Source organism: Paenibacillus terreus (genome assembly GCF_042138595.1).
Lineage (GTDB): Bacteria > Bacillota > Bacilli > Paenibacillales > Paenibacillaceae > Paenibacillus > Paenibacillus terreus.
The window spans coordinates 1-57,671 of sequence record NZ_JBHIRX010000002.1; the positions used below are offsets into that span (position 1 = coordinate 1).

At 51.6% G+C, this 57,671-nt stretch carries 41 protein-coding genes (1 of these 41 running past the window's edge); 28 read left to right on the top strand and 13 right to left on the bottom strand.

Annotated features, from left to right (window positions below; genetic code table 11):
• Nucleotides 1–807: 807 nt before the first annotated feature.
• Nucleotides 808–1,917: an SIS domain-containing protein gene (locus tag ACE5KN_RS04280; RefSeq protein WP_375523441.1), complete on the bottom strand. Its 1,110-nt coding sequence runs from the start codon at nucleotides 1,915–1,917 to the stop codon at nucleotides 808–810.
• Nucleotides 1,918–2,634: 717 nt separating this feature from the next.
• On the opposite strand from ACE5KN_RS04280, the gene fba reads away from it, so the two are divergent.
• The 12 genes from fba to ACE5KN_RS04340 all read left to right on the top strand — a co-directional run bounded on the left by fba (nucleotide 2,635) and on the right by ACE5KN_RS04340 (nucleotide 20,583).
• Nucleotides 2,635–3,501 carry a class II fructose-1,6-bisphosphate aldolase gene (gene fba, locus ACE5KN_RS04285; RefSeq protein WP_375523440.1) on the top strand — a complete coding sequence of 289 codons (867 nt, stop codon included), beginning with the start codon at nucleotides 2,635–2,637 and terminating at the stop codon, nucleotides 3,499–3,501.
• Nucleotides 3,498–4,427: a 1-phosphofructokinase family hexose kinase gene (locus ACE5KN_RS04290; protein ID WP_375523439.1), complete on the top strand. Its 930-nt coding sequence runs from the start codon at nucleotides 3,498–3,500 to the stop codon at nucleotides 4,425–4,427. The genes fba and ACE5KN_RS04290 overlap by 4 nt, the downstream gene beginning before the upstream one ends.
• Nucleotides 4,428–4,566: 139 nt before the next feature.
• Nucleotides 4,567–5,367 (top strand): DeoR/GlpR family DNA-binding transcription regulator, encoded by an 801-nt coding sequence (locus tag ACE5KN_RS04295; protein ID WP_375523438.1) that lies wholly within the window; start codon nucleotides 4,567–4,569, stop codon nucleotides 5,365–5,367.
• Nucleotides 5,368–5,435: 68 nt separating this feature from the next.
• Entirely contained in the window at nucleotides 5,436–6,722 is a 1,287-nt protein-coding gene (locus ACE5KN_RS04300; RefSeq protein ID WP_375523437.1) for an ABC transporter substrate-binding protein, read from the top strand.
• 15 nt (nucleotides 6,723–6,737) lie between these two features.
• Nucleotides 6,738–7,673, top strand: a complete 936-nt coding sequence (locus ACE5KN_RS04305; protein WP_375523436.1) for a carbohydrate ABC transporter permease — start codon at nucleotides 6,738–6,740, stop codon at nucleotides 7,671–7,673.
• A gap of 17 nt (nucleotides 7,674–7,690) precedes the next feature.
• The gene (locus ACE5KN_RS04310) at nucleotides 7,691–8,515 is read left to right on the top strand and encodes a carbohydrate ABC transporter permease (protein WP_375523435.1); all 825 of its coding nucleotides are present in this window, start codon (nucleotides 7,691–7,693) and stop codon (nucleotides 8,513–8,515) included.
• A gap of 20 nt (nucleotides 8,516–8,535) precedes the next feature.
• Nucleotides 8,536–9,837 carry an alpha-galactosidase gene (gene melA, locus ACE5KN_RS04315; protein WP_375523434.1) on the top strand — a complete coding sequence of 434 codons (1,302 nt, stop codon included), beginning with the start codon at nucleotides 8,536–8,538 and terminating at the stop codon, nucleotides 9,835–9,837.
• The gene (locus ACE5KN_RS04320; RefSeq protein ID WP_375523458.1) at nucleotides 9,837–10,799 is read left to right on the top strand and encodes a carbohydrate kinase family protein; all 963 of its coding nucleotides are present in this window, start codon (nucleotides 9,837–9,839) and stop codon (nucleotides 10,797–10,799) included. Before melA ends, ACE5KN_RS04320 begins: the two co-directional genes overlap by 1 nt.
• 51 nt (nucleotides 10,800–10,850) lie before the next feature.
• Nucleotides 10,851–12,386, top strand: a complete 1,536-nt coding sequence (locus ACE5KN_RS04325; protein WP_375523433.1) for a right-handed parallel beta-helix repeat-containing protein — start codon at nucleotides 10,851–10,853, stop codon at nucleotides 12,384–12,386.
• A gap of 142 nt (nucleotides 12,387–12,528) precedes the next feature.
• Nucleotides 12,529–14,292, top strand: a complete 1,764-nt coding sequence (gene dhaK / locus ACE5KN_RS04330; RefSeq protein ID WP_375523432.1) for a dihydroxyacetone kinase subunit DhaK — start codon at nucleotides 12,529–12,531, stop codon at nucleotides 14,290–14,292.
• 721 nt (nucleotides 14,293–15,013) lie between these two features.
• A complete protein-coding gene (locus ACE5KN_RS04335; RefSeq protein WP_375523431.1) occupies nucleotides 15,014–19,981 on the top strand; it encodes a discoidin domain-containing protein in 4,968 nt (1,655 codons plus the stop codon).
• A gap of 200 nt (nucleotides 19,982–20,181) precedes the next feature.
• A complete protein-coding gene (locus tag ACE5KN_RS04340; protein WP_375523430.1) occupies nucleotides 20,182–20,583 on the top strand; it encodes a DUF1259 domain-containing protein in 402 nt (133 codons plus the stop codon).
• Between the two features lie 296 nt (nucleotides 20,584–20,879).
• On the opposite strand, the gene ACE5KN_RS04345 is transcribed toward ACE5KN_RS04340, so the two are convergent.
• Together ACE5KN_RS04345 and ACE5KN_RS04350 are read right to left on the bottom strand one after the other, a co-directional pair.
• Nucleotides 20,880–21,140, bottom strand: coding sequence for an aspartyl-phosphate phosphatase Spo0E family protein (locus tag ACE5KN_RS04345; protein WP_375523429.1), 261 nt, complete (start codon nucleotides 21,138–21,140; stop codon nucleotides 20,880–20,882).
• A 135-nt stretch (nucleotides 21,141–21,275) separates the two neighbouring features.
• The gene (locus ACE5KN_RS04350) at nucleotides 21,276–22,157 is read right to left on the bottom strand and encodes a glycosyltransferase family 2 protein (protein ID WP_375523428.1); all 882 of its coding nucleotides are present in this window, start codon (nucleotides 22,155–22,157) and stop codon (nucleotides 21,276–21,278) included.
• 158 nt (nucleotides 22,158–22,315) lie between these two features.
• Here ACE5KN_RS04350 and ACE5KN_RS04355 point away from each other — a divergent pair, with 158 nt between their 5' ends.
• A complete protein-coding gene (locus ACE5KN_RS04355; RefSeq protein ID WP_375523427.1) occupies nucleotides 22,316–22,777 on the top strand; it encodes a pyridoxamine 5'-phosphate oxidase family protein in 462 nt (153 codons plus the stop codon).
• 84 nt (nucleotides 22,778–22,861) lie between these two features.
• Here the strand turns inward: ACE5KN_RS04355 and ACE5KN_RS04360 are convergent, their stop codons facing one another.
• Nucleotides 22,862–23,656, bottom strand: a complete 795-nt coding sequence (locus tag ACE5KN_RS04360) for an SDR family NAD(P)-dependent oxidoreductase (protein ID WP_375523426.1) — start codon at nucleotides 23,654–23,656, stop codon at nucleotides 22,862–22,864.
• 336 nt (nucleotides 23,657–23,992) lie between these two features.
• Here ACE5KN_RS04360 and ACE5KN_RS04365 point away from each other — a divergent pair, with 336 nt between their 5' ends.
• Both ACE5KN_RS04365 and ACE5KN_RS04370 read left to right on the top strand, forming a co-directional pair.
• Complete coding sequence (locus ACE5KN_RS04365; protein ID WP_375523425.1) at nucleotides 23,993–24,334, top strand: phage tail protein; 342 nt, start codon at nucleotides 23,993–23,995, stop codon at nucleotides 24,332–24,334.
• Between the two features lie 42 nt (nucleotides 24,335–24,376).
• Nucleotides 24,377–28,285: an immunoglobulin-like domain-containing protein gene (locus ACE5KN_RS04370; RefSeq protein ID WP_375523424.1), complete on the top strand. Its 3,909-nt coding sequence runs from the start codon at nucleotides 24,377–24,379 to the stop codon at nucleotides 28,283–28,285.
• Nucleotides 28,286–28,371: 86 nt separating this feature from the next.
• Here the strand turns inward: ACE5KN_RS04370 and ACE5KN_RS04375 are convergent, their stop codons facing one another.
• A complete protein-coding gene (locus ACE5KN_RS04375; RefSeq protein WP_375523423.1) occupies nucleotides 28,372–28,914 on the bottom strand; it encodes a hypothetical protein in 543 nt (180 codons plus the stop codon).
• A gap of 240 nt (nucleotides 28,915–29,154) precedes the next feature.
• On the opposite strand from ACE5KN_RS04375, the gene ACE5KN_RS04380 reads away from it, so the two are divergent.
• Nucleotides 29,155–30,039, top strand: coding sequence for an NAD(P)-dependent oxidoreductase (locus ACE5KN_RS04380; RefSeq protein ID WP_375523422.1), 885 nt, complete (start codon nucleotides 29,155–29,157; stop codon nucleotides 30,037–30,039).
• Nucleotides 30,040–30,128: 89 nt separating this feature from the next.
• On the opposite strand, the gene ACE5KN_RS04385 is transcribed toward ACE5KN_RS04380, so the two are convergent.
• Nucleotides 30,129–30,977 (bottom strand): DUF6612 family protein, encoded by an 849-nt coding sequence (locus tag ACE5KN_RS04385; protein WP_375523421.1) that lies wholly within the window; start codon nucleotides 30,975–30,977, stop codon nucleotides 30,129–30,131.
• Between the two features lie 391 nt (nucleotides 30,978–31,368).
• On the opposite strand from ACE5KN_RS04385, the gene ACE5KN_RS04390 reads away from it, so the two are divergent.
• From ACE5KN_RS04390 to phnE (ACE5KN_RS04405), 4 genes are all read left to right on the top strand, one after another.
• On the top strand, nucleotides 31,369–32,457 hold the full coding sequence (locus ACE5KN_RS04390; RefSeq protein ID WP_375523420.1) for a phosphate/phosphite/phosphonate ABC transporter substrate-binding protein: 1,089 nt from the start codon (nucleotides 31,369–31,371) through the stop codon (nucleotides 32,455–32,457).
• A 100-nt stretch (nucleotides 32,458–32,557) separates the two neighbouring features.
• Complete coding sequence (phnC, locus tag ACE5KN_RS04395; RefSeq protein WP_375523419.1) at nucleotides 32,558–33,370, top strand: phosphonate ABC transporter ATP-binding protein; 813 nt, start codon at nucleotides 32,558–32,560, stop codon at nucleotides 33,368–33,370.
• Nucleotides 33,363–34,178: a phosphonate ABC transporter, permease protein PhnE gene (gene phnE, locus ACE5KN_RS04400; protein ID WP_375523418.1), complete on the top strand. Its 816-nt coding sequence runs from the start codon at nucleotides 33,363–33,365 to the stop codon at nucleotides 34,176–34,178. Before phnC ends, phnE (ACE5KN_RS04400) begins: the two co-directional genes overlap by 8 nt.
• Before the next feature lie 48 nt (nucleotides 34,179–34,226).
• Nucleotides 34,227–35,033 (top strand): phosphonate ABC transporter, permease protein PhnE, encoded by an 807-nt coding sequence (gene phnE, locus ACE5KN_RS04405; protein ID WP_375523417.1) that lies wholly within the window; start codon nucleotides 34,227–34,229, stop codon nucleotides 35,031–35,033.
• A 466-nt stretch (nucleotides 35,034–35,499) separates the two neighbouring features.
• Here the strand turns inward: phnE (ACE5KN_RS04405) and ACE5KN_RS04410 are convergent, their stop codons facing one another.
• Together ACE5KN_RS04410 and ACE5KN_RS04415 are read right to left on the bottom strand one after the other, a co-directional pair.
• A complete protein-coding gene (locus ACE5KN_RS04410; RefSeq protein WP_375523416.1) occupies nucleotides 35,500–37,128 on the bottom strand; it encodes a bifunctional metallophosphatase/5'-nucleotidase in 1,629 nt (542 codons plus the stop codon).
• Nucleotides 37,129–37,228: 100 nt separating this feature from the next.
• Nucleotides 37,229–38,614 carry an MFS transporter gene (locus ACE5KN_RS04415; protein WP_375523415.1) on the bottom strand — a complete coding sequence of 462 codons (1,386 nt, stop codon included), beginning with the start codon at nucleotides 38,612–38,614 and terminating at the stop codon, nucleotides 37,229–37,231.
• A gap of 114 nt (nucleotides 38,615–38,728) precedes the next feature.
• Between ACE5KN_RS04415 and ACE5KN_RS04420 the strand changes: the two genes are divergently transcribed.
• The gene (locus tag ACE5KN_RS04420) at nucleotides 38,729–39,622 is read left to right on the top strand and encodes a LysR family transcriptional regulator (protein ID WP_375523414.1); all 894 of its coding nucleotides are present in this window, start codon (nucleotides 38,729–38,731) and stop codon (nucleotides 39,620–39,622) included.
• Between the two features lie 85 nt (nucleotides 39,623–39,707).
• Here ACE5KN_RS04420 and ACE5KN_RS04425 read toward each other — a convergent pair whose 3' ends face one another.
• The 4 genes from ACE5KN_RS04425 to ACE5KN_RS04440 form a co-directional block, all read right to left on the bottom strand.
• Nucleotides 39,708–41,744, bottom strand: coding sequence for a DUF6359 domain-containing protein (locus tag ACE5KN_RS04425; RefSeq protein ID WP_375523457.1), 2,037 nt, complete (start codon nucleotides 41,742–41,744; stop codon nucleotides 39,708–39,710).
• A gap of 269 nt (nucleotides 41,745–42,013) precedes the next feature.
• A complete protein-coding gene (locus tag ACE5KN_RS04430; RefSeq protein WP_375523413.1) occupies nucleotides 42,014–42,583 on the bottom strand; it encodes an alpha-helical endospore appendage domain-containing protein in 570 nt (189 codons plus the stop codon).
• Nucleotides 42,584–42,774: 191 nt separating this feature from the next.
• The gene (locus ACE5KN_RS04435; protein WP_375523412.1) at nucleotides 42,775–43,605 is read right to left on the bottom strand and encodes a carbohydrate ABC transporter permease; all 831 of its coding nucleotides are present in this window, start codon (nucleotides 43,603–43,605) and stop codon (nucleotides 42,775–42,777) included.
• The gene (locus ACE5KN_RS04440; RefSeq protein WP_375523411.1) at nucleotides 43,605–44,492 is read right to left on the bottom strand and encodes a carbohydrate ABC transporter permease; all 888 of its coding nucleotides are present in this window, start codon (nucleotides 44,490–44,492) and stop codon (nucleotides 43,605–43,607) included. Before ACE5KN_RS04440 ends, ACE5KN_RS04435 begins: the two co-directional genes overlap by 1 nt.
• Nucleotides 44,493–44,658: 166 nt before the next feature.
• Here ACE5KN_RS04440 and ACE5KN_RS04445 point away from each other — a divergent pair, with 166 nt between their 5' ends.
• The 5 genes from ACE5KN_RS04445 to ACE5KN_RS04465 all read left to right on the top strand — a co-directional run bounded on the left by ACE5KN_RS04445 (nucleotide 44,659) and on the right by ACE5KN_RS04465 (nucleotide 53,457).
• A complete protein-coding gene (locus ACE5KN_RS04445) occupies nucleotides 44,659–46,482 on the top strand; it encodes a sensor histidine kinase (protein WP_375523410.1) in 1,824 nt (607 codons plus the stop codon).
• A complete protein-coding gene (locus ACE5KN_RS04450) occupies nucleotides 46,475–48,115 on the top strand; it encodes a response regulator transcription factor (RefSeq protein ID WP_375523409.1) in 1,641 nt (546 codons plus the stop codon). The genes ACE5KN_RS04445 and ACE5KN_RS04450 overlap by 8 nt, the downstream gene beginning before the upstream one ends.
• Nucleotides 48,116–48,475: 360 nt before the next feature.
• Nucleotides 48,476–49,774, top strand: coding sequence for an ABC transporter substrate-binding protein (locus ACE5KN_RS04455; RefSeq protein ID WP_375523408.1), 1,299 nt, complete (start codon nucleotides 48,476–48,478; stop codon nucleotides 49,772–49,774).
• 118 nt (nucleotides 49,775–49,892) lie between these two features.
• Nucleotides 49,893–51,995, top strand: coding sequence for an alpha-galactosidase (locus ACE5KN_RS04460; protein ID WP_375523407.1), 2,103 nt, complete (start codon nucleotides 49,893–49,895; stop codon nucleotides 51,993–51,995).
• A 265-nt stretch (nucleotides 51,996–52,260) separates the two neighbouring features.
• The gene (locus tag ACE5KN_RS04465) at nucleotides 52,261–53,457 is read left to right on the top strand and encodes an MFS transporter (protein WP_375523406.1); all 1,197 of its coding nucleotides are present in this window, start codon (nucleotides 52,261–52,263) and stop codon (nucleotides 53,455–53,457) included.
• 234 nt (nucleotides 53,458–53,691) lie between these two features.
• Here the strand turns inward: ACE5KN_RS04465 and ACE5KN_RS04470 are convergent, their stop codons facing one another.
• Nucleotides 53,692–54,996, bottom strand: a complete 1,305-nt coding sequence (locus ACE5KN_RS04470; protein ID WP_375523405.1) for a hypothetical protein — start codon at nucleotides 54,994–54,996, stop codon at nucleotides 53,692–53,694.
• Between the two features lie 311 nt (nucleotides 54,997–55,307).
• Here ACE5KN_RS04470 and ACE5KN_RS04475 point away from each other — a divergent pair, with 311 nt between their 5' ends.
• Both ACE5KN_RS04475 and ACE5KN_RS04480 read left to right on the top strand, forming a co-directional pair.
• Nucleotides 55,308–56,429, top strand: a complete 1,122-nt coding sequence (locus ACE5KN_RS04475) for a type II asparaginase (RefSeq protein WP_375523456.1) — start codon at nucleotides 55,308–55,310, stop codon at nucleotides 56,427–56,429.
• 184 nt (nucleotides 56,430–56,613) lie between these two features.
• Nucleotides 56,614–57,671 carry the 5' end (the start) of a rhamnogalacturonan lyase gene (locus ACE5KN_RS04480; protein ID WP_375523404.1) on the top strand. It continues 1,546 nt past the right edge of the window, so 1,058 of the gene's 2,604 nt are visible here — the first part of the coding sequence; its start codon is at nucleotides 56,614–56,616; its stop codon lies off the right edge, out of view.

Below are 57,671 nucleotides of genomic sequence, written 5' to 3' on the forward strand. Positions count from 1 at the left end.
TAAAAATAACACCCCCTAGAATTTCATCGGCTAAACCCGGGGGTTTTTCCAATGTCTATTCTAAGGGGTGCACTTCAAGTAATTCTTGTGGTTTTGTTATTGGAGGAAATTTTGAAAATTCTCCTTTTGTGTAAACCCGTTATATGAACGAATGGTCAATGAAAACTATGAAAAAGAGTAAAACTGCTTTGGCAGATTGGCGAAGATGTATTCGGAGAAATAAGTCCAGACTCCTGTGCGAACCCCAAGCTCACATAAATTCCCTGGGAGACTCGCACTTCCTTGTGTGACAAAGGATTTTAACTATTTACCGAGGATTAATTACAAGAATATAATAAAGAAACGAAGGGGTTCGCACTTTTGCAAGGAAAATCCCTTGTCCTTCAAGGTCTTAATTGGTCGCTGTCGCTCCTTATGCAGGAGCGTGGATTGAAATACCACAGCACTGTTATATTGGCTATATATTTCCTCGTCGCTCCTTATGCAAGAGCGAGGAAGGAAAGGGGCGATTTGCTGGTGGCTATGCCGTAAATAGTCGCGCCGGAAATAAGACTGATCTAAGCTGCCCGCATTAGAAACTGCTTTTCGGGGGCGGTAAAAATCATCACAAAAAAACACCTTCAGGGTTATATCCATATCTTATGATATGGTTATAATCTTTGAAGGTGTTTTTATATTGTTACACTATGAGGTCAGTCTCCTAAGTCATATGATAATGGCTTAGGGGACTGACCTTTCTTAATTTTCAGGAAATCGATAGCAATGAAGAACAATTAATGAATCCCCATTTCTTTCAACAACTTTTCCTTACAGCTTAACCCAAGCGACCAGCCCGTCCGGTTGATCCGGGTTGATGCCGTGGCGTTCGGCGTTCGCGAGGGCGGCGATTTGCGGGATGAAAATGAACGGGATGCCGCGGACCGCAGGGTCCAGTGGACTGTCCGTCGTGATCGCTAGATCGACGATGTCCTGCGGAGCCGCTTCTGTCCGATCGGCGAACGCGATGACTGTAGCTCCCCGGTCCTTGATATCGCGCATCAGGTTGCGCTGGTGGTCGATGCCGCTGTCCGACAAGGCTGCGATCACGAGCGTATCCGGTCCTACAGTCACCATCGGGCCGTGACGCACGTCGAGCAGATGGTAGGCGTGGGCCTGTGTCTTGGCGATTTCGGTCAAGGCGATGGCGCCCTCGGCGGCCAGTCCCTGCAGTTCGCCGTCCGCCAGCACGACGGCGTTCGTCCAGGCAAAGTCGGAGGCACGGCGGATATCGTTCTCCACGCGCGTCATGTAGGCTTCGCCCTGGTGAATAGCCGTCTGCATATCAGCAATCAGGTTCTCGTCGCCGGCAAGGAAAGCGGCAAGCAGAAGATTGGCCGCATACAGATTCGTAACCGTACGGGTCTGGCAGACGCTGTCGTCGAAGGCCCATGGGAGCTCCAGAGCAAAATCGGCTCTTGCGGACAGCGGGGAATTCTCTACACAGGAAATGGACAATACGGGAATACGCTCTTCCGATTGGATCAGGCGCAGCGCTTCAACCACTTCGCTGGTGCTGCCGGACCGTGACGGCGCGATAGCCAGGGTGCCCGCCAGCATAGGGCGGTAGCGGTCGGCATGGAGCATCAGATCGCCGGCGGCCAGGGAAAGCGCAGGCAGGCCAGCCCGCAAGCGGAAGGAGAAAGCAGCCGCTTCACTCAAGCAATAGCTGGACCCGGAACCGACAAAGGTCACGGAGGTGACCGCCTGTTCACGGACAAAGGAAGTAAATTCAGCGCGCTTTGCCACCATATATTCGAAGGTCTGCTGCAAGGCCTTGTATTGGCCTTTGATTTCACGATACGTCAAACTCATAAGAGGTACCTCCCGGAAATAGATTAATATGACGCTTTGTGTCAATTTTATAATTATTTCAATCAAAAATGCAATAGTAATGATTTATTTAATCAATATTATGAGTATACAACCACAAAAATAGCAATAATTTTTTACAAAATGATTGATTTAATCAAAACAAACGATTATTATGGTCACAAGCACAAGATTTATCCAATCATCCGTTTATCAAAAGCAATTGTTTCAAACATTCGCAAAGTGGAATGGATCCAAAAAGTAACGTGAACGTTGGTGACGGCAGATCAGAATGGATAAGCTAACGGACCAGAGCGACCTTATTTGCCTGGAAAGACACCGTTTTCATTTCTAACGGACAGGAGAGCCGCTATTTGCTCAAAAATAGCCGGATACGTGCACATTAATGCCCAATAAGGTCTGTGGTGTCCGTTACAGCTTCGAAAACTGTTGATTTCGCAGAATAACGGCACTGCGGTCCGTTAGGTTGGCTTTACGGTACGATCAACAGCTGTGGTCCGTCAGGATTGGCTGTGCGGCACGATCATCAGCAGTGATCCGCTAGGATTGGCTTTGCGATACGATCGCAATTGCAGCTACCGTCGCAGTAACAGCTCCTGCTGTGGTCACGGCCCGCACTTCTAAACGTTATTACCGGATCATTCTACTAATGAAAGGGAGGTGTGAAGTTCATTCAAATCGCCGCAATATTAGCCTGATGAAGGGGCTCCCAATGTCCCCTTTTATACCTGGCATGCGGTCATACCTTTCAAGGGGGAAAAAGATATGCCACTTATCTCATCTACTGAAATGCTGCAAACAGCCCGCAGGGAGAAATACGCTATCCCAGCCTTTAACGTGCACACCCTGGAAATGCTGCAGGCTGTCGTTGAAGCGGCGGTTGAATCGGATTCCCCACTCATTATTCAATCGACAGTGGGTACCGTCAAACATTTGGGTCCGGATTATATCGCCCATGCGGCCAAAACCGCGGCGGACCGGACGGATCTTCCTATAGCGCTTCATCTGGACCACTGCACTGATTTTCCTACCATTATCCAATGTATACGTGCCGGTTACACCTCGGTCATGATCGATGCCTCCATGTTTCCTTTCGAGGAAAATATAGCTCAAACCTGCAAGGTGATGGAAATCGCGCGGGCTTCCGGCGTGAATGTGGAGGCGGAACTGGGCAAGGTTGGTGGCGTCGAGGATGACATCGTCGTGGATGAGCGGGATGCTTCGCTGGCTGATCCTGATGAATGCGCTGTATTTATTGAACGTACCGGCGTATCTACACTTGCGCCCGCCATCGGAACCGCCCACGGCATTTACAAGGGCACACCGAACATTGATTTCGAGCGGATTGCGCGCATCGCGGATCGTGTGGAGGTTCCTTTGGTGCTGCACGGCGGATCAGGCATTCCGGCTGAGCAAATTCACCAGGCGGTCGCGCTTGGGATGGCCAAGGTGAACATCGCCACCGAGCTGCGCATCGCGTTCTCCAACGCGATCAAAGGGGTATTTGCAGAGCATCCTGAAGAAAACGATCCGCGCAAATACATGGTTCCGGCGAAGGAAGCGGTCAAACAGTTGGCTATGGAGAAAATGCGGCTTTGCGGATCTGTCGGCAAAGCGGGCGTGGTCAGATGATTACCACCGTTACACTCAATGCCGCCATCGACCGGACGTATTATGTCGACAAGTTCAGCGTGGGTCAGGTGCACCGGGTGGCCCGTCAGATTGACGAGCCGGGAGGCAAAGGCAACAATGTCGCCAAGGTGATCCGGCAGCTGGGCGGTGAGGTCACGGCCACCGGCATCATTGGCGGCAGCAATGGCACATTTATTGAGAGCAGCCTGACGGAACGGGGCATACAGACTGCTTTTGTCCGTGGACCTGGGGAATCGCGGGTCTGCCTCAACATCCTGGATGAGTCCGGCGGAACCTCCACCGAGCTGCTCGGGCAGGGAATGTCCATTATGGAAACTGAAGCTGAAGCGATCAAGGAAACATTGCGCGGTCTGGCCCTGCAGTCCAGTGTGGTCGTACTGTCCGGAAGCTTTCCGGCGGGTGCGCCGGAAGGCTTGTACGCGGAGCTGATCGGCATCGTCCGTTCCGCGGGCGCGCAGGCCTTTCTGGATACGAGCGGAGCGGCCTTCAGTGCTGCACTGGGCGCATCTCCTCACTTCGTGAAGCCGAACGAAGAAGAACTGGCCGGATGGCTCGGACGCGAGCCGCAGCAGCTTAGCGAATGGACACGGGCGGCGCAGATGCTGGCGGACCAGGGGATCACCGAGGTATGTGTAACGCTTGGCAGCCGGGGAGCTGTGGCGTTCCTTGATGGCGCAGGTTATCTGGTGACGCCGCCGGCCATTCAGCCTGTGAATACCGTGGGCTGCGGCGACGCCTTTGTGGCAGGTATGGCGTATGCACAGGAACGCGGCCATTCGGCCGCAGACAGGCTGCGTACCGCCGCTGCAGCGGCTGCGGCGAATGCGATGTCCGCGAAAGCGGGCGATATCGACTACCGTCTTTTCCGGGAATACGGGCAGCAGGTGCAGGTTACAGCTCTGTGAAGAGTCCGGCAAAAGCGTGCGGCGCACGTTTTTCCAACAGGATGCTGGTTTACTTTGACTTATTGCAATCCATCCTTTCATACTCCACAATAGAGCTAACACGGGTTGTAAAAGCCCAGATATATCAAAGGAGAGACATATGCAATATTCAAAGGGTGAACTTCGCAGAGCGAAAACACTGGAATTGATAAAATCGCGCGGAAAAATATCGCTGCAGGAGATTATTGAGGTCATCGGCTGCTCCGAAGCGACGGCAAGACGTGATCTGGATGTACTGGAGAAAGCGGGCGGGATCATCCGCACGACCGGTGGAGCCATTTACGAAGGGGCGCTGATGTCCGCGTCAGCAGAGCTGCCATTTGCCGCCAAACATGATTTCCAACGGCAGGATAAAGAGCAGATTGCTGAAGCTGCGGCCGCTATCGTAAAGGAAGGGGACATCATCTGTCTCACCGGGGGAACAACTACGTTTTTTATTGCAAAAGCACTGAAAAAACGCCGGAAGATTACAATCGTCACCAACGCGGTGAATATTGCTTTTGAATTGGCCGACGCGGAAGACATCCAGGTTGTGGTGATTGGCGGCGTGATGCGGGCCAAAAGCTACGAGCTGAGCGGTCCGCTGGCGGAGAACGTGATCGATAAAATCAACATTACCAAAATGTTCCTCGGAGTAGACGGAGTATCTCTGAATCACGGATTTACGATGCATTCCGAGCTTGAAGCCCGTATTGCCCAATTAATGATGGAACGCTCCAGCGAAGTGTATGCTGTATTCGATCAAAGCAAGCTGGAGAAGAGCGCTTTGTTTACCATTACCCCTCTGGATCAGGTGACGGGGGTAATTACGAATCAACAGCCGGAGGGATGGTTTGAGCAAGCATGCCGGGAACAGCAGATTGCCGTATATACACCCATAGGCCACACTGCTTCTTTCTAACGGCACTGATCCTCAAGCAGCCTCCCCTTCATATGCTGGCTAATTTGCAGGATTAGGGGGATATGCGAATGCGGTTTTCCAAGATTTTACTGATTATCACGGTAGTTTGCGTTGTATTCGCTGCAGCGGGCTGTGGGGGCCCTTCCGGCAGCGGTACAACGGCAGACTCGCAAGGCAAGGTGAAACTGGTCTTTTGGAGTCATCAAGAAGACGCAATTGTAAACGCATACAAGAAGTTGATCTCCAAATATCAGGATTCACACCCTGATGTAACCATTGAGTATCAGACCTTTCCGTATGACGTGTACAACCAGAAGCTGAAAGCTTCATTCTCCGCGAAGCAACCGCCCGATGTCGCTGAATTTTTCGGCACCTGGGTTCCGGAATATACCAAAAACAACGCGCTCGTTGAAATCCCTGACAGCGAAAATGTAAAAAAGGCGTACTATGACGCGCCGCTTGGCGGCTATATGCGGGATAACAAGCTGTACGGGCTGCCGATGGAATACAACATTGAAAACGGCGGGATGCTGATCCATCCGCAAATGCTGAGAGACAAGGGCCTCGATCAGCCGCCGTCCACCTGGACCGAGCTTGTGGATTATGCCAAAAAGCTGACCGTCCGCGAAGGAAATGTCATTAAAGTCAAAGGCTTCGATTTTGTATCGTCAGACAATATCACTTTTACGTTTTTATCGCTGATTCTGCAGCAAGGAGCAAGCTTCTGGGGGGATGACGGACATGTTAATTTCAGCACCCCGGAGGCGCAGAAGGCGATGTCGGCCCTGGTCTCGCTCGTGGCTGACGACAAAGTCACGGATTTGACCGCATTTGGCGGGGAGCTTGACACCTCCGATTATTTCTACCGTGGAAACTCGGCCATGACCTATCGCGGCCCTTGGACAATTTCTGCGGGAATTAACAACTATAAGGTTAGCGATTTTGAGTATGTGCCAGTGCCGTCCTTTACGGATAGCGAGCCCGTCTTTGCCGCCGAATCCGGCTGGGGCCTGGCGGTGGCGAAGCAAAGCAAGCAGCAGGAGGCTGCGCTTGATTTTATCCGTTTCGTCTCGGAGAAGGACAACCTTGAGGCATGGAATACAGACACCTTTACCGTTCCGGCCAAAAAAGAAATCGCCGAAGACCCTGCATTTCAAAGCAGCAATCCTTACATGAAAACCTCCCTGAAAATATTGCCGCTAGGCCAATGGATCGGCCCTGTGGCGGACCGTGACTACTTCTTCAAACAGGTCAACGATAATTTTCAGTTGATGGCCAGCGGACAGCTGGGTGTGGAGGACGGATTGGCAAACATCGAAAAGGCTATCAACAGTAGCCAGGATCAACATAAGTGATGGGGGTGCTCGGGCATGAGTGTTGCTGTACCAACCAACAAGGCAGAGGAGCTTAGAGCAGCGGGGAAGGCGGCAGGGTACAGGGCCAAGCGGCGGTTCATCATCATATCGCTGGTGCCGATACTGCTCCTGTTCGGGGTGTTCGCTTTCCTCCCCATCGCGTGGAGTTTGGGCTTGTCCGTGTTTAAGTATGACCCGCTCGGCTCGAATGCAGTGTTCGTGGGAGCGCAGAACTATATCCGCATGCTTCAGGATGCGGTTTTTCTCAAGTCGCTATGGGTCACATTCAAATTCGTAATCATCACCGTAGCGGTTAATATCGTCATTACACTGTTGATCGCTTCGGCCATCCATCGGGTTAGAATCCCGTGGCTGAAAAATTTGTTCCGGACCCTGTTCTTTCTCCCGACAATCGCGCCGCTGGCGGGAACGGCCATCGTGTGGAGCACGATGTTCAACTACAACAACGGTTTGTTCAACATACTGCTGGCCAAGCTGCATATGGCCCCGATCCAGTGGCTGAGCGATCCGCAGTATGCGCTTTATTCCGTCATTGTGATGACCCTGTGGGCCGACATTGGCTATAATATCGTTCTTTTTATCGCCGGACTTGATTCCATTCCCGACATGTACTATGAAGCGGCGATTCTGGAGGGCGCGAGCCCGTGGCATATCTTTTTCCACATCACATTGCCGCTGCTGCGCAGAACGCTGCTGTTCGTCTCCGTGACTACGGTCGTTTCCTATTTCCAGGCCTTCCCTCAATTCCAGATCATGACGAAGGGCGAGCCCTTCAACGAGACGCGAGTGCTGGCGCTGCACATTTATGACCAGGCCTTCTCCAACTCGAACATGGGATATGCCTCGGCTATGGCGACCGTGTTCCTCGTGATCATTCTGCTCGTGACTTTGCTGCAGCTGAGATGGGGACGTACGCAATGGGAACATTGAGAGGGGAGTAGAAGCTTATGCCGCATAAACACAGTGTTTGGGACGGGGTAGTTATCGCTGTGCTGGCGGTGGCAGCTTGTATCATGCTGCTGCCATACGCCTGGATGGTGTTGTCTTCACTGAAGAGCAATATGGAAATCGTGTCCGGCTCCGGCGGGCTGTTTCCCAGCCAGCCCAGCCTGGAGGGGTACCAGACGGTTTTTCGCGATGCGCCATTTGTCACGTGGCTGTTCAACAGCCTGGTGACCTCCGTAATTATCACGGCAATCACCTTATTTACCAGTTCGCTGGCAGGATATATTTTTGCCAAATACCAATTTAAGGGTAAGAGACTGTTGTTCGTTCTGATCCTGGCAACCATGATGATTCCGTTTCAGGTCATTATGATTCCGACCTATCTGATCACAGCCGAGCTCGGATTGGTTAACAGTCTGATGGCGATTATTTTGCCTAATCTGGTCAGCTCCTACGGTGTGTTCCTGGCCAAGCAATTCATCGAGGAGATTCCGCAGGATTTGCTTGAAGCCGCAAGAATGGACGGCGCGGGGGAGTTCAGGCTCATGATCCGTATCATTTCACCGCTCATTATGCCGATGCTGTCGGCCCTGGGCATATTCACGTTCATGAACTCCTGGAACAACTACCTGTGGCCGCTGATCGTACTGAATGATGAGAGCAAAATGACCGTTCCGCTCGCGCTCGTTTATTTTAACGGAACTCATCAGATCAATTACAATGTCGTCATGTCCGCAGCAGTTTTGATTACAATACCGGTTATTATTGTGTTCCTGATCTTCCAGAAGCAATTCATTAAAGGCCTGACCATGACAGGCATGAAATAAGGGACGAGGAGAAGAGAGCTATGACTAAAATTTCAATTATAGGTGCAGGCAGTGCATTTACCCGTGAAATCGCCATGGATATTCTTTTGATCAATGGATTGGAGGGCGGTACCATTGCCCTCGTCGATATCGATGAGCGGCGGCTTGAGCTGGCGCGCAGACTGGTGCTCAAGATCGTGGAGATGACAGGGAAAAAGTGGGAAGTCATCGCCTCCACGGACCGCAGGGAAGTTATCGGCGGTTCCCGGTTCGTGATCAACCAGATTGAGGTTGGCGGGCTGGAGACCGTACGATACGAATATGAAATTCCGCTGAAATACGGAGTCAAGCAATGCATCGGCGATACGCTGGGACCGGGAGGCTTGTTCAAGACGCTGCGTACCCTTCCAAGCTGGATCGAGATCGTCCGGGATATTGAAGAGCTGTGTCCGGACAGCATGATTCTGAACTATACGAACCCCATGTCTGCAGTAACGCTGCTGACTTCCCGCATCACGGATATTCCGGTAGTGGGCCTCTGCCACTCCATTCAGAACACATCCGCACAATTGGCTGAATATGCGGGCATCCCTTATGAAGAGATGCACTGGAGAGCAGGCGGGATCAACCACATGTCCTGGTTTGTGGAGCTGACCCATGCCGGGCAGGATCTGTATCCTGTTCTGCTGGAAAAAATAAAGAACCCCGAGCTGCTGCGCCAGGACCCGGTCCGCTTTGACGCCATGAAGTATCTGGGAGCTTTCGTCTCGGAATCCAGCGGCCATTTCTCGGAGTACATCCCGTATTACCGTAAACGCCAATCGCTCATCGATTTGCACTGCAGCACAGGTTATAACGGGGCCACGGGTTTCTATGCCGACAATTGGCCGATTTGGCGCAAGGAGAACGACGAGCAGATCGTCCAGCAGCTCGAAGGCACGCTGCCGCTTGAAATGCAATCCAGCAATGAATATGCGGCTGTGATTATTGAAGCTGTATTGAAGAACGAGCCGAAGATTATTTACGGCAACGTTCCCAACCGGGGACTGATCGAAAATCTGCAGTCGGATGGCGTAGTTGAGGTAGCCTGCCTCGTTGACCGGAAGGGCGTTCAGCCTACCCGTTTCGGGAAGCTGCCGGAGCACCTGGCTGCATTGTGCCGTTCGAACATGGCCTTTTTTGACCTGGCAGTAGAGGCTGTACTGAATAAAGACAAGGAAATGGCACGCCATGCGCTGATGGTGGACCCGCTGACTGCAGCCGTATGCTCCCTGGATGAAATCGGCAGCATGTTCGAAGAACTGTATGAGGCGGAACAAGGTATTGTTCCGGTACTGAAGTGATGCGGTCCCAAGGGGACCGGGAGACAAGGCCTGTTATTGTCGTCGCCGGCGAGCTGAATGTGGACATTATTGTGTCCGGGAATGATGTGATTCCGGAATGGAACCGGGAGAAGATGGTCGACGGCTTCGAGGTTGTGCTCGGTTCCTCCTCCGCAATTACAGCCTGCGCGCTGGCCAGCCTTGGGGCGGATGTGCGGTTCGTCAGCGTGGTGGGGGACGATGATTTCGGCACCTTTTGTACGAGCGAGCTGCAGCGCATGGGCGTCAACACAGAGCACGTCACCCGGCTGCCGGGCGTCAAGACGGGCGTAACCCTGTCCTTCTCCACGCCCGCCGACCGCGGGTTGTTAACCTACGCCGGCAGCATCCCGCTGCTGACCCCGGATTATATCCCGGAAACGCTGCTGCGGCAGGCCGAACATCTGCATTTCGGTTCCTATTATTTGCAGGACGGTATGAGACCCCACTGGAAGGAGCTTTTTAAAAGGCTGCGTGCGGACGGGATCAGCACGTCCTTTGATACAGGCTGGGATGTAGCCAATCAGTGGGATCGCGAGGGAATCAGCGCACTGCTGGCCGAAACGGATCTGTTCATTCCGAGTGAGGATGAACTGCTGCATATTTTTCCGGCCGACCAGGTCGCCAGTGTGCTTGAATCCATGCTTCCTCCCGTGGCGGGCGTGGCTGCGGTCAAACAAGGCTCCAGGGGCGCTTCGCTGCGCGAGCCTGACGGCAGCGTAATATCCGCCGTGCCTTATACGGTGACTCCGGTGGATACGACTGGGGCAGGCGATTGCTTCAACGCGGGAATCATTTACGGTTACCTGATCGGCCGCCGTGGAGAGGATCTGCTGCGTTTCGCAAATGCGTGCGGGGCACTGTCGACGCTTGGCATTGGAGGAACAGGCAGCCTGCCGACGGTGGAGTCCGTCCTCCGTTTGCAAGCTGGACATACTCAGTGAATGCGGGTTATCATTTATGAATACATATTAAACAATGGGAGTTGAGGAATCATGATGAAATTCGGGAAAATTTTGCTGGCAGGTTTAAGCATGGTTTTTGGGATTGGTCTTGTGTCTGTAAATGAGCAGCCTCCTGCCGCCTCCGCGGCCGGTGCCGAATACTATGTGGCGACGAGCGGCAGCGACTCCAATGCGGGAACGAGCGATGCGCCGTGGAAGACGCTGCAGCATGCGGCCGATGCAGCTCCCGCGGGCAGCACGGTTTATGTGCGGGGTGGTGTATACAATGAGAAGGTGAAGATCACCCGCTCCGGCTCTGCCTCCGAGGGACCTATTGTGTTCACCAACTATGATAATGAGGCGCCAATCATTGACGGCAAAGGACTTGCGGTTAGCGGGTCCGAAGGTTTGGTTGAACTGGCTGATGTCAGTTATGTTACTGTGCAGGGATTTGAAATCCGCAATTTTACCACGACTTCCAAAAACGCAGTACCTGTAGGTATTTATGTTCATGGTGCGGGCGGCTTCATTAATCTGTCCGATAACAAAATCCATGACATCAAAAACACAGCAACTCCGAGCGGCAGCGATCGGCTGGGCCGGGACGCCCATGGCATCGCCGTATACGGAACGAAAGCCCCCGATTCCATTCATGACCTCACGATTGACGGCAATGAGCTGTCCAATCTCGTACTGGGTTCCAGCGAATCGCTCGTTTTGAACGGCAATGTAGACGGCTTCAAGGTGACCGGCAACCTCATTCACGATAACGACAACATCGGGATCGATCTGATCGGCTTTGAGGGAACCGCTCCGAATACCGCTTATGATCAGGTGCGGAACGGCTTGGTGAAGGGCAACCGGGTGTACAACAATTCTGTTAAAAATAACCCGTCTTACGGGAAAGACGACAACTCGGCCGGCGGCATTTATGTGGATGGAGGCAAGGACAGCGTTATCGAACAGAACTACAGCTACAACAACGACATCGGCATCGAGATTGCCTCCGAGCATGCGGGCAAATCCACCAGCAATATTACGGTGCGCAGCAACGTGATCTATAACAACCGTCTGACCGGTATCGCCATGGGAGGTTATGACACCGATCGCGGCTCGACGGTAAACTGCAAGATCGTGAACAATACGGTGTACAAGAATGATACGTTGAACGGTTATAACGGCCAGCTTCTCGTGCAGTACGATACGCAAAATAACGTGATCAAGAACAATATTTTCGTAGCCAACTCCACGGATGTGCTGTTCTACAATGAATACACCAAAAACTCCGGCAACGTTGTGGATTACAATTTATATTTTGCTCCTGGCGGCAGCTCGGATGCGACCTGGACCTGGAAAAATAAAGAGTATACTGGATTCAGCTCGTATCAAAAGGGAACAGGCAACGATGCGCATTCTCTGTTTGCCGATCCTAAATTCGTGAATGCGGCGGGCGGCGACTTCCATCTGCAGTCTTCGTCTCCGGCGATTGATGCCGGGCAAACGGATACCGCCATTATCGGAACAGAGGATATTGACGGTCAGCCCCGCGTGAAGGGAAACGCCGTGAATATCGGTGCGGATGAGTAAGCCTTATATTTAATGAAAAAGTGCGAACCGACACTCTGTCGAATCGCACTTTTTTGTGTTTTTAGTCAACAGGCAAAACACGATATAATAGAAATTGGAAGTAACGAGAACTGGCTTGACAGCACTTTGGGAGGGATAAATCATGAAAAAAGTGATGAACAAGACGGAAGATATGGTGCTTGAAATGGCCAAAGGGATGGTGCTGGCCCACCCGGAGCTGGAGCTGATCCCGAAGTATAAAATTATCAAGAAAAAGGAGATCAATCCAGGCAAAGTTGCTTTAATCAGCGGCGGAGGCAGCGGTCATGAGCCGGCTCATGCGGGGTACATAGGAAAAGGCATGCTGGATGCGGCGGTCTGTGGAGATATTTTTGCTTCCCCTTCCCAGATTCAGGTGTATCAGTCGATCAAGGCGACGGCGGGGGAACAAGGGGCGCTGCTCATTATTAAAAACTACAGCGGCGATATGATGAATTTCAAAAATGCAGCTTACCTTGCAGAGGAAGATGGAATAAAGGTGGATTACGTGCGGGTCGACGACGATATCGCCGTGGAGGACAGCCTCTATACGGTCGGGCGGCGGGGAGTAGCGGGAACCGTGCTTGTCCACAAAATTGCCGGCGCAGCAGCCGAGCAAGGAAGGGATTTGGCAGGGGTTAAAGCGGCGGCGGAAAAGGCTGCGGCAAACGTCCGCAGCATCGGTTTTGCGCTCACTTCCTGTACGGTTCCAGCGAAGGGCAGCCCTACTTTTGAGTTAGGTGAGGATGAGCTGGAGTACGGTGTCGGCATTCATGGGGAGCCGGGGATTAAGCGTGTCAAAATGGCGGACGCGGACAGCCTGGCCAAGCGGATGGTGGAGGATCTTCTGCAGGATATGAAGATCGGAGGCGTTGCTGCAGGCGAAATAGCACTTTTGATCAACGGGTTTGGCGGAACGCCTCTCCAGGAGCTGTATCTGTTTAATCACGCTGTTGTACGGGAACTGGCGGCAAAAAATATTAAGATCAATCGGGAATTCGTCGGCAATTACATGACAAGCATTGATATGGCAGGCCTCTCGGTTACAATCATGAAGCTGGATGAGGAATTGAAGTCCCTGTTATCTCAAGAGTGCGACACACCGGCCTTTAAAGTATCCGGCCCTGTAGAGCATGTTGATTACAAGGAAGCTGCCGAGGAAAAACCGGCGAATGAGACTGTGTCCTTCAAAGTGGAGACAAGTGAAGAATATGCCAAGATCGAAGGCTCCACCTTAACTCTAAATAACCTGATCTATCTTGTGGATAAAATGAGCGAGATCATCATTGAACACGAGGTGCCGTTTTGCGAATTGGACTCCCATGCAGGTGACGGTGATTTCGGGATGAGCGTGGCTAAGGGTTTCCGGGAGCTTAAGCGGGAATGGAAGTCCATTCTGGCCCAGGAAAATCTTACGATCGGAAGCTTCCTGGATGCTTGCTCGCTTATTATCATGGAATCCTGCGGCGGAGCTTCCGGTCCAATCTGGGGATCTGCCTTCCGTTCGGCAGGGAAAGCGGTTGAAGGGGCATTGGAAGTGAATGTATCTCAATTTGCGGAGATGCTGCAGGCTGCAGTGCGCGGCATTCAGGCGACGGGAGAACGTTCCTTTGGACGCGGGGCCGTTGTAGGCGACAAAACGCTGATGGATGCCCTTATTCCTTGTGCAGATGCCTGGATGTTATGCGCAGAAAATGGTGAGAACATGAAAACAGCTTTCGCCAAAGGAGCTGAAGCTGCCGTTCAGGGGGCAGAGTCGACGAAAGCCATTGTCGCCCGCATGGGCCGCGCAGGTACGGTCGGCGAACGCAGTATCGGTTATCCCGATGCCGGGGCTTATGCGCTCGGTGTGATTTTCACGGGACTTGCAAACAGCTTGCGGTACTAGCTGCTAAATTATTGTAAAAAGGACCTTGCCGATTTGGAAGGTCCTTGATGATTTATCTGTGCCGTTTTTGCGTGATAAAAATCAGAAAAAAGACTTTTATACGATTCTTAATGCTATAATGATGGATGTACAACACACCTTGAGTGGGCGCACCCTCCGAAAGGAGGTGGTGCGAATGCACATTTCGTTTGGTGAAGTTTTAACCTTCGGGATCTTCCTGCTAGCGTTACTAACTTACATCGATAATCGAAAGTGACCCAACTCTAGGTTGCCACCAGTGAGGGTCACTTTCAAGAACGCTTGATCTTGGAGGGATTCCCACTCAAGATGTTGTGCTGGGGACGGTTGGTGGACCGTCCTTATTCCTATTCTTACTGTATCATACCCGTTTTCATACCTCAACCTTGAATCACTATACGATTAACATTTCTGATACTTGCTGTAGCTGCCTCATTTGCCTCTTCATCCTTGAGGGGCTGAATATCACCTTTCCCGGCAGGAATCGTGGGAGAGAAGTGTAATGATTATTTTCACAAAAGTTGCGTAAAACCCTTCCAAATTAATTCAAAGCCTTGCATAAAAATTCGAGTAACAGTAGGAAAATGGTGCCTTGGATTTATGTAATAAAAAACATTGTCGGCCGATAATTGAATGGTAAACAAAATGCCAACTACTTCAAAGTCACAAGAATCATACCATTTTAAAAGAAAAGGAGAAATGTATGAAACAGAGAGGCACGAAGTATTTCCTGAACGGTATTCTGATCATGTCACTGGTGCTGGGCTTTTTTCCATGGCTAGCGGCCCCACAAGTGCATGCTGAAGAGGCGGCGGCAGCCGGGGAGGATGTTCTGTTATCCCAGAACCGGCCGGCGTATGCTTCCTCCACGTTGGGCAACAGCACGCCAGACCTCGTAGTGGACGGAAATTCGGGGACACGCTGGGAAAGCGTGTGGCAGAAGGACCCGCAGTGGGTTTATGTGGATCTTGGCGCGGAGGCCAAGCTGTCCAGGGTGGAAATCGAATGGGAGAATGCCTATTCGAAAGAATTTGAGATTCAGGTCTCCGATGACGGAGAGAATTGGACCTCCGTATTTACCGAAAGGGATGGCCAAGGCGGCTTATTCTCGAAACCGGTTTCCGGAGAAGGACGCTATGTCAGAGTTTTCAGCACCAAGAGAGCACAAGAGGCATACGGGCTTTCGATCTGGGAATTCAGAGTATATGGAACGGGTGGCATCAAACCAAAGCCGGAAGCACCAAATCTGGCGCTGAACAAGCCGGTTACGGTATCTTCGCTTGAGAAAGAAGAAGAGGGCAAGGAAAATCTGCCAGAGAAGGATTATCTGGCGGCTAACGCAACAGATGGTGATGCGGGTACGCGCTGGTCCTCCGCACACAAAAACAATGAATGGATCTATGTCGATTTGGGGGAAACAAGCGAAATCGGCAGCATCGTTTTGAACTGGGAAGCAGCTTACGGCAAAGCCTATGATATCCAGATCTCGGACGATGCCCGCAGCTGGACGACTATATACCGGGAGCTGTGGGGCTCAGGCGGCAAAGAGAGCGTACCAGTGTATGCCAAAGGGCGCTATGTAAAAATGCTGGGGATCGCTCGCGGGAGCGAGCATGGATACTCACTGTTCGAATTCGAGGTTCACGCGTACCGTGAGGGCGATGAGAAGCCGGTCTATACCATTCCGGACATTCCGTCCCCGGAATCTGTAGCTGTCGGAGCGGGCAGCTATGAAATCAATGATATTACACAGCTTGAACCGAAAAATCCGAAATACCGGACAGAGGATATCAAATCGCCCATTCCATCCAATGACTGGTGGCAGTCGCTGCTGATCTCCAAGCTGGGAGACAGTAACGGGCTGATTACCCTGCCGTTCAAGAACAAATATACGAAGCTGGGGCTGGCCCTTTTGAATCCGGGCGAGGGTTATGCATCGGCCAGCGGCGGTTCGATTGATGCCGACGGAGAACCCGATTTGTATATGCTGCCGAACACGATCAACCCGTCAGAGATGGAGACTAAAGTTTCCGGATACGGGGACTACTCGGCAAACGTGATTCTAAGCGATGATGACACCGCCAAAATGAGTACCACCTTCGTCAAAGGTTCACCGTACATTTACAACACATTTGAAAATCCGGACGCCATTATTTTGCAGTCACCGGTCATTACCGGACTGTATGACGATAACGGCAAGCCCGTGCTGGAGAACGACGGCGATACACTGACCGCGGATCATATCGGCATCAAGGTAACCAATAAGGACCGGGCACCGGTACCGCAAACCTTTGACCGTTATTATGGTGTTTTTGCGCCGCCGGGTACGGTTTTCACAAGATTGGGCAGCAACATCAAAATGAAATTGGGATCAGGCGGAGATTACTTATCCATCGCTACAATGCCGTCCGCTGAAGAGCTTCCTTATTTTTATCAGCATGCCTATGCGTTTGTGAAAGATACACAGGTGGGCTACAGTTTCGATCAGGAGTCATCCACGGTCAGCACACAATTCAATTCAATTACGGAGCAGAAGCGAACAGGCTTCTCCTCAGATACGCTGATGGCTCTGCTGCCGCATCAATGGAAAATCACTTCCTCGTCCCTGACGGAGCTGACGTATCCGTCCATTCGGGGAACGCTTAAGGTGCATGAAGGCAATGCGTTCACGACAAGCGACCGCTTTTACGGAATTGTGCCGCAGTTCGTGGAGCCGGATGATCCGACGTATTCCAGGGCGGAGCTGAGCTCTTATCTGGATTTGCTGGATGCAGACCTTGCTGGGAACAACAAGATTGAAGATCCGTATTGGCAGGGGAAAAAACTTCATCCGCTTGCGCTTGCAGTCATCATAAGCGATCAGATCGGGGACGAAGAAAGAAAAGAACGCTATCTCGGAATTTTGCGGGATATTTTGACCGACTGGTACACGTATTCAGAGGATGAACCGCAGCATTCCTATTATTTTCACTATTCGCCGCAATGGGGAGCCATATTCCCTTATCACAGCGGTTTTGGTGTAAACACGGGACTGACGGATCATCATTTTACTTACGGATATTATGTCTTTGCTTCGGCCGTTCTGGCTTCCTATGACCAAAGCTTCCTGAACGATTACGGGGACATGGTGGAGGTGCTCATCCGGGACTATGCCAATCCGTCCAAAACGGATGACCAGTTCCCTTGGATGCGCAATTTTGATCCGTATGAAGGCCATTCCTGGGCTGGCGGTTATGCCGACAATCCGAGCGGCAACAACCAGGAAGCAGCGGGGGAAGCGCTGTTTGGTTGGGTCGGTCAATACATGTGGGGCATGGTAACCGGCAACAATGCATACCGCGATGCGGGAATTTGGGGTTTTACGACAGAAGAAAAAGCGATTGAGCAGTACTGGTTCAACTATGATCACGACAACTGGACTGATGGTTATAAGCATGCTGTAGCAGGTCAGGTTTACGGCAGTGCTTATCTGTTCGGAACCTTCTTCTCGGGTGATCCGCAGCACATCTACGGCATCCACTGGCTGCCGCCTGCGGAATGGATGACGTATTACGGACGTGATCCGGAAAAGGCGAAAGCCTTGTATGAGGGGATGGTTCAGGATAACAACGGGCCGGAAAACACCTGGCAGCATCTGATTTGGCCGTTTGAATCGATCAGTGACGCGCAGTCCGTTCTTGCCAAGTGGGATACGACCAATATGCAGCAAAACGAGGTCTTTAACGCATACTGGTTTGTGCACAGCATGGCGACGCTCGGCACACGCACGATGGATATTTGGGCCAATGACCCGGGGGTCACGGTATATCATTCGGTATATGAAAATGAAGAAGGATATACCGCTCAAATCTGGAATCCTTCGGACAGCGAAAAAACAGTTGTGTTCTATAATGCGGAAGGGGAAACAGGCTCTGCGACGGTCTATCCGGGGGCACTAGTCACTGTAGACCCAACCGAAGTGACAACGGTTGAACCGGGTACAGACTCTGGAATCGTCTATCTGGACCGCTCGGATTGGGCAGTGACAACTTCTTCCGGCTCCTCTCCAGAGGCTACGAAGCTGATGTTTGATAACGACCTCAACACCCGCTGGACGTCGGAACAGGCGCAGAACGGTACGGAGTGGATTGAGCTTGACCTGGGCGAGCCGCAATCCTTCGACACCCTGTTCATGAACGCTGGCACAAGCGGCGGCGATTATGCCCGTGCTTACGAAATTTATGTTTCCGACAACGGACAGGATTGGGGAGAGCCCATTGCAAGCGGAACAGGCAAATCAGCGAGCATTGCTATAACGTTTCCGCTGCAAAACGCCAGATACGTTAAAATCGCCCAAACCGGAACAGCCGACAGCTGGTGGTCCATTTCCGAGCTGAAAGCGGCCAAAATGGGTAAAAACGGCGGTAATACCGGCGGAGACATCACCGGCCCGTCTGTAGGTGAACTGACTGACCGCTCGCTCTGGACGGTTACAGCTTCTACCTACGGCAATCAGGATATTCCTGAGCATATGCTGGATGGTGATTTGTCCACCCGCTGGACCTCCGGACAGGATCAAACCAACGGGCAGTGGATTCAGCTGGATCTTGGGAAAACAGAAACCTTTGATACGATAAGCCTGAATACAGGCCATTATCCACAGGATTATCCCGACAGCTACAAAGTATATGTCTCAGACGACGGTAAGATATGGAATGCACCTGTGGCCAGCGGTCAGGGAGCTCGGGGTGATCTTACGATCTCATTTCCTGTTCAACATGCCCGTTATCTGAAGATCGTGCAGACAGGCCAGTATGCCAGCTGGTGGTCTATCGCAGAGCTTGGTGTGTTCAATTATGGAACGGGAAAACAAACAGAACTGTCACGAAGCGACTGGAGCATGACTGCTTCCTCCACAGCCGCTGACAGCAGTGAAGCAGGGATGCTGGACGGAAATGCTTCAACCCGCTGGTCCACAGGCAAGCCGCAAGAGGAGGGGCAGTGGATTGAGATTGATCTGGGCAAGGTTCAATCCTTTAACCAGATAGTAATGGACAGCACTGGCAGCCCTGAGGACTATGCTCGTGGATACCAGTTGCTGGTTTCCAAAGATGGTGAGACATGGGGAAGTCCAGTCGTTGAAGGGAACGGTGCGGCATCCAAAATGACGTTAACCTTCCCGGCGCAGACAGCCCGTTATATCAAGGTTATTCAGACTGGTAAGGACTCACGCTGGTGGTCGATCAGCGAATTCCGCGTCATGGCTCATGATGCGGGAGATCAGGACAAGTCCCCTGACGGCGTGATGGATCGTGAGCAATGGACAGTGACGGCTTCGGTGTATGGCACCGGGGCCGATGCGGCCAATATGCTGGACAGTGATCTGAGCACCCGCTGGACTTCCGGCGAGGATCAGACCAAAGGGCAATGGATCCAGCTTGACCTGGGGGCTATCAGCAGTTTCAGACAGATCAGCATGGATTCAGGCAGCAGCAGGGATGATTATGCGCGGGAATACCAGATTTTCGTTTCCAACGATTCCTCCGACTGGGAGCTCGTTGCTGAGGGAAAAGGCAGCTCACGGTATGTAACCCCGAAATTCGAGGCGCAAAGGGCACGGTATATTAAAATCGTGCAGACCGGGGCGGTGGATAAATGGTGGTCGATTGCCGAATTAAATGTATATAACTGAACTTGATTTAATAGAGGAATAGGAGAACCCCACCAGGCGATATAGAATATTCGCTTGGCGGGGTTCATTTATTTTGCCGCTTTCTAATAGGTTGATCAGAGTATCCGGTTATTAATCTATTTCTTATGTAAGATGGCGTATACCCTTCCAAAGCATCTCTGCGAACATACTATGGGAGAAGAAAGGGGATGATAAGTAAAATGATCACTAAAACGTTATGTGATCGGTTGGCCAAGATTGTCGGAGGAACTGGTTCGATAACGAACGGGGCATGTGTTGTTCAGCGACTACGGAATAACCTCAAATTGAAAATTTTAGGACGCCGCAGTAAATCACCTTTGACCATTCCATTCCTTCTCTCATTTGAGTCCAAAGACAGCAAAGGGAATACTTTAAATCTGGGAGAAACGGTAATCTTGGAGCGTGAAATCAATCCGTTTGTATCGGAACTTCGCAAGCATGGGATCATCGTTACGGCGATCCACAACCACTGGTTATTCCAAAATGTCTGCTTTAAATATATTCACTGGGAAAAAGTCGGGGATCCTGTCGCGTTTGCCCGCAACAGCACATCAGCTGCCAAAAAAGTAGGTATTCTTTAGTTTAATAGGAATCACAGAGGAGGAGGGGCATTTGCTGCTCCTCTTTTTCGTAGAGAGGAGAAATAAATATATGAACAGGGATGAAGGTATTTTAGCAGTAAGCGGGTAAATGCATAATGGAATGGACAATCGTATGTATTAACATAACTTACTGAGGATGTAAAATTGAGTTGGCTTCTGTCTAAAATCATTTTTGGAAGTAAGATCTGGCAGAAGCCAATGCGATTTGCAAAAAAATATACATATTCTCGTTGTTCTCCAAGCTCGTAGGTTTTGAACAGACGACAGACCTGCGATCAGCTTAACGTAACGGCGAAGGGGCTGCAGTACAACTGCGAGTGACCCGGCAAAAGTTCCTCGCGAATAAGCTGGCTGCTTCCCACAAAACGGCTTTTGTTTTGTGCATGAAATTTTCTGTTGTACTCGTTGATAAGCTCGTCCAAAACCATTGATTGCCTGAGAACAGTGGCATGGGACAATCCGTATTTCTGCTCCAGCTTGTAAAGCTGCTGTCTGGATTCTTCGATTCTCTGACTCAAGCTCACCTGTTCCGGCACACCTATCCCTCCTTTCGCTCACATAATCCTTAGTTTAGGTGCTTATGCCTTTATTTAGGAGAAAAAGATTTAAGAATGAGATATTCAAGATCATAGAAAAGATCAGCCCGCTTGAGCTGATCTCAATAAAAATATTTAATAGATTGGCATCTTGGATATGCATCTGGATAGCGCCAGGGCCAGAATATTCTGGTCATAAACCTGATACTGCCTGTTTTGATCCAGCAGCCAGTTCGCAAAACCGGTCGCAGTTCTGTAGCTTTCCGGGTCATCGCCTAAGCGGAATTCAGCCAGCCGGGACATGATGGAATATTCTGCATCCGATAAATGTAATCCTAATTGCAAAATCTGTCTCTGTCTGATTCTCCGGGCGGTGTTATCCTGAATCCACCGGTGTCTATTGGACACTTGTCCAGCATGGGGACGGTAATACATCAAATTATGCGGGACATTGGCCAATCGTGCGGAAGAGGACAGGCGGTTCCAGAGTTCATAATCCTCGGCATGCGGGTAATCGGGGTCATAGCGGATTCCGAGCCTGCTAATCGAGCTGCTGCGCATCATGACAGAGGGGTGGAGGATGCAGCAGTAAAACAACAACCAGACTTTAATCTCTTCATGATGAAGGGGATTGAGTTTGACCGGGCCATGATAATCTGTCGTATAACCTGTTCCGCAAATATCGACGACCGGATTTTGGTCCATAAAATAGGCCTGAACCTCCAACCGGTTCAGCGCTGCGATGTCGTCGCTGTCCATCCGGGCAACATATTCACCTTGGGCAAGCTGAAGCCCTTCATTCAATGAAGCGACAATGCCCATTTGCACAGGATGAAATACTTTTCTTACACGGGCGTCCCGGATTTCATGAATGATTCCCGTAGACCCGTCAGTCGACCCGTCGTCAATAATGATCAGTTCAAGGTCGGCAAGTGTCTGCCACAGTATGGAATTTACGGCTTCCTGTAAATAGAGCGCATTGTTATGGACCGGCATAATGACTGATATCCTCGGCATTAGGCATTCCTCCCAATACTTGTCTTTATTCATTGTATGTTTAGTTTTTCCGGGGGGCGACGTCAATTATAAAAAAAGGCGTTCTACAAGGTAATGTGAAAAGTCCCGGATTCATGTTAGGTTAGTCATATATAAATGAGGAAAAGGGGAGTCAGCCGATGGAGGAAATGCAAATGAGTGAGGAGCTGTTCCGTCTGCTTGACGGCAGCAGGATGGTGAGCAAGCAAGGGGATGCGATGATGCTGCTCACCGTTACAGAGGATCATTGGCCGCATGTCGCGATGATCAGCGCGGGTGAGATCCTGGCATTGGACAGGCAGCAGCTGCGGCTGGCGCTCTGGCCCGGCACCACGACGACAGGCAATATGATCAGAACAGGCAAAGCCACGCTGGCGGCGTTTATCGGTGGCAGGGCGCATTATGTGCGGCTGCTGCTTGATCAGCTGCCCGAACTACCGGATGCGGAATATCCGCGTGCCCGGTTTACGGCGACAGTTGCCGCTTCCAGAACGGATACAGCGAAGTATGCGGATATTCTGACAGGCGTTACTATCCGCTTGAAGAATCCGGCAGAGGTTCTGAAGCGATGGGAGAAAACGCATAAAGAGCTTCTGAGGTAAACAAAGAGCCGGCCCTGTACGATGGATGCATTAGGGCCGGCTTTTTCGTTGACTTGGCTGCGGGAAAACCACGAGTTGCTGATGTTAAATCACACTGCGCACCAATCCGCCATCCGCCCGCAGTGCCGCTCCGTTGATAGCTGAGGACAGCGGACTGCTGACAAAAGCCACCAGGTCGGCAATTTCCTCCGGACGGATTAGACGTTGAATAATGGAAGTGGGACGATTCTCTTTCATGAATTTTTGCTCTGCTTCTTCAAGCGACAGGTTTTGATCAGGATACAGGCTGTTCAGCATCGTTTCTACGCCTTCAGTCAGGGTAGAGCCCGGCATGATGGTGTTGACTGTCACCCGCGTGCCTTTGGTCAGCTCAGCCAGACTGCGGGACAGCGATAGCTCCATCGTTTTGGTAGCACTGTAATGCGGCATTTCCAGAGAAGGCATTATCGCCGCTTCGCTGGCGATAAAGATGATCCTTCCTTCATTGTTCAGGAGCATGGCATGCAGGTAATGGCGGGTAAGGCGGACGCCGCTCATCACGTTAACCTCGAAGAACTTGAACCATTCCTCATCCGGAATGTCAAAATAGTCTGCAGGCTGGAAAATCCCGAGGTTGTTGACGAGAATGTCCAGCTCGGGATATGCCTCCATCAGCTTCCGGCATCCTTCGGACGTTCCCAGATCTGCCGCGGCAGGCTCAAGCTGGGCAGAGGGGTTCTTCTGCCGGATTTCTGCAATCGTCTGCTCAACTTTGTCCAGGCTGCGTCCATTGATCAGCACGATGGCTCCTTCCGCCGCGAGTGATGCGGCGATGGCTTTGCCAATGCCGGATGTCGAGCCGGTTACGAGTGCTTTTTTACCTTTCAACTGAAGATCCATTTCGATTACCTCCTGTTTACGGTGTTCATTTGAGTTAATAAACGTCTTGTTAGTTGTGCCAAACACAGCGGATACAATCCTATTTCTATTTTGCCGCAATCAGCGAAAAAGTGAAGTACGCACCTTTATGTAACATAGGTACTTGCAGGTGCCCTTTTTAATATGCTCAAACAAGCTTTTTAAGCTATGAAAAAAAATTTTTCAAATCAGGTGAAATTGGCTGAGTTTGCAATGTGAAACTTTTGCCATTCATGCTAAGATCGAGTTTGACTATGACTTGTCACGGATAAAGCCGGGAGGAGAGGCTGACCTCGTGAACATAAGGGAGGACTAATCATGATTAGAAAATTTGGCAAACAGGCTCTTATGCTAGGTATATTGGGTGCGGCACTGATTGGGGGCTCTACGGTGAATCCCGGTCAGGCGGAAGCGTCATCCGAACCGTTTATTGGCGAGATTCAGCTGTATCCGTATTCCTTTGCTCCGAGCGGCTGGATGAAGGCAGAGGGCCAGCTTTTGTCGATTTCCGGAAATTCGGAATTGTTCAGCCTGATTGGTACGAAATTCGGCGGCGACGGGAGAACAAATTTCGCGCTGCCGGACCTGCGCGGGGCTTCGCCTATGCCGGGGGTATCTTACTTTATTTCAGTGAACGGCGCATACCCTTCGCGCCCATGATTAATTCGATGTTAAAGATCATGAAAAATGTGGGGTGAGGGCGTGTCGAAAGCAAATCGCAGTACACATGAGAAAATGAAGCCCATCCGGCTGCTAATCCCACTGCTGCCCGTGATTGGCGGGGCATTTCTGTTTTTGGGGACAGAGGTGGTGGCTGCCGAGCAAAATCTAACCCTTGGCAAGCCGGTGACTTCCAGCGGGTTTGTTGAACCGTATGAACCTTCAAGGGCTGTAGACGGCTCCCTGCAGCCGACCAGCCGCTGGTATCAGGCAGATACCGGCGAGAAGTGGATTCAGGTGGATTTGGGGGATTATTACAGCTTAAGCCGGTGGACTGTGACGGGCATGGGAGTGTACTATGAGTGGTCGAACGGACTGGACCCGTACAATTTCCATCTGGAGACAAGTCTCGACGGATCAAAATGGCAGACGGTGGATACGGTACAAGGAAACACGAGCTCAACGATTGACCGCTCGCTTTCGGTGGTCGAAGCTCGTTATGTAAGGCTGGTGATCGACCAGGGGAATGCGAGCAACAATCAATGGGCATCAGTGCTGGAGTTTGCGGCTTACGGCGAGCCGATGACGGTGCCGGCGACACCCGCCAACTTTACAGGAAGCTATTGGGAGAGCGCTGTGCAGCTAGGCTGGGATGCTTCGGCGATGGCATCCTCTTATGAGCTGAGCAGAAATGGCACGGTAATCTATACCGGACCGCTTACCTCTTACAAAGATGCGGATGTTATGCCGGCAGGAGAAATTACATACAGCGTGCAGGCAGTGAATGCGAAAGGGAGAAGCACCGCGGCGGAAATCACGGTAAACATTCCTTCAGAAGCGGAAAGGGCGGCCGAAGCAGCAGCAGCGTTAGCGATTGGGTATGCATCAGGTGACAATGCTGCAGCAGTCACGCAGGATGTTACCCTGCCGCTTGCGGGGCTGGGCGGTGCAGCCGTCAGTTGGAGCTCCAATACGCCGGATACAGTCAGCAATGGCGGCAAAGTAGCTCGTCCGCCTTATGATCAGGGAGACCGTTCCGTAGAGCTGACGGCGAAGGTTACGTTTGGAGCAGCGGAGGTGACGAGGACATTTGATCTGACCGTATTGAAAGAGACGGCTGAGACAGCCCTGGGAAGAGCAGAGCGGGAGCTGACGCTGGGCGATTTGACGGCTGTTGCTGGAAGTCTTGCTCTGCCAGCAGCAGCTTATGGCGGCACGCAGGTTGAGTGGTCTTCAAGCGAACCGGATATTATTGCGCCAGACGGAACAGTTCGCAGACCTGCTTATACGAAAGGGGATGCGGATGTTACGCTTACCGCCGTGCTCCGCCTGGGCGGATTGGAACGGACCAAGACGTTCTCCGCGCATGTCCTGAGTCTGCCGATCAGCGATGAAGAAGCGGTCCAGGCCGTGCACCAGTCGCTGACCCTGCCTGTGACGACGGTGACTTATGATCTTGAGCTGCCGGACAGCGGGGCTGACGGGGTCAGCATTACCTGGAGCTCTTCACGGCCTGACCTGCTGGATTCGAGCGGACGGGTCACCTTGCCCGGTTATCTGGAAGGGGATCAGATCGTAGCTTTGGAGGCGACCGTCTCCAGAGGGCAGTATTCGCTTACAAAACAGTTCTCGGTGCTGCTGCCCGCTCAGCCGCTTCGTCCGGAGGAAGCGGTGCGGCTGGCGGCAGATATGATTGCCCTGGATTATCCGCAGGGAATTAAGGATTCCATTGCCCTGCCCCGTTCGGGCTCATTTGGTACCGGGATTGCTTGGGAGTCCGACCGGCCGGAAGTTCTGGATGCCGATGGCCGGGTGAACAGGCCTGTATATACGGACGGGGATGCCGCTGTTCAATTGACGGCAACCGTGTCCAAGGATGCGGCTTCCGTACAGCGAACATTCAAGCTGACTGTTCTGAAAGCTTTGCCTGATATGCCATATGTTCGCCTGAACGGCACGAACCCCGTGCTGCTGGAGAGTGGAGACAGCTTCACGGATCCGGGAGCAAGCGTAGTGGAAAGCGTCTACGGAACGGTGCTGGCTGAAGGCATTCAGGGAACGGGGATGGTGGAAACGGATACACCGGGAATTTATACGTTGAGCTATAACTACAGCAGCGGTGAAGGATGGACGGCGGAGCCCGCCCGGCGCGAGGTGCAGGTTCGTCCCCGTCCGGTATCGGTTGCAAACGGCGGCGGCGCGGAAGGGTCCGTGATCATATCCGGTGCCGCCCCTGGTGCGCGGCTGGAGCTCTATAACAGCGGGCAGGAGCTTGTGGCCGTAGCGACCGCATCGGCGGGCGGGGAGCATATCTTTACGCCGCTTGCTGAAGGAGCCGGGTATTATGCGGTGCAGGTGGTAAACGGTATGACCAGCTCCCCGTCAGCTCTTGTATTCGTGAAAAGCTTGACCGCCGCGGATGTGGCTGCTTCCATCATGTCCTTTCAAGACCCCGCCAGAGGAGAAAATGTGTTGAGGCTGCCTGTGGTGCCTTCCGGGTTCCGGATTGCTGTCAGCAGCAGCAGTCATCCGTCGATCGTGCGGACAGATGGGGTGATACTTCCGCCTGCATTCGATACACAGGTTGCGCTGGTGCTTGAGGTGGCAAAGGATTCCGACGGGTCGAGGGCTTTAACCCGGCCGATGGTCATCACGGTTCCTGGCACGCAGATGCTAGGAGGCGGAGGCTCATCCGATCGCGACAAACGTCGAAGCAGCAGTACATCACTGACGCGGTCCATCTTGCTCGAACAAGGCCGTACGGTGATCGTGTATACACTTACGGCTGCGTTTCTGGACGAACAGATCAAGCGGGCAAAATCCTCTGGTTCGGATTTTGTACTGATAGAGCTTGCCGATGAGAAGCAAATCAGCCAAGTCATAAGTTCTCCGGATTTATTGAGCAGACTCGGCAGCAATATGGGCGTGTTCATTCAATCCCAATATGCGGAAGTAAAGCTGCCGCCGAAGGAGCTCGCCAAGCTGGTAGCTTCGGGGCAGGAGCTGCGGGTGTCGCTTGAAGGAGATATCGGCCCGGAAGATGACTCTTTCAGCTCACAGACCAGCAAAGGGCGGCTTCGGCTTGCCGGTCCTGCAGTACGGATAGAGAATGCATTGGCTGGGACAGCGCAAGTTCAACTGCCCGTTGAAAGAGGGGAGGCATCCTTGTCAGCCGATGCAAAGGCCGGGAATCTATATGTGCTGGCTTATTATGCAAACGGATCGAAAGAGACCCTGCCGGCCGAGGCGGTATATGATGCATCCGGTCAAATCGTCGGGGCTGCCTTTCTCATGAAAGCGCCGGGGACTTTTGTCGCTGCTGTAACGGAGAATGTTTCTGCACCGTCCGGTAATGACTTGGCGCTGCACGTCTCCGGAGATGGAGCCGATCCTGAGGGGACGACGGCAGCAGCTTGGACAGATGCGCAGGGTCACTGGGCAGCCGGGGCGCTGCAATTGCTGGCTGAACGAGGATGGATGCAGGGATATGAGGACGGCACGGTCCGGCCGGATCGTGCTGTGACACGTGCTGAGTTCGTTTCTATGCTGGCCAAGGCGCTGGGTACAACTGAAACGGGCACAGGTGCAAGCCCCGCGTTCTCCGATCTGGAAGGACACTGGGCCGTATCGGCTATCCAGAGCGCATATGCCCAGGGATGGATCAGGGGCGTGTCATCCGGTGCCTTCGGACCGGATGACCGCCTGACCCGTGAGCAGGCTATGGTCATTCTGACAAATGCGGCGGGCACCACTGCGGCATCTTCTGGCCAAAGCCTCACCGATTCATTTGCGGACGGCAATCAGGTGTCCGGATGGGCTGCATCTGCATTGCAGCAGGCTGTGGCTGCAGGTTGGGTTCACGGATATCCGGACGGAACCTTAAAGCCTGCCGCAACGATCAGCAGGGGCGAGACTGCGGAGCTGCTGATCCGGGCTTTGGAATTGAAATGATGGTTCGCAAGCACAAAAAAGCACGGTTTCACCGGATTTCCGGCAAACCGTGCTTTCCTTTTTCTAGACAGCTTCCCTAGAGTAAATTACAGAGATTTCAGCGTCTTGTCCAGCTCGGCGCCGTATTCGGTGGAAGCCGGATCAGTCGTTTCTTCAGCGTTATAGTAGTACAGAATCAGAGCATTTTTGTGTTCAAATGCCAGGTATTTTAAAGGCAGGCTCGCGGTCTGCTCTTTGAAATTGGCCAGCCCTGCCTGACGTGCTTCTTCGGAGTCGAAGGTGTAAATAGTAACGACTTCTTCTTCGCCGGACTTTGTTTTCACGGTGTTACGGTCAGGCTGTGTGCCGTTCAGCACCCAATCGTTTTCGGCCTTGCTGGATGTAAGGGTAATGCCTTCCTTTTGAATTGCGGTTTTAATGCTGTCTGCTGTTAGTTCCTCTGCTCCCGCGGGTTCTGTTCCCGGATCGGTTTCACCGTTCTGGCCGGTTTCTGCATTAGGTTCCGTGCCTGGCTGAGTTTGCGTGTTCTCAGTAGTATTTTGTCCGCTGTTCGTCGCTCCGTCGTTGTTCGAGCAGGCGGCGAGGGTGAGCAGGGAGACGGCAAGCATAAGACTCGCTAAAAATTTCATAGCTGACCTCCTGTGGATTCTACGCCCCATATACAGCTTTCATGAGGACGCGAGTTTTGTAGCTACCTTGTTTTTTATTTAACCATATGTAAAGTAAGTTAAACAATATTAAAGGGAAAAATACCACAAGATGGAACTGGGGGATGGCTGCATTTACCTCCCCTCGACCCGATGGTATGATGGAGAGAACAAGCTTGTCATGTCATGCCAAAACGGATATGAGTAAATGGAGGAATAGAGATGAGCAGCAAATTGGAGCAAGCGACCGTAGGTTTTATCGGAACAGGAGTCATGGGAAAGAGCATGGCCCGGCACATTTTGAAGGCGGGTCATAAGGTACATGTGTACACACGGACGGCGTCCAAAGCCGACGAGCTGGTGCAGGAGGGGGCAGTGTGGCAGGATACTCCCGCCAAGCTGGCAGCCGAGTGTGATGTGGTCATCACGATGGTCGGATATCCCCGGGATGTGGAGCAAATCTATCTTGGAGAGGACGGCCTGATCGCGCACGCCCGCAGCGGTGCTTACCTGATCGATATGACTACCTCAAGTCCACTTCTGGCCAAGCGGATTTATGAAGCCGCGGCAGCAAAAGGGCAACATGCGCTGGATGCTCCGGTATCCGGCGGGGATATAGGGGCAAGGGAAGCGAGACTGTCCATTATGGTCGGCGGCCATCAGGAGGATTACGAAGCGGTGCTGCCCATCCTCAAGCTGATGGGAACCAACATTGTGCTGCAGGGTAAGGCTGGCGCAGGGCAGCATACGAAAATGTGCAACCAGATCGCCATTGCCACAAATATGATCGGTGTATGCGAGGCGCTTGCCTATGCCAAGCATGCGGGGCTGGATCCCGAGCAGGTGCTGAAGAGCATCGAGAGCGGAGCGGCGGGAAGCTGGTCGCTGAGCAATTTGGGACCACGCATGATTGCCGGCAACTTCGAGCCTGGCTTTTATGTGAAGCATTTTATCAAGGATATGGGAATTGCACTGGAATCAGCCAAAGAAATGGGGATGGACACCCCGGGGCTGGCGTTGGCAGTGTCCTTGTATCGGCAGCTGTCTGAGCTGGGTTATGACGAAAAAGGGACGCAGGTGCTGTACAAGCATTGGGTGAAGGAATAAAGAAAAAAATTAAGCAACCTGAGTCCTATAAGCATACGGGATTCGGTTGCTTAATTTTTTTTAAAAGTTGCTGATTTTCTCAATCTCCACTATTTAGCCTTGCGCACTTCCTCCGGAATCGTCACTTCCACTTTATTAAAATTGCTCATTTTGCCCTGCATGTCCATCTTGATTTGCATCTTCTGCCCTTCCAAGTCCATTCCCATATCCATGGTTACGTTAAAGTCAACAGGGAAGTTGGTTTTTTTATCAATATTGTAGGACATATTCATGCTCTTGATATCCATCTGGTCCAGCATGACTGCCGTGGAAGCGTCGCCGCCGCTGGACTGCTCCATGTAGCTTTTCGCCAGATCCTTCACCTTGTCGCCGGATACCGCAGCCGCCAGCTTATAATGCTCGCCTTCATCCGTTACTTTAACGTCATCAATGATCGATTCCAGCTGTTTGAGCTGCTCTTCCGGGCTGCCTTGGGCTTTCATCTGCTCCAGTATTGGCGCGGCTGTCTCGTCAGGAACCTTTACCCACGAGCCATCCACATTGGTGTATACCCCGTCGGAAGTTATGTATTGTTTGATATCCTGCGGCTCGGAGTCAGGCATGGCCATCGTCATTTCCTGATACATGGCGAATGGCTCATCGACCATATCCACCTTCATGTTCATGTTGACTTTCTGGGTTTGCTCCGTTCCGTTGGCATTGATGGTGATATCCTGTTTAATGGTGCTGTCCATCGATAAGCTTTTCATTTCCTGGCCGGCGGCCGTTACCTTTTCAATCAGCTCTTTTGCTGTAGGAATGGATTCAGCCGGGGCGGTTTGTTCCGTTCCTGGCTTAGTTGCAGTGTTTCCCGCAGGACTTTGCGCTTCCTCTTTTCCACAAGCGGTAATACTGGCAATCAATACGGTTCCTAATAACACAGATGTCCATTTCTTCAAAGCAAGTTCCCCCTAATTATAATCTATATGTAATGATATCCAATTGCTGGTGTGAAAACAGCGGACTAAATACCTTACTTGAACCTTTCATAGAAAAGGTAGATAATGACCAGATTTTAAGCAGCTTCTAGGTGGAAGGTCACAAATTTTCCGTCTGGAAAGTAATATTATGGAAAACCATTATTTATATATCAAGTGATTAAAATTTTAAATTTTCGCATTTGTATGAATTTGTAAATCTATCAGCACATTGGGGTTCTTCTTTACAATAAAAGTAAGGTTTTTCATTCTTTTTACATAGCATTAACCCCTCTCTGATGCTTTGGAAGTATGATAGTTCATGTTTCGAAGCAATATCGTTATCAATCCACTAAAAAGGGGTCTTTTGTAAGTGAAAAACAAATTCATGCTTCTTACCTTGTTTACTTTGGTCATCGCACTGTTGGCCGGCTGTGGTTCCGGCAGCGCAACCACTGACACCAACGCCTCGGAGAGTCAGGCTGCAAACGAATCATCCAGTGGCACTGCTTCCGGAAATAAGGAAATTCAAGAGCTTAAAGTGAGCTTTGTGCCATCCAAGGATCCGGAACAAATCATTACGACAACGGAGCCGCTCAAAGAGTTGTTGAAAAAACAGCTGCAAACCGAAGGATATACGGTAGATAACGTAGATATTAATGTGGGTACGACTTACGAAGCGGTAGGAGAAGCGCTGTCAGCCGGAACTACAGACATCGGTTTTATTCCGGGCGGTACATATGCTTTGTATGATGATGGCGCAGATGTGATTTTGACGGCAACCCGTGCGGGGCTGTCCAATGATTCGGATGCTGCAAAGGAATGGAACGATAATAAACCTACCAAGCCAACAGATGAGCAGGTTACCTATTACCGCAGTCTTTTTATTACCGGTCCTTCTGAAAAAGGAAAGGCTTTGGCGGAAAAAGTGAATAAAGGCGAAGAACTGACCTGGGATGATCTGAACGGTGCGAACTGGGCTGTGATGTCTTCTTCCTCCTCTGCCGGTTATATTTATCCGACACTGTGGCTGCAGGATCATTACCAAAAGAGCATTACGGATCTTGCTCATGTAGTCCAATCGGATTCCTACGGCAGCTCCTTCGCACGGCTGGCAGCAGGGCAGGCGGACATTATCGTGGCTTATGCCGACGCAAGAAGAGATTACGAGGGTCAATGGACAACCGACTTTGGCCGCAAGGGTACCATCTGGGACGAAACGAATGTGATTGGTGTGACGCAGCCGATTTACAACGATACAATCAGTGTCAGCAAAACCGGCCCGCTGATGGATGATGATTTCAAAGCAGCGCTGCAGCGTGCGTTCATCGCCATTGCCCAGACGCCTGAAGGAAAAGAGGTCATTGCGGTTTATACTCATGAAGGGTACAAGGAAGCTCAGGCATCCGACTATGATGGCGAAAGAAAAGCACAGGAGCTTCTGAGAAGCATGAAGAAGTAACAGCTTTCATTGAACATCGCGCTTACAAGTAATACTAAATAAAACCTAATGAGAACATCAGCGTTGTTGATGTTCTCATTTTTTGGATTGGAGTATTACCATGATCGAATTTATGAATGTAGAAAAAACCTATTCCAACGGGACGACCGCATTACGTAACATTAATCTGAAAATCGGGCAGGGTGAATTTGTGGCTGTGATCGGTTTATCCGGGGCAGGCAAGTCAACGCTCATCCGCTGCATCAACCGGATGCATGAGATCACCGGCGGCACATTGCTGGTGGACGATGTCGATGTGGCCAAGCTGAAAGGCGGGCAAATACGCCGTTTCCGCCGCAGAATCGGCATGATTTTTCAATCCTTTAACCTGGTGACGAGAACTACCGTGATCAACAATGTGCTGGTTTCCTTTGTACCTGAGCTTCCGTTGTGGCGCAAATGGGCAGGCATATTTACGAAGGAGCAGAGGTTCAAAGCGCTGGAGGCTCTTGATAAAGTGGGAATTCTGGATAAAGCCTTTATTCGCGTGGATCAGCTGTCCGGCGGCCAGCAGCAGCGGGTTGCCCTTGCGCGGACGCTTGCTCAGAATCCGGATATCATTCTTGCGGACGAGCCGATTGCATCACTCGACCCGGTGACGTCCCGGGTGGTGATGGACGATTTCAAAAATATCAATAAAGCCATGAACATTTCCGTCATTATGAATATTCACCATGTGGATATGGCCCTGGAATATGCGGACAGGATTATCGGAATCAGAAAAGGGGAGGTTGTATTCGACGGAGAGGTATCCAAGGTGACGCCGGAAATTCTTGACCATATCTATGGCGGCAAATGGGCGGAGGAGAAGGCAGCTTTGCAGGAGAGCGTGGCGGAGCAGCTTCCGGCAGGAGGGAGCTCGCTGTATGTTTGACAGAATCTTTTCCCCCCGGAAAATAAACCTGCCCAACGGTAAGGCCGTTTTGCAAAAAAGGTCGCGGACGCCGTTTGTTCTGCTGATCCTGGTGATCTGTACAATTGCATCCATCCAATTCACCGACTTTAAAATGGATATCCTTGCTCAGCGCATCGGCCAGTTCTTCGTGATCATCGGCGACATGATTCCGCCAAATTGGGGCAGCTTCCCGGGAATTTTGGGACCGCTGCTTGATACGCTCAAGATGTCCCTGCTCGGCTCCATGATCGGAGCACTGCTGGCTCTGCCCGCTGCCGTGCTCGCTTCTTCGAATATTGTTCATAACAAAGTGGTTGTGGTCATCAGCAAAACAGTGTTAAGTCTCCTGAGAACGCTGCCCACACTCGTGACGGCGCTGATCGCAACCTTTATTTTCGGGCTCGGTCCCATGGCAGGCACGGTCGCGATTATGCTGTTTACCCTGTCCTATGTCGGAAAGCTGCTCTATGAGCAAATTGAGAATGTCGATATGGGCTCCTTTGAAGCGATGGAGTCTCTCGGAATGACGAGAATTCAGGCCTTTCGTTATGCGACCCTCCCCCAGGTGCTTCCAGGCTATCTGTCGACCTCTCTGTTTTGCTTTGAGGGAAATGTTCGTTATGCGGCCATTCTGGGTTATGTCGGGGCCGGGGGGATTGGCCTGCTCATCAATGAGAACCTGGGCTGGCGCGATTATTCTGGCGTCGGCATGATTATTCTGGCGTTAATCGTAACCGTATACCTGATTGAGGCGGTAAGCGAGCATTTCCGGAAAAAGCTAATATAAGTGCGTGTTCAAAAAGTCAGGTTTTTCTATAAGGGAGAAGTTTGAGTTATGTCTACATTAGAAAAGCAGCTGCTTGCTGCACCGCGCAAGTCTCGTTATATCCTGACCGTCGCGGCGGTCGTGCTGGTGCTTTTTGTCTGGTCGCTGACGTCTGTAAGCTTTCAGGATATGGATCAAAGCGGAGCACGGATTGCGCTTAATATTTTTAAAGGGCTGTTGCAGCCGGACCTCGGCCTGCTGTTCAATTTCACCGCACAGGGTGTTTTATTTTTACTCGTTCAAACCGTTGCCATTGCTTTCCTTGGTACGCTTGTAGGCTCGGTGCTGGCGGTTCCGCTTGCTTTTTTGGCTGCCTCCAATATCGTTCCGAGGCCCGTGTCATGGCTGACTAGGCTTGTCCTTATTACGATTCGGACCATTCCGGCACTCGTCTATGGATTGATGTTTATCCGGGTTACGGGGCCGGGGCCTTTTGCGGGGGTTCTTACACTTGGGCTTGTCTCCATCGGGATGCTGGCCAAGCTGTTTGTGGATGCCATTGAGGAACTGGATACCCGTGTGCTGGAATCGATGACCTCAGTCGGCTGTACGACATTTGAAAAGATCCGGTTTGGCATTGTGCCGCAGCTGTTATCCATGTTTTTATCAGTCATGATCTACCGATTTGATATGAATATGCGTGAAGCCTCCATTCTGGGGCTAGTTGGAGCTGGGGGGATAGGCGCGCCGCTTATTTTCGCCATGAGAAGTTATAAATGGAGCGAGGTCGGGTCCCTTCTGATCGGGCTCGTTGTGCTTATTTTAATTATTGAATGGGTATCCAACCGGCTTCGGACCAAATTAGTCAAAGGATAGCATGTTGCGGCGGAGAAGTGATAAAGGGGACTTCAAGTTCTATGGACCTGAGTCCCTTTAGCTGTTGCGAGACGTTTCGGGAACAAAGTATTCCTCCAGTCGCTGCTGTCCCCCGTATTTCTAGGATTATTATTTGTCTCAAATCTAAAACATGGTGCTATACCAATGGGCTGCCTCGGATGATCGATCTAACCGGTACATTTCTTGGTTAACGGTTGTGGTAGCGCTTATTAGACCGAGAAGAACAAGGTTTCTTTTCTAACGGTCGCAGGTGCGCTAATTTAGGTGAAACAGCCCCTTATCTGCGGAAAAACGGGAAATAAACTCGCTGGCGACCGTTACATCTTGTAAGCTCCTGTTTTTACCCAAATAGCGTCGCTCACAACCATTAGAGTTTACGCGCTTTTATACGCACCCGCGCCAATTCCATTCCCGGGCCAAGTGCCGATCTCGGTTTTGAGCCTTTTCAATTTCCCCCGATGACCTGCCAGTTGTGGTTCACACTCGCCTTAATGATTCGCTTCGTGCGGATATAGTCGGCAAGCAGCTCCGCCATGTCTATCTGCAGCTCCCGCACGACAGGTTTGCCCCGGAACATGTCAAACCCGCCCCCGCCGCCAGCGCGGTAGTTGTTCATCACGACATCATATTCTGCATCGGAAAGAAGCGGCGAACCATCCACTTCCAGCTGAACGACCCGCTCGCCAGATGGGCGGGAAACATCCAGGACATATTCCACACCCTCCCACATGTCGTAGTTGTAGGGTTGGGGCTTGGGCAGCAGGAATGCAGGACTCACGCCGACCTGGCCGTCTTCCTCCAGCATGAAATATTCGGCGGATTTTTCCAGCGCCTCGCGGATGTCCCGGCCTGTCACCCGCAGGACACGCAGGGTGTTGGGAAATTTGTAATTGGCAAGGATGTCCCGCATGGAGATGCGTTCCCCGAAGCCGGGGCTGCTTTCGTCAAACAAGGCGGTGCAGGAGATCCGCGCTCCGCTTACTTCCATCTGTACTTTGTTGATCCATTCGATGAACGGATGCTCCTCAAGCCGCGCCTGCCGGACATCCGTGATGCGCATATTTCCTTCCGTTTCGCCTATAGGCTCATCCAGCCAGCGCTGCAGGCCTGCTTCAACCGTAGCTGTCGGCTCCAGAATTCGGTCCAGCGGCTCAGCCTCTCCAGCAGGAAGAAGCTCTGCGTGTTTGGCCACCACTCTCCAGCCTCGTTTTGCACCGAGCGTGCAGGCTGCTGTTTGCTTTTCCTCGTCCAGCTCCAGTTCGAGGATAACTCTGCCGAGAAATTGACCCTGCGTCCCGGGCTGGATGACACATACGCCATTTAACATGGCGTTCTCGATTTGCCGGTGCTGATGTCCTGTCAGCAGCACATTGATCCCTTCAACCTCCTGACAAAGAGCGAAACCCTGGTTCTCTCCCGTCAGCGTTTCAGTGGGTTCGCCAGTTTGCAGGTCCCGCTCAAAACCGCCATGATAAGCGACAACAACAACGTCGGCCGCTTCCTGGTTCCGCAGATAGGGGACCCAGCGCTTTGCACATTCCACGGGGTCCACAAAGCGCAGCCCTTCAATATGCTCGGGCAGCTCCCATACCGGAATATGCGCGGTTGTCAGGCCCAGCACAGCAATCCGGATGCCGTCAGGGGTGTCATGAATAAGGTATGGCGTGCCAAAGGCGGCTTCGCCGCTTGCGGCAGACAAAATATTGGCCGACAGCCAGGGAAATGCCGATTGGCGCATCGCCTCGCGCAAATAGGCAAGTCCGAAATTAAATTCATGATTGCCTACGACTGCGGCACTGCACCCGGCTGCGTTTAAGCTTGAAATCATCACATTTTCCCCGGAGCTGTCCACTTTAGCCTGGTAATAGGCAAGCGGCGAGCCCTGAAGGTTGTCGCCATTGTCCACATAAAGCATATGATCGCCCCATATGCTGCGCTCGTTCTCGATCAGATTTGCAGTCCGGGCAAAGCCAAGGTCAGACGGCCCGCCCTCGGTATACGAATAGGGCTGAATAAAGCCGTGAATATCACTTGTCGTCAAGACGGCAACCCGGCTGCGTGTTTTTGTTGGCATAACGATGCTCCTCCTTCTGTTCACTTCTATAGATTAGCGCCTGGCCGTCTTTTTTTTGTATGTGGCATGTAAAAGCAATGTAAAAAAAGTTTGAGTGAACCTATGGCTCTTGCCGTTGCCCTGACCCCCGGTGCCTCAGACTCATGAAAACCAAGGAAAGTGCAATGAACGTAAGGATGACCCCCAGCAATTTAAACCCCCCGGCGCTGAACTGGCTCCCCATCACGATGCCTGTCAGCAATGAAGATAAAATGGTTCCGATATATCTCGATGTATTAAATACTCCGGAGGCCACACCGATCATTTCTTTTGGAGAACTCTTGAACAAGGCCGCCTGTAAGCCAACGCTGTTCAATCCGTTGCTGATGCCGAATGCTGCCAATGCCAAACATACACTGATGACCGGTGAAGCTTGATTCAATGTCACGAGCCACACTGACCCTAATGTCATCAGCATTCCGGATAACAGCAAGGCTGGTTGAGGGCCTGATTTATCTATCCATCGCCCTGCTATTGGGGAAGCGATGAGCGAGCACAAGCCCAGGGTCAGCATGAGAATTCCTGTATGAAATTCGCTGACATGACGTACCGTTTGCAAATAGGAGGGCAGCCCGAAAAAAAGCGAGTAATACAGCACGTTAACGAGCATGAACTCGACATTGATCCAGGTCATTGCAGGATACTTGGCGAATGCTCGTAATGGAATAAAGGGCGACTTTGTTTTTAGCTCAAGCCGTACGAAAGCTGTAAGCAGTGCGAGCCCTGCCAAGCCGACAATGACATGGCTTAATGAGACGTGCCCGGATGATTTTGCTGACAGCAGCCCAACGAGCAAGGCTACCAAACCTGCTGTGAAGAGCAGGATTCCCGGCACATCAAGCAAATCAAACCATTTACGAAAGGACATGCTGTTTGCGGAGGAAGTCAGCGGTTCGTCTTTAGGAATTGCCCTCCATGCTAATAGAAAGCTCGCCGCCACGAACGGAATATTGACGAGAAAGATGGCAGGCCAATCCCACCAGTGAATGAGGACCCCGCCAATAAACGGGCCGATGGCTGCAGCTCCGGATAAGAATATCGACAAAAGGGACAGCGCGGACGCTTGTTTTTCCGTAATATGAATTCGCACAATTGTCATTCCAACTCCACCCATCATGCTGGTTCCGATGGCTTGCACAATACGGAACACGATGAGCCACCCAAAGCTCGGCGATAGCGGAGCGAGCAAGGATGGAATGAAGGCTGTAACAAGCCCGGCAAGAAATATCTTCCTGCGGCCGAATAAATCACTCGCCTTTCCCATGACAGGCTGCGCGACAGCACTGGCAATGTAAAAAGCAAAAATAAGCCAGGAAACAACCGTAAAGTCAAGGTGATACGCTCCTTGCAGTCTTGGAATAGCAACAGAAATCATCGAGGAATTTAATGGATTCAAAAGCACCCCCAGTCCAACGGAAATCATCAACCACCTGCTGCGAACATTCATTTTTAATCCCCCCAATCAAAACGACTGATGCCATCGTACTTGAAATCAATTATTTATTCCAACGCATTTGATGTTATTATTTGATAGACTGAAAGGAATGAATGGAGGTGCAAAATGGAACTTCTTCAACTGCAATATTTTCTCAAGGTCGCCAGAATGGAACATATGACCGAAGCTGCGCGAAGTTTGCACGTTACCCAATCGTCACTAAGCAAAACGATTCAACGCCTGGAGGAGGATCTGGGTGCACCTTTATTTGATCGGGCAGGGAGAAAGCTGCGATTGAATGAGTTTGGCAACAAATTTCTTCGACGTGCGGAAAGGGCCTTGTTTGAATTGGAACAGGGGAAACAGGAGATCCGGGATTTATCCAGCCAGGGGCAGGGCACACTTGAATTGGCGGTGACCACTGCAAGTTCGCTGCCCAATATCCTGCGAGAGTTTCGCAAAAAGCGGCCTGATGTCCAATATCATGTACAGATGCTGAGCATGCAGGAGATGATTACACTTCTTCATAGAGGGGAGGTCGACTATTGCTTGTCCTCACCTCCCATAAAAGGGGATGACATTGAATGTCAAATCGTATTCATCGAACCCATTCTGGTTGCCGTTCCAAAGGAGCATCGGCTGGCAGACCGAAGCAGCGTATCCCTTACCGAACTAAGAGATGAAAGGTTTGTGGGGGTAAAGAGAGGTTATGGCACACGCGATTTAGTCGACGCTGTATGCCAATCGGTCGGTTTTACACCTAAATATGTGTACGAGGGGGATGAACCTGCAAGGCTTATCTCTCTTGTGAAAGCAGAAATTGGAATGGCCTTTATCCCGGGCACGGCAGCGATTTCACAAGAAGACATTAAATTTCTCCAAGTAGAGGAACACAAACTGGTGCGGGAGATTGCTTTGTTATGGCACCGGAGTCGATACATTTCGCGGGCTGCTCTGGAATTCCGCGAGGTAGTGGTAGAATATTTCGGGTCTTTATCAAGAGATGTGCGGGAAAAATGAAAGTTCAAATATTTTTGCATAGCCCATACTAAAAAGCCGCCCGCCGCCAGCAGGCGGGGGCAGCAAATAGTTGATTTAAACTGCTTCAGCTTGCAAGAGCTGAAGGAACCGGGGAAAGAGTCCGGTTAGTCTGGCGAAGCATGCCGTGAACATCCGCGGCGGAAGCGTTGGAGGCAGCGATGGTTATCGGCTGTGTCAGCACATTGCTGCTCCCTTTTTTCAAACGCAGGTTGGCCGAGCCGGATATGCCGGACTTCAGCTGAAAGGTTAGCGTTTGCTCGGCTTTGCCGTCAAGATCGGCTGTCACCGTGAAGGCCGGGCTGTAGCCATACGAGGACCAATTGCCGTTCTCGTCCTGGAAGCGGGCAATCTGCTCACCGCCAGGCAGATACATGCCGACACTAAGGCCGGAGACCGTTTCTCCGGCCGAAAGGCCGTTTGCCGTCAGGGTCATCGTATACGTGCCGCCTGCAGCCAGGCCTTCCGGAACGGTAAAGCTGAACCCGGCAGGTTGACCGGGGCTTTCTGTCGAGCCGTACGATCCGGGCTTGAATGTGGTCGGGTCGTACCACAGATAACCGGGAGCCGGCTCATCCCATGGCTCTGCTTGCGGCTCGGTGGAAGCGGACGGCGTTTCCATAGGCAGCAGAGAGGTCGGGGTATCCAGTGTCAGACCGTGCACCTGGTCAAAGGCGGTGTAGTCCTCCTGCATGGCGAGCCATTTGACTGTATTGACGAGGAAGACACCGTCATCTTCTTCCTTGAAGCCATCGTAGGTCTTCTTGGTCGTGCCGGTTTCCTCACGCAGATACTTTGGTGTCGCGTCTTCCACAGGCGAGGAATCACCGATAAAGGCTGCTTTGCCTAGCCCCCGTTTGGCAATGGCCGCATAGGCGCCTTCTGCCCGTCCGCCTCCGTTGTAGACACCTTGATCCACCGCGTAGCTCCAGGCAGGAACGCCGCCCGCAGGAAGATACACGATGCCCTTGGCCTGGGCGGGATCAAGAATAGCGATCGTCGAACCGGCGTGCATGGCGACGGAATCAACGCCGGACGTAATGCCGAAAGCCTGGGAAGGCTTCACAATGTCGGTGGCACTCACGTCACCGATGGCGTTGTAGCGGAAGCGGAGCCCAAAATTATCGGCCAGCCAGTCCGAGCTGACGACACCCTGCATGGCAGGAGAGGCAGCTTCAGCGGCGGACATGCCCTTCGCCGGATTGGTGTAGGCCCCGCGGCGGTAGCCGTTCATAACCTCAGAGGCGTCCCAGCGGTTTTTGTTCCGGTCAGCGTTATAATGGTCGGCAATGAAGAACAGGCCGCCGCCTTCATTAACAAAACGCAGAATAGCCTCCTGTTCCGACTGCTTGAACGGAATGTTGGCTTCCCCAACGATAAAGACGTCATAGTCCTTCAGCTTGTCATAGGTGATGGCCTGTTCCCCGAACGTGTAGGGGATGGTCCGGTCGAGCTGATCGACCTCAAATTGCTCGGCTGCCAGGGCGTCGGCGAAATCGGAGAATGCGCCGTCAATGACCCAGTCCGCTGCACCGGCCGTTTGACCATGTGCATTGTCAAAGAGCACTTTTTTGCCCGCTCCGTTTTCCAGTTCCGGATCGCTCCCCGGGCTGCTGCCAGGATCGGTGCCAGGATCGGTGCCGTCGCCACCACCGCCATTATTCCCGCCATCGTCTCCACCGGGCTCACCGCCGTCCCCCGGCTCCGATGCCAGCGTTATATTGGAGGGACTTTTCACACCGGGAAAGTTATTGTAAGCAGCCAGTGTGCCAGTCACCCGGATTTTCGTGCCGATCAGATCGGGATTGGTTTGCAGGCCATACTCTGCCCGGTAATCGGAAGTGATTTGCACATCCAGGAGCTTGCTCTTGTCCTGCTCACCGGCAGCATCTGCGATCAGTACGTTATAATCATTGGAAAAAGGTGCTGTAAAATCCGCTGCATTTGATCCGGAAGCATGTCCGACGATATAGCCCTCCACCGTGGCCTGTTTACCGCTGCTTCCCTGTGCAATCGCTTGGCTGACGGTCAGCACATCCGTGGCGAATGCCCGCTGTACTCCAGCTCCTGCCCATCCCGTAAATACGACTGTGAGCATGAGCATCAGGCTGGCTCCAAGCTTGAACCATCGAATCTTCAATATAATCCCTCCTGAGTGGAATTTTTTGTATCCCTCTAGAGAGTAACGCAGAAATGATGATTTTTGACCCTTATTTTGTAATAATATCATAAAATTCCGGAAAAATAGTTCTTTCTGCACAGAAGCAGCATGAAGAGGTAACGCGTCTCTGGGGAGGTGCTGATTATGGGAGTGGCAGCCGAAAGTATTCAGCCGCCACTGTTCCTTGATGAGGGTTGTCTAATTTTCGTAGACTAGCATCTTGGTGCTTTTAGCAAGATTTCGTCTGCAGCCGATATTGGTATACATGTTACACCGGTAGGCTCTACAGATAGGACACAACCTGGAGGAGGCACTGGAACACAAGGTGCATTTGATGCAAAAGAGAGCGGTACACATGGTGTTGGACCATCATAATTGACTGGCATGCACCTTATGACAGGGATACTCTCCAAAGTAGGGCCGCAAAGAATAACTTCCCTAGACATGACGGGTACACATGTTGGTCCTACTGGACCTACTGGATCATCGGAAGCACATATAGCGGTTTCTAATTTTTGTTTTAGAACCCAATCCTTATTTGTCGTTACTTTCAGGGTTTTACGGATGCTGTCATTTACTGCCAGCAAATCGCTAAGTGTCACTGCCGGCGCGGATACGCCAGGCAAGGTGCCCAATACGTATTGCAGTTTCTCCCCCTCTGCATTTAGAATGTGACTTAATCCTAGCTCCTCCATCGCAATGGACGCAATGATCAAGGTTATCGCATCTTTTCTTGTAATGTCGATCGTTGGTGTAATGTTTGGCAAATTTGCTTGTGACAAACCAACCACTCCTTTTGTAAGGTGTGCAATAGCTTATTCACCTGGTTATACGCGGGTATGGGTAATAGTGGATGTTGGAAAGATAAAGTTGGACATACAGAACCGATAGTGCAAAAGGTGCAACAGCAAGCTGGAAAATGAACAACCCCCGGCCGGATAAGCGGTCGGGGGCTGCTGTGCGTTACTCCGGATCAGCCTTTCACAGCCCCGGCGACAACGCCTTTTACGATATATTTTTGCAGGAAGATGAAGACGATGATGGAAGGCAGGACGGCCATCACCATCGCGGTCATCGCATACTGCCAATCCGAGGTATACTGTCCGACGAAGGTGTAAGCGGCAAGCGTAAGTGTCTTCGTATCCGGCGAGCCGTTGACCATAAGCAGCGGCAGCAGGAAGTCGTTCCAGATCCACATGACGTCAATGATGACAATCGTGGCCGTTACGGATTTCAGCAGCGGGAAGATGACGGAGAAGAACATGCGGAAGCCGGAGGCTCCGTCGATCTTGGCGCTTTCGTCAATCTCCATGGGAATGCCCTTCACGAAGCCGTGATAGATGAATACGGCCAGCGGAGCGCCGAAGCCCCAGTACAGCAGGCCGAGGCCCCAGGTGCTGTCGGACAGGTGCAGGTCTTTGGCTACACGCAGTACGGTCAGCATGATGGACTGGAACGGAATGAGCATCGGCATGATGCACAGAATATAGATCACCCCGCTCCAGCGGGTTTTTGTCCGTGCCAGCTTGTAAGCGGCGATGGAGGAGATGAGGATGATGCCCACCAATCCCAGTACGGTAATAATCGTGTTATTGATAAAGAGCTTCGGATAGTTAATGAACTCCCATACATAAGCGTAATTCTCGAAGCTCAGCTTCTGCGGCAATGCAATGACATCCGTCATGACCTCGCCGAAGCTTTTGAACGAGTTGTTCACGGCCAGGAACAGCGGATACAGGAACAGGAGCGACAAAATAATCATTACGATCTCGAGCAGGATGCGCCCGGCTTTATTTTTTTTCATCAGGCTTCAACCTCCCTGCGTTTGAAAATACCCAATTGAATTACGGTGATGATCAGTACCGCAACGAACAAAATAAGCGCTTTGGCCGTTCCGTAACCGTACAGGTTGTTCTGGAACGTATCCCGGTAAATATCATAAGCGATACTGTAGGTGGTGCCGCCTGGTCCGCCTCCGGTCAGAGACAGGATCACATCGAACACCTTGATGGAATTGGTCAGTGCCATAAAGACGGATATCGTAATGGATGGAGCCAGCAGCGGCAGCACGATGCTGAAAAATCTGCGGACAGGACCCGCCCCGTCCACGATGGCCGCTTCCTTTAGATCTTCAGGCACGGATTGCAGCCCCGCGATATAGATCACCATATAAAAACCGATGGATTGCCAGATCGAGACGGCTAGTATTGAAATAAAGGCAAGCCCTTCCTCCCCGAGCCAGCTGAGCTGAAAGATGCCCCAGCCCGTGCTCTCGCCAAGCGATTCAAAGCCCTGCATAAAAATGAATTTCCAGATAAAACCGACGATGACGAGGCTGAGAATATAGGGGACGAAGAAGGCCGCCCGCAGCCAGGCCGAGCTTTTCAGCTTCATATCCAATATTACGGCCAGCAGAATCGCCAGCACGTTCACCAGAACAATGTAAAGGATCGCATACTTGACGGTAAACCAGGCTGCATGGGCGAAGTTGGCGTCACCCATCAGGATTTGCTTGAAGTTATCCAATCCGACAAATTTCGGATGCTTGGAAATTCCGTTCCACTGGGTGAGAGAATATCGTATGGTCATCAGGAAAGGAACATAAAAGGCGATAATTACGCACAATAATACCGGCCATGTGAACAGCCCGAACTCGAGTCTGTCGGCCCACTTTCTCCCTTGTTTGAACATAGCGCACCTCTTTTAATATAAAAATGATGTCAGTTATTGCCGATCTACAAAGTAAACCCCCTTCGGCTATAATGAATTATAGAACAGGGATCATACCGCCAAAATGGATTTAAGAAAACAGTTAAGGGTAAAAATGCGTACGCTTTCAAAAGGGGATAGACAACAGATGCCTAAGCGGGGTGCGGGAGCTTTATCCAGAATAAAAGAACGGATCACACAGCGGCTGGTGAACAAACTGGTGCTGCTGTTCACCTCCATCATCGTGCTGGTGGTCGGATCGCTGACTGTCATTTCCTATCATATCGTCGAGAATGAGTCGGTTGAGAACAGCATTGCCAGCACGACGAACAATCTGCTGCTGGTGAATCAGAACCTGGAGGATTATGTGCAGGGGATGGAGCAGCTTGCGCTGCCGCAGCTGCGTTATAACGAAATTATGAGCGCGATTCTGGACGAGGATCAGGACTATTCCTCCCAAATGGTGATTGACACGTATTTGCGGAGTATGTTTTATTCAAGAAATGATTTGAAAGCGATCTATCTGTATATTGTCGACAAGCAAAAATATTATACGGTATCGAAGGAAGCGAACACGATATCGGTCCGGCAGGGGTTTAACGAGGACATTCCGGATCAGGACTGGTATAAGGCCGCCGTGGACAGTACACGGAATCAGGCCTTTCAATCTCTGGCACTGCCGGACACGGAGATAGGCTATCCCCTCGAAACGGAGGATTGCTTTTTGGCTTATCACCGGGTGCTGCGGTCTATCTCATCCCGGGAACCGCTGGCGGTGCTGTCTTTTTATTATAAGGATGCGGGCAGACAGGACATTATGAAGGATATTCCCGTTGCGGAGGGGGATCATTTGCTGCTGCTTGGTCCGGATGATGTCCCATTTTACATGGACGACCAGGCATTTTATGCGCGGATGAGGCAAGCGGGAATGCTGGATGAGATCAAGGACGGAGAAAACGGACAGTTTACATGGCAGGACGGGGACGAGAAATACCTTGTGAATTATAATACCGGTGAGCATGAGGGCTGGAAGCTCGTGAAGCCGATTCCGTACCGTTCCATTTATGAAACCGCCACCACGACGCGGAACTGGGGCTACGCCATCGGGGGCGTATTCCTGATTGTTGCCGTCATTCTGGTCACGCTGACCTCCAATGCCATCACGCGGCCGCTGGACAGGCTTTCTTTACAGATGAAGCGGTTCAGCAGTGGGGACTTCGAAGCGGAAGCGCCTGTGAAGGGGAACGACGAAATTGCGTATCTGTCCCGCCACTTCAATGAGATGGTGGAGCGGACGAACGATCTGATCAATGAGCGCTACAAAATGAAGCTGGCCGAGAAAAATGCGATTTTGAAGGCACTCGAAGCAGAGATCAACCCGCATTTTCTCTATAATGCTTTGCAGGCCATTTCCACACAGGCGCTGAAAAGGGAAATGTTCGACATGGCCGATATGGTGGATGCGCTCGCCCAGACCTTGCGCTACTCCATCAACGGTAAGGAGATGGTGTATGCCAGGGATGAGCTGAGCCATATCGAGCGTTATCTCGGGCTGCAGAAGGCCCGTTTCGGCAGCAGGCTGCAGGTGGAGTACCAGTGGGAAGCGGGCCTTCTGGACCTGCTGATTCCCAGATTGTCCATTCAGACCCTTGTCGAGAACTCCATCAAGCATGCTTTGGAAAACATGCCTGACGGCATCCGCATCGTCATAACGGCCGAGCTGCAGGGAACGCAGGCGTTGATTTCGGTCAGCGACAACGGTCCGGGCATGTCTGCGGCGAGACTGAAGGAAGTGCTGGCTTCCTTTGATGAAGAATGGGAAGAACGGGAGAGCGGGAATATCGGACTGAAAAATCTGAACACCCGCCTGAAGCTTTTGTACGGGGAGGAAGCGGCTCTGGAGATCAGGACAGGCGCATCCGGAACTCATATAAAAATGATCATACCGCAAGGAGGCGGCAGCCGTGTATAGAGCATTGATTATTGATGATGAGGAGCCGCTGCGTGAAGCGATCCGCATTCTGGGAGACTGGAAAGGGCTTAACATCGGGGAAATTTATGAAGCGGAAAACGGCAAGTCCGGTCTGGATATACTGAAGCAGCATGACATTGATCTGGTGATGGTGGATATGAAAATGCCCGGACTGAACGGGGTGGATCTGCTTCAGATCATTGAAAGGGATTACCCTGAGCTGCTGACCATCGTCATCAGCGGCTACAACGATTTTGAGTTCACACGGCAGGCGATCCGCTCGAAGGTGATTGATTACCTGCTGAAGCCGGTGAACCGGACGGACCTGAATCAGGCCTTGCGCAAAGCAATTGATGTGCTGGATGCGAAGAGGAAGAGCGAAAGTGATATTATTACACAAAACATTACGCTGAACATGTCCCTTCCCAAGCTGAAGGAGAAAATGTATCTGTCCATCCTGGACCGCAGCTTCCGGAGACAGACCAATGAGGCGTTTCTGCCGCTGATCGGCGCCGACTATCCGGGCAACCGCTTTTTGCTGTCCGTGCAACGTTTGATGAATATGGACGAGGTGCGCCGCGCCCGCTTTGGCGACGACCCGGAGCTGCTGAACTTCGCGGTAACAAATGTGCTTGCTGAATCGGGGGATGGAAGGTTGCAGTGCTTCAGCTTCGTTAATCCGCGGCGGGAGCGTGAGGTGATCGCCGTGTTTACACTGACAGATGGGCGCGCCGAAGATTTGGCGTTCCAGGCGGGTCATATTATCCGGAAGGCTGCCTCTTCCCTTCACCAGCTGTTCGGATTAAAGACGGCAGCCGGCATCGGCGGGCCGCAGCAGGAGGTGACGGCACTGGCAGCTTCGTATTCATCCGTGAAAGCCTGGTTTGCCTCTCTGGATGTGCTGAAGCTGAAGGACGAGCCTTTCACTCAGACCGTGGACCGTGCGGTTGCCACCGACACATATCCGGTGACCGGGCAGCTGACGATGATTCAGAAGGCGTTCGAGACTGGGGGACTAACCCATGCGAAAAACCTGCTGAGGGATTTTATTAACACCATTCGCGCACGGGAGACATTCAGCCTGGGGGATGCGGACCGGACGCTGCAGGAATTTGATATCATTCTGCGGGAAGCGTGCGCAAGAAAAGGCATGAATGCGGGTGCGGCAGCGGTGCCTGAGGAGGCGCGGAGAAGCGCGGCTGGCATCATCTCCATGGATTTCGCCTCATTCGAGCAGTTTGCCCAGGTGATGCACCGGATGCTGGAATTCTACAGCAGGCTTGCCGAGGAGGAAGGCACAAGCGGCAGGCCGTTCGACATTGCCGAAATTAAAACCTATATTGACAGGCACTATTTTGAGGATATAAAAATTTCCATGTTTACGGAGAAGTATTTTCTGAGCAGGGAATACCTGATGAAGCTGTTCAAGCAGCAGTTCGGGCACGGCATTCATGAGTATGTGCAGAAGGTGCGGATGAACAAGGCCAAGGAGCTGTTGAACGATCCGGGTCTCAAAATCCAGGAGATTTCAGATATGCTGGGCTACAAGGATAAAAATTACTTCAGCAAGGCGTTCCGGAACTATTATCAGCTGTCTCCGTCCGAGTACCGGGCAAGCACGCAAACAAATTAGCAATTTTAGAGGTTGTTCAAAAAGTCATCTTTTGATCACGAAGGAAGTCAGGAAGCGGACTCGACATCGAATCTTGAATTCAGCCGGGCCTTCCGGTGCTCACGTACCCCAAGTACGCTCCGCTCCTCAGTCCCTAGCTTCATCCAACTCAAGCGTTTTGAAAAAACGCACTTCGAAAGCATAAGCTTCGGTGCTGAAAACCTGACTTTTTGAACACGCAATTTTAATAATTGGAAATGATTGCGGAAACAAAATTACTTTTTTACCCTCAACTATTCACTTATCTACATTTTTAAAGCCTGCGCTATTCACTACAATGAGCACATGGAAACAAATAAACGATCAATTGGGGGAATATCGATGTTCAAAAAGTTTGCAGCATTGTCTGGCAGTCTCCTGTTGACAGTCGGCTTACTGAGCGGCTGCGGAGGCGGCGCTAAAGAAGCTTCCTCTGACACAGGCGGCAGCGATGATTCGAAACCGGTCACAATAAATATGTTTACCGCTTCTCCTGAGTATACGGACGCCTTCAACGCGTACATTGCCGAATATAAAAAGGTGAAGCCGAATGTCACGATAAATCTGGAAATTATGCAGTCTGACTACAATACGATTCTGAAATCCAAAATTGCTTCAGGCAGTACACCGGATGTATTCCAGACAACTGCCGGCGGCGACATTGATACGTATGCGGATTACAGCGCCGATCTGACGAACGAGCCGCTGGCTGCAGCAATGACGGATGCCGTACGCGCGAATATGACCTCCTCGGATGGTAAAGTGCTTGGCCTTCCGGTAAAAGGCAACCTGTTCTCCCTGATTTATAACAAAGATCTGCTTGCACAGGCCGGCATTTCGGAGCCTCCAAAAACGGTTGCCGAAATGCAGGATGCGGTGGAAAAGCTGAAAGCGAAAGGCATTACTCCATTCGCCAACGCTTATAAAGAATGGTGGGTATGGAAGCACATCTTCATGCATTATGTAGATGCGGCAGCACAGGATGCGGGTGTGGAGCCGAAGCAGCTGGTGAGCGACTTTATCGCAGGCAAGGCGCATATTAAAGATTACCCGCTGCTGTACAACAACTTCTTCTCCTTCGTTGATTTGACGGTAGCCAACGGTACGGACAAGCCGCTCGAACGCGACAGCAACGCGGAAGTCAGCGATTTTGCATCTGGCAAAGCTGCATTCATGACAGGAAAAGGCGCATGGGATGAGGAAGCCCTGAAGAAGATCAATCCGGATCTGAAGATCGGCATCATGGGTTATCCGGTCAGCGACAAGCCTGAGCAGTCGCAAATCGTAACGGGTGCGGATCAGGCCTTGCGCATTAATGTTGACTCGCCGGTTAAGGATGAAACGATTGCCTTCTTCAACTGGCTGTATACTTCGGAATACGGCAAGAACTGGTTCTCCGATGTAGCGAAGGTGATCCCGCCGATCAAGGACGCTCCGCTGCCTGACCTGGATATGCCGAAGCAAATGGAGGAAATTCTGAAAACTGAGAAGTCCGGCGACCTGTCCATCAACTACTCTCTGGATACGTTCCATCAGAAGTTCGGTGAGCTGATGCAGGCATATATCGGCGGCAATGCAACCAAGGATCAGACGGTTACAGAGATTGAGAAAGCATGGGTTCAACTGGGCGGAGCCCAGTAATCAGCAATGGAAAATTGATAAATTCAAACGAATGTGAGCATAACTCGGCACGCTTGGTGCTGAGTTATGTTTTTGTACAAACCTGCAGCGGACAGGACAGGGGAAGGATGATCAGGGAGTGAAAGCGGATCGTATTGTGATCGAGGAAAACGGGCTTTATCTTGTGCTGGAGGTTACGGATGAGAAGGAAGTCAGACTGCTGCATTTTGCGGCCCAGCCTTATAGAGAAGGAGCTGTCGCGGAGAAGCATAAGCCGGGATACCGGCTGCTGGAACTGCAGCTGTCGGGTGAAGACCGGGCGGAGTATCACGGGAGGACACACCGGGCATCTTACCCCGGTCTGCGCATGATCTTTGCCGGTCACCGGGACGAACGAAATTTGCTGGGCCGCAAGCTTGAAATCATACTTGCCGATCCTGTTACGGGAATTGGGGCCGTGCAGCATCTTCAGTTTTACGACGGTGTGCAAGTAGTCCGCAGTTGGGTGGTGCTTACCAATAACGGCAGCGACCCGGCCGATGTGGAGTATGTGTCTTCATTTGCACTGACAGGACTGGACAAGGAGGGAAAGCAGGACCGCGACGAGAAGATGCGGATTAACATTCCCCATCATGGCTGGCAGAGCGAGCTGCAGTGGAGAAGATATTCGCTGCCTGAGCTGGGCATGTCGCATATGAAGGATCGGGGCTCCAAGCGTGTCTCCTGCAGCAATACCGGATCCTGGTCCGCCGCGGAGCATGTGCCAATGGCTGTGCTGGAGAATATGGAAGCGGGCACCAGCCTGTTCTGGCAGATTGAGCATAACGGCTCCTGGCACTGGGAGATTGTTGAGCAGGCCGATACGCTGACGGTGCTGATCAGCGGACCGACGGAGCATGATAACCACTGGTTTGTCCGGCTGCAGCCTGGGCAGGAGTTTACATCCGTTCCGGCTGCGGTAGGAGCGGTTCAGGGAGGATTTGAAGAAGCGATCGCTCAGATGACCGTATATCGTCGTATCATACGCCGGCCTAATGCAGATAACCGGGAGCTGCGGATTATTTTCAATGATTATATGAACTGCCTGTGGGGCAGCCCGACGACTGCAAAGCTGCTGCCATTAATTGATGCCGCCGCGGAAGCAGGTTGTGAATATTTCTGTATCGATGCAGGCTGGTATGCAGACGGAGAATGGTGGGACGGCGTAGGCGAATGGATGCCGTCAGCGGAACGCTTCCCGGAAGGTCTTAAGTACGTGCTGGATTATATTCGCAGCCGCAATATGATTCCAGGCTTGTGGCTTGAACTTGAAGTCATGGGCATTAACAGTCCAAAGCTGAAGGATACGGATGACAGCTGGTTCTTCAGGCGGCATGGCAAAAGGGTAAAAGACCGCAGCAGATATCAGCTGGATTACCGCAATCCGCAGGTCAGAGCCCATGCCGACGAGGTGATACGCCGTCTGGTTGAGGACTATGGTGTAGGTTACATCAAAATGGATTATAACATCAATGCCGGGATAGGTACCGAGACGGAGGCGGATAGCTTTGGGGACGGGCTGCTGCAGCATAACCGTGCATATTTGGCGTGGCTGGACAGCATTTTCGCACGTTATCCCGAGCTGGTCATTGAGAACTGCTCCTCCGGCGGCATGCGTATGGACTATGCCATGCTGAGCAGGCACAGCATTCAGTCTACCAGCGACCAGGAGGATTACATCAAATACGCCTCCATCGCTGCGGCTTCCCCGGCCGCTCTCACGCCGGAGCAGTCCGCCGTCTGGTCGTATCCGCTGCGCGAAGGTGATGATGAAGAGGTTATTTTCAATATGGTCAACGCGCTGCTGCTGCGGGTGCATCAAAGCGGGCATTTGGCCGAGCTGAGCCCGCGCAGAAGAGAGCTGGTTAAGGAAGCGCTGGACGTATACAAGACGATCCGGCAGGACATCCGTGAATCGCTGCCTTTCTGGCCGCTGGGACTGCCAACACCACAAGATGACTGGATCAGCCTGGGGCTGCGCAGCGGGAACAAGCGGTATATCGCGGTGTGGCGGACTAGTGGGGAACAGGAGACAGTTGATCTGCCGCTGCATGATTTGAAGGGGAAATCCGCCAATATTCGTTGCCTGTACCCGCAGGGTTATGAAGGCTCCTGGGTGTGGGATGAGGTGGAAGGGAAGCTGCAGATGGGCTTGCCCGGACCAGCGACAGCCAGGCTGCTGGAAATCCGAATAGGCGAGTAGTTTGAAACTCAATAGATATTTTCCAGGAGTGTCCATAGGTCGGTTGACCTTGGGCACTCCTTTTTCGTGTTATGGAATCGCTTTGTCTTCACCTGTTTAATGCATATTGTTGCGAAAAAGGAAAGGGGAATGCCCTCATCACAAAAACGCCGCTAAATAGATAATAATAGATATTTTTATTTTTATCTATAAATTTATAGACAAAACTATAAAACGTCTGTATTATACACATTGTAATTCGATTTTACGCAAAGGATGAGTAGACATGTTCAACAACCGTTATGTCCGGACGATTATCCTGTCCCGGGTATTTCTGCAGCTTGGCATCTGGATCCGAAATTTTGCCGTTCTGCTGTATGTTACGGACTTGACCCGCAATGATCCGTTTTATGTATCCCTGATTTCCGTGGTGGAATATGCGCCGATCTTTTTGTTCGCCATGATTGGCGGAACGCTGGCCGACCGCTGGCGGCCGAAACGGACGATGGTATGGTGCGATCTGCTGTCCGCCGCTTCCGTGCTGGGTGTGATGCTGGCGCTTTTGTACGGGACCTGGACGGCGCTGCTGCTGGGAACTCTTGTATCCGCGAGTTTGTCGCAATTTTCCCAGCCTTCCGCTATGAAGCTTTACAAGAGACATGTTCCGGCTGAACAGCTGCAGGGCGTTATGGCGATGTCGCAAACATTGGTATCGGTGTTTATGATACTCGGGCCGATGATCGGCACATTTATTTTTCTGCAGTATGGCATTGAGATTTCTCTTGCTTTAACAGTGCTGATGTTCTCCGCCTCGGCTCTGATCCTGTCCACTCTGCCAAAGGATTCCAAGGAGGACAGGTCTGCACGAACCGGGGATTTCATGAAGGAGCTGAGGGAAGGTATTCGTTATTTATGGGGGAACCGCTCGCTAAGAGTGCTCAGTGCCACCTTTGCCGTGACCGGTCTGGCCGCAGGGTTAACCCAGCCGCTGCTTTTATTTGTTACTATCGATCAATTGGGGCTAGACAAATCTTTTCTGCAGTGGCTGTTTCTTACGAACGGGGCTGCCATGCTTGCAGGAGGAATCCTCATTATGGGGGCGGCGAAGCGGGTTAAGCCGCAAGTGCTGCTGCTGGCGGGGCTTGTGGGCAGTGCGTTAGTCACCGTTGTAACCGGAGCTTCAACCGTGGCGTTGCTGACCGTCACTGTCCAGATCATTGGCGGTTTGGCTTACTCGGGCGTACAGGCGGGAATCCAAACCATGATCATGCAGAATACCGGGGCTGCCCTGATCGGACGGGTGAGCGGAGCGATTACGCCTATGTTTATGGGCATGATGGTCATAGGGATGTCGTTATCCGGCTATTTTAAGGAGCTTTTCTCGCTCTTTACGGTCTATGCCACCAGCGGTGTGCTGCTTGTGATCGGGGCCTTGCTGCTGACTCCTCTGCTGGTGCAGCGGAAGGTGCGGAAGCAAGCATGAATTTAGCAGAAAAAAATACAAGCCTGGGGATTATCCTGGGCTTGTATTTTGCTATGACGTATCAAGCGCAAAACCCACCGCTAATGGTTGGTAGCCTCGGTGGGTCTTGCTGCACTAAGCAACAAATGCGCGCCGTGAGGCACACCTCGTTGTCCTGGGGGAGGGTAGCGACCTCCCTTATTTCTATTGTTAGAATACCACATTGAAATTATTCAGGCAACGCGATTGCAAGTATTAGGAGGATTCCCCATTCAAGTAGCGATAGAATGGCGCATCAACCCAGAAATTGTAGGTCTGTATTTTCGCATCAGGCGCAAGCTTTTTCAGACCTTCGGCGATGGAGGCTGTATCTTCCTTCAGGGAGAAGGACTGAGCATAGTAGTCTCCAGAATCAATCCGATTATTGGAGATTTCCATATAATTATTCATAGCCGGAAGCGAATAATAAAGAGGCTGCCACCAGGAGGCGGCGATCAGTCCGGCTTCATCCTCGCTGTCCTTTTTGGCATATTGGTTCACAAGACTATCAAACTGCTCCTTGTCGGCGGCAGATTCAAACTCCAGAGCCAGATCATATTCTTTGGCGTACGCGATATAATTCCCGTTTTCAATTTGCACAACCTTATAATCGTCGCTTTGCTGCGGAGTGCCCCACTCCTGCAAATAGACGAAGGCTGACGTTTTCGGCTCAAGCTGCACCTTGGCCTGTATGCCTTCACTGCGCAGCAGACCGATCAGCTGAATGGCATGCTTCAGATCACTGTGTCCATAGGTGAGGGACAGCGCGGGATCGAAGTGGGCCTCGTAGCGTTTGTCTTTAATGTTGTAGCCGGTGAACAGCCCTTGCTTCAGGCCTTCATCGAAAATGTTTTGCAGCTCCGGTGCCAGCACGAGCTCCTGGGTATCATAAGCATCGTTGAGTTTTGCAAAAATATCGTCGTCCAGCACATTGCCTATGTAAGATTTATAATCCCCGTGAAAAGATAACACGCCAGCCAGCAAATCGGCCGCAAACACGTTGTCTGCCTGGCTGTCAGCCTTAAAGGATTTGGCGGCAAACGCCGGAAGCAAACCGGTGTCCACTGCAGCGGCCAGCTCGCGGGCTGCGTCAGCGCTCAATTCGTTAACATCTTGTATTCTCGCCTTCTTCAGAGATGCGGCGGTTTTCTCCGGCGAGTAGGAATCCGCCAGTTCCTTCAGTCCCGCTGCTTTAATGGCGAGGCTGACGGCATTCGCCTGAGTTAAGGGAGCGGAATCCCCGGCTAAGGATGGCGTCTGCTCCAGCAGCTTGCCCAGAGCGCCGATATACTCGTCCACTGTAAGAGCGGCTGATAAATGAAGCCCGAAACGATTTTCGAGGTAGGATATGTTGCTGTCCGCAGTGGAGCTTTGCTGAGAGGGAGCAGTAACAACGGTCAATGTCGCCGGAACGGCCGCATAGGATGGAGTGCCGGTTACGGCAAACGAAGAAATCAGCAATGCGGTAGAGATAGAGAGCACCCTGCGTGATACAGTATTTGATTTGAATAATGATAACAAACTAAACATCCCCCTTTTCTATGATTTTATAATTAAATTGATAGAATCATATCGTCTCAGGTAAGGTCTGTCAATAATTTTTGGTGAAGAAGCATATATTCTAATATAGAGGTTTTCAATCAGCTTCATCTATCAAGCATCACCAAACATAGAAGTTAATTTTTATGACATAAGCATTGACCTGACCTAAAAAATGTACATATAATCTCATTAACAATCATAATGTGTTATGTAGCGTGACATCATTTGTATAAAAAGCGCTACTAACACAAAAATCTACTTACATATGAGGGGAGAAACAATTTATGAAAATGAAAAAACTGTTTTACATACCTGTATTGACTGCGGGGCTGCTCGCCGGCACTCTGCTTCCGGCATATGGGTTGAACGGAACAGCTGCAGCTATGGAGGCAAGCGTCGCACCCGCTCAATCCGAAATCAATCCGGCCCTCCCGAACGTGGTTATTTTGGCTACAGGCGGAACGATCGCCGGTTCTTCGGATTCCAATACAGATACAACAGGCTACAAAGCGGGGGCGCTTGGAGTAGAGACACTAATCAACGCTGTTCCGGAGATGAAGGGTCTCGCCAATGTCAGCGGTGAGCAAGTGGCAAATGTAGGAAGTCCGGATGTTGACAACACCATTTTGCTGCAATTGGCGAAGCGGATTAATGAGCTGCTGGCCAGAGACGATGTGAACGGAATTGTAATTACCCATGGTACGGATACGCTTGAGGAAACGGCTTATTTTCTCAATCTCGTTGTGAAAAGCGACAAACCGGTCGTAGTCGTTGGCGCGATGCGCCCGGCAACAGCGATCAGCGCGGACGGACCATTCAATCTGTATAATGCGGTCAAGGTAGCCAGCGCGCCTGAATCCAAGGGCAAAGGGGTTATGATCATGCTGAATGACCGTATTGGCTCCGCAAGATATATCACCAAAACCAATACGACGGCTGTGGATACCTTTAAGTCTGTTGAGCAAGGATATCTTGGCGCGGTGGTCGGAGACAAGGTGCTGTTTTATAATGAACCGACGCGCAAGCACACCACTCAATCCGTATTCGATGTATCCGGTCTGACAGAGCTGCCGCAGGTGGATATTTTATATGAATACCAAAACAACGGACGTTATCTGTATGATGCGGCGGTCGCGGCAGGCGCCAAAGGCATTGTAGTCGCAGGCTCCGGCAACGGCTCGCTGTCCAGCGCTTCATCCGAGGGAGCGGAGGATGCCGGCAAAAAAGGCGTCGTTATCGCCCGCTCCACCCGTGTCGGCAGCGGAACCGTGTCCTCCTCAAGCTCGGACCTTGCCGATAATTTTGTGTCAACGGATTCCCTGAACCCGCAAAAAGCCCGCATTCTGCTGATGCTTGCGCTGACCAAAACAAATGATGCGGCGCAAATTCAATCCTATTTTAACGAGTATTAATTCAAAAATAACGTTAATCCCTGGTTTCCGCTGCGGAGCCGGGGATTTTCTGTTTTTCTACGGATTAGTAGCGAAAAACCTCTGAAATTTAAACGTGCGGCCTGCCCGCACAAAACTATAATAGAGAGGAATTATTTTGAAAGCGCAATCATTTCAACTTGAATAACAGGAAGGGGAAATGAGAATGGGCAAACGTATAAGCAGGTTCAGCAGAAAGTGGGCAATCACGGTATTGGGGGCAGCGCTGCTGACCGCAGGAATGCCTGGGGGAGGAACGACCGCATATGCGGGAAGGGAGGGGCTGCAGGACCATACGAACGGGGTCCAGCTGGAATATCTGGACAGAGGCCTGGTGGCGGCATCCGTGGAAGACGGGCAATTTCTGAGCTGGCGTCTGCTGGCTGATGAAGTGACGGGTTATTCGCCATCCGGCTTGACCGGGGCTAATTTCAACGTGTACCGGGATGGAGTCCAAATTGCGACCGTGATGAATAGCACCAATTATTTGGATACGGAAGGTACTTCCCAGTCTTTGTACTCGGTTGCGGCGGTTGTATATGGAGATGAGCATGAGCGGAGCGCTGCAGAGAGCGTCTATGGCATGGAACTGGAAAGAAGTGCGGAGGTTCGCCCCTGGAACGGCGCATTTTACGATCTGCCACTGCAAAAGCCGACCGATGGGGTTACTCCTGCCGGAGAAGCCTACACATACTCTGCCAACGACATGAGTGTGGGCGATACCGACGGGGATGGACAATATGAGTTTTTCGTAAAATGGGACCCCTCCAATTCCAAGGATGTGTCACAAAAAGGCTACACCGGCAACACTTACATTGATGCCTATAGACTGGATGGAACCTTAAAATACAGGATCGATCTCGGAGTAAACATCCGTTCCGGCGCGCACTATACGCAGATGCTGGTTTATGATTTTGACGGGGACGGACGGGCGGAGCTTATGTTAAAATCGGCGCCCGGCACCAAAGTCATCACCTACGATAAAAAAGGGAGACCTGGCAAGGAGCGGTACATTACGATGCCGCGTGAGGACATCCGGGCAGGTTACAGTCATAAGGATGATTACCGGATGAGCAGCGCCGATTATTATGAGCACGTTGTGGACATGTTCATGAACTGGCACCGGCATGAGGAGGTCCGAAACGGGCATTGGCCGGCGACGCTGGAGGAATGCTTCGGCATCGGGCAGCGGTATGAATATCCGCTGTCCCGTGCGGATGCAGA

Coding starts and splice junctions, on each gene's coding strand:
- ACE5KN_RS04300 (WP_375523437.1), top strand. CDS start 5,436: ATGCGGTTTTCCAAGATTTTACTGATTATCACGGTAGTTTGCGTTGTA.
- ACE5KN_RS04420 (WP_375523414.1), top strand. CDS start 38,729: ATGGAACTTCTTCAACTGCAATATTTTCTCAAGGTCGCCAGAATGGAA.
- phnC (WP_375523419.1), top strand. CDS start 32,558: ATGATCGAATTTATGAATGTAGAAAAAACCTATTCCAACGGGACGACC.
- ACE5KN_RS04290 (WP_375523439.1), top strand. CDS start 3,498: ATGATTACCACCGTTACACTCAATGCCGCCATCGACCGGACGTATTAT.
- ACE5KN_RS04355 (WP_375523427.1), top strand. CDS start 22,316: ATGGAGGAAATGCAAATGAGTGAGGAGCTGTTCCGTCTGCTTGACGGC.
- ACE5KN_RS04475 (WP_375523456.1), top strand. CDS start 55,308: ATGAAAAAACTGTTTTACATACCTGTATTGACTGCGGGGCTGCTCGCC.
- ACE5KN_RS04375 (WP_375523423.1), bottom strand. CDS start 28,914: ATGAAATTTTTAGCGAGTCTTATGCTTGCCGTCTCCCTGCTCACCCTC.
- ACE5KN_RS04310 (WP_375523435.1), top strand. CDS start 7,691: ATGCCGCATAAACACAGTGTTTGGGACGGGGTAGTTATCGCTGTGCTG.
- ACE5KN_RS04365 (WP_375523425.1), top strand. CDS start 23,993: ATGATTAGAAAATTTGGCAAACAGGCTCTTATGCTAGGTATATTGGGT.
- ACE5KN_RS04295 (WP_375523438.1), top strand. CDS start 4,567: ATGCAATATTCAAAGGGTGAACTTCGCAGAGCGAAAACACTGGAATTG.
- ACE5KN_RS04440 (WP_375523411.1), bottom strand. CDS start 44,492: ATGTTCAAACAAGGGAGAAAGTGGGCCGACAGACTCGAGTTCGGGCTG.
- ACE5KN_RS04415 (WP_375523415.1), bottom strand. CDS start 38,614: ATGAATGTTCGCAGCAGGTGGTTGATGATTTCCGTTGGACTGGGGGTG.
- ACE5KN_RS04455 (WP_375523408.1), top strand. CDS start 48,476: ATGTTCAAAAAGTTTGCAGCATTGTCTGGCAGTCTCCTGTTGACAGTC.
- fba (WP_375523440.1), top strand. CDS start 2,635: ATGCCACTTATCTCATCTACTGAAATGCTGCAAACAGCCCGCAGGGAG.
- phnE (WP_375523417.1), top strand. CDS start 34,227: ATGTCTACATTAGAAAAGCAGCTGCTTGCTGCACCGCGCAAGTCTCGT.
- ACE5KN_RS04350 (WP_375523428.1), bottom strand. CDS start 22,157: ATGCCGAGGATATCAGTCATTATGCCGGTCCATAACAATGCGCTCTAT.
- ACE5KN_RS04335 (WP_375523431.1), top strand. CDS start 15,014: ATGAAACAGAGAGGCACGAAGTATTTCCTGAACGGTATTCTGATCATG.
- ACE5KN_RS04305 (WP_375523436.1), top strand. CDS start 6,738: ATGAGTGTTGCTGTACCAACCAACAAGGCAGAGGAGCTTAGAGCAGCG.
- phnE (WP_375523418.1), top strand. CDS start 33,363: ATGTTTGACAGAATCTTTTCCCCCCGGAAAATAAACCTGCCCAACGGT.
- ACE5KN_RS04360 (WP_375523426.1), bottom strand. CDS start 23,656: ATGGATCTTCAGTTGAAAGGTAAAAAAGCACTCGTAACCGGCTCGACA.
- ACE5KN_RS04325 (WP_375523433.1), top strand. CDS start 10,851: ATGATGAAATTCGGGAAAATTTTGCTGGCAGGTTTAAGCATGGTTTTT.
- ACE5KN_RS04425 (WP_375523457.1), bottom strand. CDS start 41,744: ATGCTCATGCTCACAGTCGTATTTACGGGATGGGCAGGAGCTGGAGTA.
- ACE5KN_RS04465 (WP_375523406.1), top strand. CDS start 52,261: ATGTTCAACAACCGTTATGTCCGGACGATTATCCTGTCCCGGGTATTT.
- ACE5KN_RS04380 (WP_375523422.1), top strand. CDS start 29,155: ATGAGCAGCAAATTGGAGCAAGCGACCGTAGGTTTTATCGGAACAGGA.
- ACE5KN_RS04445 (WP_375523410.1), top strand. CDS start 44,659: ATGCCTAAGCGGGGTGCGGGAGCTTTATCCAGAATAAAAGAACGGATC.
- ACE5KN_RS04410 (WP_375523416.1), bottom strand. CDS start 37,128: ATGCCAACAAAAACACGCAGCCGGGTTGCCGTCTTGACGACAAGTGAT.
- ACE5KN_RS04435 (WP_375523412.1), bottom strand. CDS start 43,605: ATGAAAAAAAATAAAGCCGGGCGCATCCTGCTCGAGATCGTAATGATT.
- melA (WP_375523434.1), top strand. CDS start 8,536: ATGACTAAAATTTCAATTATAGGTGCAGGCAGTGCATTTACCCGTGAA.
- dhaK (WP_375523432.1), top strand. CDS start 12,529: ATGAAAAAAGTGATGAACAAGACGGAAGATATGGTGCTTGAAATGGCC.
- ACE5KN_RS04340 (WP_375523430.1), top strand. CDS start 20,182: ATGATCACTAAAACGTTATGTGATCGGTTGGCCAAGATTGTCGGAGGA.
- ACE5KN_RS04320 (WP_375523458.1), top strand. CDS start 9,837: ATGCGGTCCCAAGGGGACCGGGAGACAAGGCCTGTTATTGTCGTCGCC.